This is a genomic window from Herbiconiux sp. (genome assembly GCF_023264855.1).
Lineage (GTDB): Bacteria > Actinomycetota > Actinomycetes > Actinomycetales > Microbacteriaceae > Herbiconiux.
This window is the reverse complement of record NZ_JAHFUW010000035.1, coordinates 1-46614: the sequence shown is the minus strand read 5'-3', so window position 1 is coordinate 46614 and position 46614 is coordinate 1. Positions and strand designations below refer to the sequence as shown.

Genomic DNA, 46614 nt, shown 5'->3' with positions numbered 1-46614 from the left:
CGGGGGCGAGTGCCTGCGGCGGCGCCGTGAGCGGAAGGTGGGCGCGGGTGGACTGCGCGGCGGCGGGGCGTAGCGCGGCGGTGGCGCGGTAGCCGGCGGACTCGACCACGGCGATCAGGGCGGCGGAGTCGGGGAGTGCGCCCGTGGCATCCGGAGCCGAGCGGATGCGCGCCTTCTCGGTGGCGTAGTTCACCGAGGCCTCGACGCCCGGGAGGCGGTTGAGCTTGCGCTCGATGCGATTGGCGCAGGACGCGCAGGTCATGCCGCCGATGACGAGCTCGACCTCGGGGGCGGGTGCGGGCGCGGTGGCGATAGCGGTGGCAGGCGAGGGTGCGGGTGCGAGAGGGGTCGAGGGCGAGGGAGAGGGCGGGGCGACGGATCGGGGCTCGCGCGGCATGGCCGTCACTCCCCGGCCAGCGCGTATCCGGCTTCGTCGATGGCGGCGGACACCGCGGCACGATTCGCCGCGGCCGCCCCGCGCACCGACACGAGCGACTCTCCTCCGACATTCAGCCGCACCGTCACCCCATCGACGCCGTCGATCGCCGACACCTCTTCGGTGACGCTGGCGACGCAGTGCTCACAGGTCATCCCCGTGACGAGATAGTCGACGGCGGGCCCCTCCGCAGGGGTTCGGCCCAGAGGGATTCGGCCCGGAGGGGCGGGCTGCACCTGGGCGGCGGTGCCGGCGGGTTCGGCGTGCGAGGCGCAGCCGCAGGCACTCCCGTCGCGCGCGACGAGGCCGAGGTCGGGGCGGATGGGCTCAGTCATGATGGTCCTGTTCGTCTGGCGCAGGGCACGGGAATGAGGCTCCGCGACGCGCTGTCGGCTGATTCGGGCTGGGTGCGGGCGCGAGGCGCTCAGGAGCGCACGAGGCGCGCGATCGCGGCCGACGCCTCGCGGATCTTCTCCTCGGCCACCACCCCGCCCTGGGCTCCCGCTTCGGCGACGCAGTGCGTGAGGTGGTCGTCGAGCAGCGCGAGCGCGACCGTCTCGAGCGCCTTCGTGGCGGCCGACACCTGGGTGAGCACGTCGATGCAGTAGGCGTCTTCCTCGATCATGCGGGCGATGCCGCGCACCTGCCCCTCGGCCCGGCGCAGGCGCTTCAGCAACGCGTCTTTGTCGTCGACGTATCCGTGCACGAGATTCCTCCACTGGTCGGGGCCGAGATGTACCCCCTGTGGGTATAGATTATACCCCTACTGGGTATCGTGCAACGAGGGCTGCGACGTAGGCTGAGCCCGATGGACGACGACGAGCGGATGCGACGGGCCGAAGCCCAGGAGGAGCGCGCGCTGCAGGCGCTCGACTCCATCCTGCACGGCGGCGATCTCGGCGAGGAGACCCTCCGCCTCTCGAACGAGTACACCGACGGCCAGACCGCGCGCTTCCGCGCCTGGATCCGTCGCCTGGCCGGCCGCTCCGACAGCTAGAAACCGTCGATCTGCGTTGCGCCGCAGGCCGCCCAGAGGCGCACGCGGGCGCCGTCGATGTCGTGCGAGTCGACGAAGTCGGCCAGCGCCTGGGCATCGCCGAAGCTGCTGGTGGCGGCGATGTCGTAGAAGGCGACGACCGTGCCGAAGTCGCCGGCGAGCTCGGCCGGCGGGGTCGCCGTGATCGAGTGCAGGCCCGCCGCGAACCCGGCCGCCCAGCTGAACGGATCGGCCGCCCCGGGCAGCGACGCGGCCCCGATCGCCGCCTGCTCGTCGAACTGCGTGCAGAAGTCCCCCTCGCCGTCCGGGGCCGGATCGGGATCGGCACCCGGCTCCGGCTCCGGATCCGGTTCCTTGGGCTCGTGATGGGTGACCCACACCATCCCGTCGCCCTTGAGGTTCAGGATGGCGGTCTCCCCCGCCACCTCCTCGAGCGAGCCCCGCACGCTCGCCACCACCGGGTCGATCGCCGCGTTCAGCACGGCCGACGCCGCGCTCTGCAGGAACGACGGCACCTTCGCCAGGATGTCCTTCTTCACGTTCTCGACCTGCTTGGCGGCGAGGTCGAGAAAGTCGCCCACCTCCTTGCGCGGCACCGTCACGCTCACCCGGGCGGCCTCCGTGATCTCGGGCCCCTTCGCGGTCTCGGCATCCTCATGCCCGGTCGTGAACTCGACGACGGCCGTCTTGTCGGCCAGGATCTTCGTCTCGGTGTTCTCGAGCGCGATCAACGTCACGCCCGACCGGATCGTCCAGGTGGCGGGGTCGCCCGCCTTGATCAGCGGCGGGATGCTCGCCCCGCTCACGTTCGCGCAGTCCACCAGGGCCGCGGGCCAGTCTTTCGTGAGCGAGAGCGTGCTGGCGGTGAAGGTGCCCTTCGTTCCGGGATCCGGATCGATCGAGAAGGCGGTGTGATCGGCGGGCCCCGGTTTCACCACGAGCCGCTCGTTGGTGAAGTAGCTCAGCACCAGCGAGGCCGTGCCGAGGCCCGACAGGCCGATCCGCAGGGCGTTCAGCACGGGCGCGGTGACCACCGAGACCAGGCCTTCCACCACGCCCTGCGCGAGACCGATCGCGTGGTTCACGAGCGCGCTGAGCAGCACGCCGAAGATGCCGAGCGGGCTGATCTTCGAGATCTCGCCCGGGATGACGCGCAAGACGTCGAACACGGCCTGGATGGTCTTCGAGATGAAGCCCGTGACGGTGCTGCAGGGGGAATCGATGATGTCGGCGGATGCCTGCGGCGCAGCCTCGGCGAGGCGGAACGAGGCGGGCTCGACCGCGCTCCGGGCCGCATCCGTCGCTCCCGGCGGTGCACTCGGCCCGGCGCCCTCGTCGGCCGGATCCTGGGCCTCGAACGAGCCTTCGGCCGTGGCGGCGGTCATCAGGTCTTGCACGAACAGGGCCACGACGGCCATCGGGAACACGATCGACTCGGGGTGGGTCCAGTCCGTCGGCTCGGGCCGCTCGTCGTTCGCGGCGTAGAGGCCGCGGGCGAGGTCGGCTCCAGGATGCTCGCCCGGCAGATCGTCGGCGCTGAGATAGGCGGCGAGCAGGTAGCTCATCCGCGGATAGCTCGGGTCGACGGGCGCGATGGCGTCGAGCTCGGCGCCGGTGCGGCCGACGCCCGCCGCCGCCTCGGCGATCATGCGGTCGGCCTGGATCTCGGTCACCGTCAGGGAGGTCGCCGCATCCGGAACCGCCGTCTCGTCGGCCACGATCGTGATGCCGGCCGACTGCAGCTGCTCGCGGGTCAGGTCGAGTCCCGCCGAGGCGACCGGCTTGCTCCAGGGAAAGGAGGTGCATCCGCTCACGCTCAGCAGCGCGACGACGACCAGGGCGACGAGAGCGGACCGAGCACGGCGCATGATGGCCTTCCGGGAGGATGCCGGGCGAGAGGTGTCGAGCACGCCCAGGCTAATCCGCGGGCATCCGCGTGTCGAGGGCTTTCGTGCCCCGTCGAGCCGTCAGGTGATCCCGTTATTCGGGGGCCGAAGCGGTACTGAAGGACGGGTCGGCGGAGGTGGGGACGGGGGCGGGGGTCGGGTCGGCGGAAGCGGGGGTGGTGTGGCTCAGGCCCTCGAGGAGGAGGTCGACGCCGAAGGCGAAGGCCTCGGCGGTGTCGGCGCCCGTATCGGCGACCGCGGGGTCGGGGGCCGTCACGACGCCGAGGCTGTCGTACTGCAGGCGCTGCTGCTCGTGCGAGACGTGGCCGAGCACGAAGTGCAGCAGGGCGGCGGCGGCCCGCGCGCTGGTCGCGGCGTCGAAGCCGCGCTCGAGGGCGGCGCGCAGGCGGGTCAGCGGCGTCGAGGCGCCGAGACCCAGCGCGAAGCTGCTCGACACCACTTCGGCGCCGTCGCGATAGGCCAGCAACGCGTCGCGCAGCCCGAAGGCCTCTGCCCGGGCGAGGGCCGCCCAGTCGGCATCCGGATCGGGCCGCGGGCGCGCTCGATCCGCGATGCGGTCGGCGAGCTCGGCCAGCAGCGTCTGCTTGTTCGGGAAGTGCCAGTAGAGCGCACTCGGCTGCACGTCGAGGGCGGCGGCGAGGCGGCGCATCGTGAGGTCGGGCAGGCCGTGGTCGTCGAGGATGCGCAGCGCGGCCTCGGCGACGTCGTCACGCGTGTGACGACCGTTTCGCGCACCGGGGTTGTCGGACGAGGCCATGTCACCACTATAGTGAACACCGTTCAGGTGAACAGCGTTCAGGAGACGACGATGACAAGCGAACCCGCAGCCGCACCGGCCGAGATCACCCCCCGGCGATCGGCACGCCCGGTATCCCGCCTGGCGATCGACGCCACCGACATCGCTCGGATCGCGGTGTTCGCCGCCTTCATCGCCGTTCTCGGGCTGCCCGGCGGCTTCGCCGTGTTCGGCTCGGTGCCGATCACCGCGCAGACCCTCGGCGTGATGCTCGCCGGCGCCATCCTCGGCGCCTGGCGCGGGGCGATCGCGCTCGTCGTGTTCCTCGCGCTGGTCGCGCTCGGGCTGCCCCTGCTCGCGGGCGGCCACGGCGGCGCAGGCGTGTTCGTGGGCCCGACCGCCGGCTACCTCGTGGGCTGGATCGCAGGGGCCTTCGTCGTCGGCGCGATCGTGCACGCCGGGCGGCGCCGCCTCACCTGGGCGCGCACCATTCTGGGCGTGCTGGTGGGCGGCATCCTCGTGATCTACGCCTTCGGTCTGCCGGTGCAGGCGCTCGTCACGCGCATCCCGCTGCCCGAGACGGCACTGCAGAGCCTCGTGTTCGTTCCGGGCGACCTGGTGAAGGCCGTGATCGCGGTGGTCATCACGATGACGCTGCAGCGGGCCTATCCGCGGGCCTTCCGCACCGACCGGTTCGTGGGGGCCGGCGGAGCCTCCGCCGTGCAATCGACCGCGGGCGCGGCATCCGGAACCGCTCCCGGAGTCTCCTCCGGCACCCCCGAACGATGAGTTCCGCCCCGATCCTGCTCGAGGCCGTCTCGGTGCGCCTCGGCGAGCGCCTCGCCCTCGACGACGTGTCGGTGCGGCTCGACCAGCAGCGCATCGCGGTGATCGGGGCCAACGGATCGGGCAAGTCCACCTTCGCGCGGCTGCTCGGTGGCCTGGTCGCGCCCACGACGGGGGCCGTGTCGGTGCTGGGCCTGGATCCGTCCCGGCAGGCTAAGGAACTGCGGCGAGCGGTGGGGTTCGTGTTCAGCAATCCGGACGCGCAGATCATCATGCCGACCGTAGCGGAGGACGCCGCGTTCTCGCTGCGGGCCGACAAGCTGCCCAAGGCCGAGGCCGCCGCGCGCGCATCCGCCGCCCTGGAGGAGTTCGGGCTCAGCGAACTGGCCGACCGGCCGGCCCATGATCTCTCGGGCGGCCAGAAGCAGCTGCTCGCCCTCTGCGGGGCGCTCATCCGGCGGCCGGCGCTCGTGATCGCCGACGAGCCGACCGCGTATCTGGATGCCCGCAACAGCAGGCTGATCGCCGACCACCTGCTGCGCGACGGGAAAGACCAGGCCGGCGACCGGGCCCACCGCCTGGTTCTCGTGACGCACGACCTCGCGCTGGCGGCGCGGTGCGACGTGGCCGTGCTGTTCGACGACGGTCGGCTCACCGCGGTGGGTTCGCCCACCGAGGTCATCGACCGCTACGAGGCGAGCCTCGTGTGCTGACCCTCTACCGCCCCGGAACCGGCTGGATGCACCGTGCCCCCGCGGGCCCGAAGGCGTTCGTGCTGCTCGTACTGGTCCTGGCGGTGTCGCTGCTGCCCTCGACCTACCTCGCCGCGGGGATCGCCGCCACCGTCACGGTGCTCGGCTATCTCGTGACCGGACTCGGTCTGCGCGAGCTCGGCCGGCAGATCGTGAGCGTGCGGTGGGTGATCGTGATCACGCTCGGTGCGCAGCTGCTCTTTCTGCAGACCGAGCCGGCGATCGCGAACACCTCGCGGGTGCTGGCCGCCATCCTGCTCGCCGCGATGCTCGTGCTGACCGCGCGGGTGGCGGATCTGCTCGACGCCTTCGAACGCGGACTGCAGCCGTTCGCGCGGTTCGGGGTCGACCCGGCGCGGGTGGCGCTCGTGCTCGCGGTGGCGATCACGACGGTGCCGGTGCTGATCCGGCTCGCGTCGGGGGTGCGCGAGGCGCAGAAGGCTCGCGGCGCCGGCGGAGGGCTGCGGGCGTTCGTGATCCCGTTCCTGGTGGTGTCGCTCAAGCACGCCGACGACCTGGGCGAGGCGCTCACCGCCCGAGGGGTGGCGTAGCGGATGCTCGAGCGCGCTCCCGGCGACCCCTCGCGGCCTCCTGTGCTCGGCCCGGTCATCGACGCGCAGACGCGGTGCGTGCACTACCGCTCGCCGCTGGACGTGATCGCGATCCGGTTCGCCTGCTGCGGCTCGTACTACCCGTGCCATCTCTGCCACGAGGAGGCGGCGGGGCATCCGTCGCGCACCTGGCCGGCCTCGGCGCGCGACGAGCTCGCAGTGCTGTGCGGGGTCTGCGGCACCGAACTCACCATTGCCGAGTACCGCCTCAGCGACGGCTGCCCCGCCTGCCGCGCGCCCTTCAACCCCGGCTGCTCGCTGCACGCGCACCTCTACTTCGATGCAGACGCCTCGTAGACGCGTACGGACTCAGTGAGCTTGGGGGCGGAGGTAGTTCGCGAGGTCGTCGACCACGCTCTGCGAGATCGTGGCAGGCCCTCCGAGCACCTTGATCTGCTGCGGTTGCAGCCGTCGAAGCTCGGAGGCGACCGCATCGGGGATGCCGTCTCGCGTCACCAGCAGTACCGGGCCGGCTGCAGCGATTGCCGAGGATGAGCCGGAGAGGGCGTCGGCGAATACCTCGCCCGATGCCACATAGACCGTGGGCAAGTCCTTGCAGAATGCCTGAGCCGATGTCGCCGCGGACACGACGAAGCGATCCGCCCCTCCGGTTCGGCTGACCGGCGCGAACTGCGACAGGGTCTCGACGACGGAGTCACTGATGGTCGCCGGCCCGCCGACCACGATGATGTTCTCCAGCGCCGCATCGTCTCGGATGTAACTCAGCACGGCGGGCGGAAGACTGCTCTGCGCCGTGAGGATCACCGGGACACCCCAGTTTCCCGCGGCAGCGCTGGCCGAGAGGGCATCGGAGTACTTCTCACCCGATGCGACGTAGAGGATGTCGCTCGGGGCGAAGGCCCACCCGGCGAGCGTGGCAGACACCTCGTAGCGATCGGCGCCGTCGATCCGGGTGATGTTCGAGGCCAGGCCCCCGATAGATTTCTCGAGATCTGCGGAGATCGTCGCCAACCCACCCAGGATGACGATGTCGCGCGGGGCGAGCCGCCGGAGTTCGGCCGTCACGATCGAGGGCACGGAGTCTCTGGCGACCAGGAGCACCGGGCCGCCCTTGTGCCCGGCGGCGGCCGAACCCGACAGGGCATCGGCGAAGCCCGAGCCGGAGGCGAGGAAGACGACGTCCGCTCCGTCTGGATAGCTCTGCTGTGATGCATGGACGGCGACCTCGAAGCGATCGGCACCGCCGATGCGCTCGACACTGGGCTGAATGGTTGGACTGAGAGGGCAGAGCTGGACGCGGACGCCTTCCGGGGGTTCAGCCTCTGCCACCCCCGCACCCCACAGCACAGCGATGAGCGCCAAGACGAGTCCGGCGGCGGCACTTCGTCTCATGCGACTCATGCGCGGAATCTTACATGAGCATTCATCGTTTTACGTCGAGCATTGGGACGATTCGTCCCAAGTTATGGGAGTGGGAGTCCCATTCATTTCTCGCTACTCTCGTGGCAACGCTGCGCTGTGCGGCCGGTCGTTTCGGGTTCGATCCACCGCACAGCGCAGCGTCGCATCCGCTGATCGGGGCCCGGGGGTGAGGCCTCGCAGCACTTTGACGCAGGCGCGGCGAGACGACCCCGTCCGTTCACCTGCGCTTCGCCTGGGGGCGGTACTGTGCGGGGCGTGACGATCCTCTCGGGCGGCCAGGCCGTCCCCCCGGCGTTGGACTCCCTGCTCGGCTACAGCGTGCGCGACGACGACGATGACGACCCCGTGCTGGTGCGCACCGACGGCAGCGCCGTCGACACCTGGCGCGAGGGCTACCCCTACGACCAGCGGATGGACCGCACCGAGTACGAGGGCACCAAACGGCTGCTGCAGATCGAGCTGCTGAAGCTGCAGAACTGGATCAAGCGCGACGGGCGCCGGCTCGTGGTGGTGTTCGAAGGGCGCGACGCCGCGGGCAAGGGCGGCACGATCAAGCGCTTCATGGAGCATCTGAATCCGCGCGGCGCCCGCGTGGTGGCGCTCGAGAAGCCCACCGAGCGCGAGGCCGGGCAGTGGTACTTCCAGCGCTACGTGAAGCACCTGCCGGCCGCCGGCGAGATGGTGTTCTTCGACCGCTCCTGGTACAACCGGGCGGGCGTCGAACGCGTGATGGGCTTCTGCAGCGACGCGGAGTACGCCGAGTTCATCCGCGAGGTGCCGATGTTCGAGTCGATGCTGACCGGATCCGGGATCGACCTCGTGAAACTGTGGTTCTCGGTCTCGGCCGACGAGCAGCGCACCCGCTTCGCCATCCGGATGGTCGACCCGGTGCGGCAGTGGAAGCTCTCGCCGATGGACCTCGAGTCGCTCGACAAGTGGCAGCGGTACACGGATGCGAAGGAAGCCATGTTCGCCGCGACCGACACGGCGACGGCACCCTGGACGGTGGTGAAGTCCAACGACAAGAAGCGAGCCCGGATCGAGGCGATGCGGCACGTGTTGAGCCTGTTCGACTACGACGACAAGGATGCGGAGGTCGCCGGGGTGCCCGACGCGTCGATCGTGGGATCGGCCGTCGACGTCTACGAGCGCGGCGAGCACCGGCCCCTGCGATGACTCCTCGGGTGCACGTGCGGTGGACGCCGCTCTCGGCGGGTGCCGTCGCGCCCGACGCGGTGGAGGCGCTGCTGCCGCTGCTGAGCGCGCCGGAGCGCGAGCGGTTCGCGGGGACCGCGGACGAGTCCGCCGCCGGGCGGTTCGTGGTGGGGCGGGCCGCCATCCGGATGCTGGCGTCGGAGCTGCTCGACGGTGCGCTCTCGCCGGCCGAGATCGTCGTCAGCGCCCACTGCGCCGTGTGCGGCGGGCCGCACGGGCGGCCTGAGGCGGAGCTGCGCTCAGCCAAGGGCCGGCGGATCAGCCTGAGCATCGCGCACTGCGCCGCGGGGGTCGCCGTGGCGGCGATGTGGCGCGGACCCGTGGGCATCGACGTCGAACCCGCGGATGCGACGACCGCCGGGCTGGCCGCGGTGAGTGCGCTCATCCCGCCCGCCGCGCGGCCTGCCGGGCGCAACTGGGAGCCGGTGCAGCACTGGACCCGGATGGAGGCCGCGCTGAAGGCCGACGGCCGAGGGCTGACGCTCGACCCGGCGGAGGTGCGGATCGCCTCCGGCGAGGGGGCGATCACGGCGACGCTGCCGCCTGCGCCGAGCGCACCGGGCACCGCCCCGGCCGAGAGCCTGAGAGAGGAACCCGCACCGCGCTTCGCGATCGCGGACCTGCGGCTGGATCCCGCCGTGCGCGCGAGCGTGGCCATCGGCCTTCGCGCGCCGAAGGAGGGCACGAGCAGCAAGGACGGCAAGGCGCAGAAGCCCGATAAGCCCGTAGTCCCGGTCATCAACTGGAAGCGCCTCCCCCTGGGCGACCTCACCGCCCACCTGGCGCATCCGTCCCCTGCCTGACCCGCACGCCTGCCGACGACTTGGCAGAAGTCGCCGTCTACGGGCGCCGACTTCGCAGAAGTTGCCGTATTCAGAGGCGACTTGCCACAAGTTATGGCAAGTCGCGGTGGGAGGGGAAGGGACCTCAGGGGGCTAGGGCGGGGAGGGACTCCGTGTGCAGCCAGGCGCCGAAGAAGTCGTGCAGGGGGAGGGACGTGCGGGATTCGGCCAGCGCCACGAAGGCGGCCGTGTCGGCCGTCGCGTGCGCGTGCTCCGCCGTCCAGGCGCGCAGCAGCCCGAAGAACGGTTCGTCGCCGAGGCGCAGCCGGAGCGCGTGCAGCGTGAGGGCGCCGCGCTTGTAGACGCGGTCGTCGAACATCGAGGCGGCACCCGGCTCGCCGATCACGAGATCCTGCGGGGCCGCGCGCAGCCGCGCGTGGTGCTCCGCGGCGAGCGACGCCGCCGACGGCCCGCCGTTCTCCTCCGACCACAGCCACTCGGCGTAGCAGGCGAAGCCCTCGTTCAGCCAGATGTCCTTCCAGGCGGCCAGCCCCACGCTGTTGCCGAACCACTGGTGCGCCAGCTCGTGCGCGATCAGCCGCTCCGATCCGCCCTCGCCGTCGACGTGGTTCGAACCGAAGATCGCCAGCGCCTGCGCCTCGAGCGGGATCTCCAGCTCGTCGTCGGTGACCACCACCGTGTACCGCGAGAACGGATAGGGCCCGAAGGTCGCCCCGAAGAACCGCAGCATGTGCGCGAGGCCGTCGAAGTCGGCGCGGGCGCGGGAGTCGAGCGCGGCCGGGTAGGCGTAGTCGACGGGGACGGGCGGCTTGCTGCGCGTGCGGCCCGGGGCATCTGTTCGTCGCTGATACCGGCCGATCTGCACCGTCGCGAGGTAAGCGGCGGTCGGAGCGGTCTGCTCGTAGAGCCAGGAGGTGCGGCCGCTGCGGGTGCTCTTCTCGAGCAGCTCGCCGCTGCAGACGACGGTGTAGTCCTGCTCGGCGGAGATCCGGATGCGGTACGCGGCCTTGTCGCCCGGCCGGTCGTTGCAGGGGAACCAGGTGGAGGATCCGGAGGGCTGCGAGGCCGTGAGCACTCCGTCGTCGAGCTCTTCCCAGCCGATGTGACCCCAGGTGCTGCGGCGCGGCCCGGGGCGCCCGCCGTACTCGATCCGCAGTTCGAACGCGGTTCCGGCGGCGATCGGCGCCTCCGGCCGGACGGTGAGCGTGTGCGTGCTCTGGCTCACCCGCGGCAGGCGCCGGCCGTCGAGCCAGACCTTCGAGGCCTTGAGCTTCGAGAGGTCGAGCGTGATGCGGTCCAGCTCCACCACGGCCTCGGCCTGCAGCACCGCGACGCCGTCGAGGCGATTGGTCTCGACCCGGTAGTCGAGCGTCAGGTCGTAGGAATGCACCCGATACGACCAGGTGCCGACGCCCGGCGTGTAGGGATCTCCGGAGAACGCGACACCGCGGCCAATCACGCGGCGCCCTGCGCGCCGGAGGCAGCGGATGCGCCGGATGCCGCGGCGGCGGACGCCACAGCGGCCGAGATCGCCTCGGGCGAGCGGTACTCCGAGGTGCGCACCTCGCGCCACGGCCCGATCGGGTTGCCGCTCCAGCGCGATCCGCGCGGCACCAGTTCGCCCCGCATCACGAGCGATGCCGGGCCCACCGTGCCCGCGGCGGCGATGCGCGCGGCCGGCAGGATGACGCTGTGCGGGCCGAGCGTCGCGCCCCGTTCGAGGATGACCGTGTCCAAGCTCATGACTCGATCATGGAACAGATGCGTCTGAACCACACATCCGCGGTTCACCGTCGTGGCGTCGGCGAGGGTGACGAGGTCGGCCTCGGGCAGCCAGTAGGTGTCGATCCAGACGCCCCGGCCGATGCGCGCACCGAGGCTGCGCAGCCACCACACCAGCGCGGGCGTGCCCGCCGCGGACTGCGCGAACCAGGGCGCGGCCACCATCTCGGTGAAGGTGTCCGACACCTCGCTGCGCCACACGAATCCCGACCAGAGCGGATGCTCGCCCGCCCGGATACGCCCGATCAGCGCCCATTTCGCGACCGTGCTGATGGACGCGGCCACCGCTCCGGCCACCAGCAGCACCACACCCGAGAGCAGCGCAGCCACGAGCGCCCCGAACGTCAGCGTGAGCGCGGCGAGCGCGAACAGCACGCCGAGACCGATCGCACAGGTGACGAACACGGGCAGGATGCGGCACAGCTCCCACAGGATGCGCGCCACCCGCAGCCGGGCCGGCGGCGCGAAGGTGCGGCTCGGGTCGCCCTGGTTGACGGTGCGGCGCAGGCGCACGGCGGGCGAGCCCAGCCACGAGGAGCCGGCCTTCGCCTTGCGTGGAGCCGAGGAGAGCACGGCCACGAGCCCGTCGCGCGGCACCGTGTGACCGGCCGCGGCCATGCCCGAGTTGCCGAGGAAGGCCCGCTCGCCGATCTCGGCGCGTGCCACGCGCATCCGCCCACCGCCGAGCTCGTAGGCGCCCACCAGAGTGTCGTCGGCGAGGAACGCGCCGTCGCGCACGGTGGTCATGGCGGGGATGAGCAGCACCGTCGAGGCCTCGACGTCGCGGCCGATGTCGGCCCCGAGCATCCGGAGCCAGACCGGCGTGAACAGGCCCGAGTAGAGCGGGAAGAGGATGGTGCGCGAGAGGTCGAGCAGGCGCTCGGTCGACCAGAGCTGCCAGCCGACGCGGCCGCGAACCGCGTGGATGCCCTCGGTGACGCCAAGGCCGAGCAGACGCGTGGCGAGCAGCACGAGACCGGCGAGCACGACTCCGGCGGCCAAGGTGGCGGGAACCAGCGCGAGGGCGCTGCGGGCCACGGCCTCGCCGAGCGACGCGGAGCCCTCGATGGAGGCCGCGACGATGAGGCCGCCGACCGAGAAGGCCAGCAGCGGCAGCAGGGACATCGCCACCGAGGAGGTGCCGTAGGCGACGAGCCAGCCGGTCTTGCGGGCGGGCCGCTCGGCGGGCCACCACTCGCGCGACTTGCCCACGCGGCGGGCGGGGCTGCCGGCCCAGCGCTGGCCGGAGGGCACCCGCCCGAACACCGAGGAGCCCGGTTCGATCTCGGCGCGCTTGCCGATGCGGGCGCCGGGCAGCAGCGTGCTGCGGGCGCCGACGGTGCTGCCGGCCCCGATGCGCACGGCGCCGACGCGCACGGTGTCGCCGTCGATCCAGTAACCGGAGAGGTCGACCTCGGGCTCGATCGAGGCGCCGCGGCCGATGGTGAGCAGGCCCGTGATGGGGGGCAGCGAGTGCAGGTCGACGTCGTCGGCGATGCGGGCGCCGAGCGCGCGGGCGTAGTAGTTGATCCACGGAGCGCCGGCCAGGCTGACCGCGCCGACCTGGTGCGCGATCTGCTCGGCGAGCCAGAGCCGCAGGTGCCAGCTGCCGCCGCGCGGGTAGTCGCCGCCGGTGAGGCCCCTGAGCAGAAGACGGGAGGCGAGCACCGAGATGCCCATCCGGCCGAAGGGCGTCGCGAACAGGATCAGGCCGATCACCAGCGCCCACCACGGCACGACGGGGAGGAACGCGAAGTCGCCGAAGGGCTGCAGGATGGCCGAGGCCGTGAGCAGATAGACCAGCCAGCGCAGGCCCGCGAGCACGAAGAGCGGCACGCCGAGCACGGTCTGCAGCACGCGCATCCGGAGCGGGGTCTCGCGCACGGCGGCACCGGAGGAGTCGTCGCCGGCCGTTCCGCCCGCGCGGCCCTCACCCGACGGATCGGCGAAGCCGGGCACGCGCAGCGCGATCTCGGCGGCCATCGCCCCGAGCCGCGGGTGCGAGTACACGTCGGCCACGGTGAACTCCGGGTCGATCTCGCGAAGGCCGGCCACCAGCTGCGCGGCCGCGAGCGACCCTCCGCCGAGGTCGAAGAAGTTGGCGGCCGGATCGGCGACGGGCGCGCCGAGAACCGCCGTCCAGAGCGCCGCCACCTGCCGGAGCCCGGGGTCGAGGTCGTCGAGGCTCCCGGTGTCGCCGACGCCCTCGGTGCTGCCGGCCATCCCGGGCAACGGCCAGGGCAGGGCGGCCTTGTCGACCTTGCCCGAGGTGCGCGTGGGCAGGTCCTCGAGCACGGCGAGCAAGGGCACGAGCGCCGCGGGGAGTTCTTCACGAAGGCGGCGCACGGCGTCGTCGCGGTCGAAGGTCTGCGGATCGGCGGCCACGAGATAGCCCACCAGCATCTGGTTGCCGGCCGCGGTCGTGCGCACGGCGACGGCGGCGCCCGAGATCCCGGGCAGCTGCTGCAGCGCGGCCTCGATCTCGCCGAGCTCGATCCGCCGCCCGCCGACCTTCACCTGGTCGTCGGCCCGGCCCTGGAACACCAGTCCCTCGGTGTCGAAGCGCACGAGGTCGCCCGAACGGTAGGCGCGCTCCCACCCGAGGCTCGGCATGGGCGCGTACTTCTCGGCGTCCTTCGCGGGGTCGAGGTAGCGCGCAAGGCCGACGCCGCCGATGATCAGCTCACCGACCTCGCCTTCGCCCACGAGCGCTCCAGACGCATCGACGACCGCGAGGTTCCAGCCGTCCAGCGGCAGTCCGATCCGCACCGGGCCGGGCACGCCGAGCGGGGCGGCGCAGGCCACGACGGTCGCCTCGGTGGGGCCGTAGGTGTTCCACACCTCGCGGCCGCCGGAGGACAGGCGCTCCCCCAGCTCGGGCGGGCAGGCCTCGCCGCCGAAGATCAGCAGGCGCACGTTCTCGAGCGACTCCGCCGGCCAGAGGGCGGCGAGCGTCGGCACGGTCGAGACGATGGTGATGTCGCGGGTGATCAGCCACGGGCCGAGATCCATGCCGCTGCGCACGAGCGAGCGCGGGGCCGGCACGAGGCAGGCGCCGTGCGCCCAGGCCAGCCACATCTCCTCGCAGGAGGCGTCGAAGGCCACCGAGAGGCCGGCCAGAACGCGGTCGCCCGGGCCGATCGGCTCGTCCTGCAGAAAGAGGCGCGACTCGGCGTCGACGAAGGCGGCCGCCGAGCGGTGGCTCACGGCGACGCCCTTGGGCGTGCCCGTGGAGCCGGAGGTGAAGATGATCCAGGCGTCGTCGTGGGGCCGCGGCGGGGAGAGGATCGGCAGCGCCGCGGTGCTCGCGTGCGGCGGCTCGACGCGGGCGAAGAGGCGGGTGCCGGCCTCGGCGGGGGTGAGGGCGGTGACGTCGGCCCCGGATGCGACGACCTCAGCGGGCCCGGGAGCTGAGGCGTCGACGTCGGCCTCGGATGACGGGGCGGCACCGGATGCGGCGACCGCGCCGGCGGCATCCGGAACCGTCTCGGGCTGCCGGGCCGTGCGCGGGCTGTAGTGCCCGGTGCCCGTGATGATGCCGGCGACGGCGGCCTCGCCGAAGACGAGTGTCGCCCGCTCCTCGGGGTCGTCGGCGTCGACGGGCACGTAGGCGGCCCCGGCGGCGAGCACGGCGAGGATGGAGATGTACAGTTCGCGACGCCCCGACTCCATCCGGATGCCGACGCGGTCGCCGCGGCGCACCCCGGCGGCGTGCAGCTCGGCCGCGGTGGCGAGCACGCGCGCCATCAGCTCGCGGTAGCTCAGCGCCCCGCGGGCGTCTTCGAGCGCCGAGACCTCCGGATGCTCGGCCACCGACTGGCGGAAGACGTCGAGGAGGGTCCGCGGCTCCGCCGCCTGCGCACTCCGGTCGAGAACGGCCTGAGGATGACCGGGGGCCTGAGCGGCAGAGCTCACGAGCCGGAGTCGCTCTGGGGTGCCTCGTCTTTGCCCTTGTGTGCGGCGTCTTTGCTCGCGACCTTGCGCGCCTTGATGGCGTCGCGCTCGGCCTTCAGCGACGCCACGGTCTCTTCGGCGAGCCGCGGGTCGGGGATGTCGAGGAAGGGGCTCTCGGTCGCCGTGCGCGAGTACACGGCCGAGGCGTAGGCGGCGGCCGTGCGGCGCACCTTCGCGTTCGACCGGGCGACCTTGTCGGCACGCACCTTGTCGGCGGAGACGACCTCGGCATGGTACTTCAGCGCTTCCGTCAGCTTCGCGAGCGCGGAATCGATTTTCTTGGACATGGGGTCATTGTGCACGACGAAGGTTAACGATCGGATGCCCCGGCCAGATCCTGGCGCGGGGCATCCGAGTCGTGCACGAGAAGTCGGCTCAGTGCTTGAAGGCGTCCTTCACGTTCTCGCCGGCCTTCTTGGCGTCGGCGGAGACCTGGTCGCCCTTGCCCTTGGCGACCTTCTGGTCGTCTCCGGTGACCTTGCCGAGGGCCTCCTTGGCCTTGCCCTTCAGGTCTTCGGCGGCGTTGTTGATCTTGTCGGATGCACTCATTTCGAGCTCCTTCTCTCTGGGGTGTTCTCTTCGGGGGTGTTCCCGATGGCGCCCTCCGTGGCCGCGTGAGGGCCGGAAGGGTGGTCGGGACTGCAGTGAGGCGGGGGACTCACTGCAGCCGTGTGGTGGAGCGGACGCGGGCACGGAACCCGCCGCTCAGCTGGACGAGGGCCGGCAGCTCCCGGCCGAGAAGCCGGTCGAGCGCGGTCAGGGTGTCGTCGACGATCCGCGAGGCGTCGGCGGGCGAGACCCCGCGACGGCAGGTGACGGAGACCTTCAGCACCGGCGTGCGGCGCACGGCGTAGGTCGAGACGTGCGAGGCGACGAACTCCGGATGCGTGGCCAGCGCGTCTTCGAGCGCGTGCTCGGCGACCGCGGAGTCGATCTGGACGGTGCCGTCGTCGGCGCGCTCGGTGACGGCGGTGCGGGTGTGCCCGCCGCCCTGGCGCACCACGAAGACGATCAGCAGCACGATCGCGATCACCAGCAGCGCGAGAGCTGCGGCCAGCGGCCAGCTCGCACCGGTGCCGGCGAGCGGGTTGCTCTGCACGAAGCCGGTGACCTGCGAGGCGACGGTTCCGGATGCCGCGACCCAGGCGTCCCGCACTATCGGCACGAAGGCCAGGGCGGCAGCTCCGGCGCCGATGATCACGAACAGCAGGCCGATGACGAGCACGAGCATCCGGTTCAGGGCCCGGTTGGTGGCGTTCATGCGCCCACCTTCGACTGCTCGGTCACCCGTACCCGCGCCCGGAGGCGGGGCCGCAGGTCGTACGCGGCGAGGTGCTTCTCGACCTCGGTCTGCACGGCGGCGCGGTCGATGGGGCGGCCCGCGCTCGGCACCAGCCGCACCTCGGCGAGGCGGTGCGAGACCGAGACGGTCACGTTGTCGGGATCGACGTCGGCGGCCAGCGAGGCGTGCCGGGCGAGCGCCGAGGCGATCACCTCGTTGTCGATCACCACGGCGCTGCGCTCGGAGGCGAGCGTGTGCCGGGGGCGTCGACCGGGCGACACCGCGGCGATGACGAGCAGCACGCCGACCACGGCCACCACGATCCCGGCGGCGGCGAGAACCGCCACGGGAAGCGCCGGCAGGTTCAGCACCGACGTGAACATGTCGGCGGGGGCCACGAGGAGGGCGCCGAAGCCGAACAGCGACAGCGCGATCTCGGTGCCGATCCAGGCGAAGACGACCACGAGCACGACGGCCAGCAGGATGGCCAGGAGGGACCGGGGCGAGTGCGTCTCACGGCGGCTGACCCGGCGGTGCACGGCCGTGTGGTCGGGGCGGCTCGGGTCTGCGGTAGCGAGGGGTGCGCGGCCGGCGGCCGGCCCGCCTGCAGGCGACAAGGCGCCGGCTCCGGCTCCGGATGCCGCGGCGGTGGCCGCATCCGGTGACTGGGTGATGCTCATCGCACTCTCTTCTCTGATCGGATGTCGACGCGGGCGACCCGCACCGTCACCCGGCCCACGGTGGAGCCGGTCAGCGCGCGCACGCGTTCCCGGATGCTTTCCTGGGCCGCGGCGGCCCGCTCGAGCACGGTGCCGCCGGTGCCGGCCGGCAGCGATCCGGCGGCGCGGATGCCCTCGAGCGAGGGAACCCGGATGGGGCTGGTGACGGCCACCGCGAGGAGGCCTTTGTCATCGCCCAGTTCGACGCCGACGCTGCGGGCGTCGACCTCGAGCGCCTCGGCGGCGACGGCCGAGACGATGCGGTCGAGGGCCTTCGCCGTGATCCGGTTCCGGCCCCGGTCGGGCGCCTGCGCGGCCTCGGCGGGGGCGGGCAGGATCGCGGCGGCGCTCACGAGGAGGAGCGCTTTCCGCGGAACGCGCCGACCAGGGCCGACACGTCGAGCTTGCCCTCGACGATCCGGCCGACCACCGCGCCGATCGCCATGGCGATCGCGACGAAGAAGAAGGCCCAGAAACCGACGATCACCCAGGTGAGGGCGAGGACCGCCCCCACCAGGATTCCGGTGCGGGTTGCGGAGGAGGTCACTGGACTCGCGCCTCAGCAGCCTCGTCCTTGTCATCGGAGGGCAGGTGCACGTCGTTGACGGTCACGTTGACCTCGGTGACCTCAAGACCCACGATGGTCTCGACGGCGCGGATGATGTTCGAACGCACACCGTCGGCGACGTCCTGCAGCGGGGTGGGGTAGTCGGCGACGATGGTGACGTCGACCGCGACCTGGGTCTCGCCGACCTCCACGCTGATGCCCTGGGTCTGGTCGGTGCCGGCCACGGCCTCGCGGATGGCGCCGAACGCGCGGGCCGCTCCGCCACCGAGGGCGTACACGCCGCGGGCCTCGCGGGCGGCGATACCGGCGACCTTCGCCACGACACCATCATTGATGACGGTCTTGCCGAGCGCGGTCTGGGTGGTCGTCGTCGGGACGGTGGTCCCGACGGTGGCGGGGGTGGGGGTTGCGGCGTTGGCCATGGTGGGCTCCTCAGGTTCGGGGGTCGGACGCACGGTGTTCGGTGCGACACCGGATCCCGGTGGTTCGGCACCCCCGGACTGGGGGCTCTTACCCGTAGGACGAGACGAGACTGCGATTCGTCACACAGATCGCGGAAAAAGTTTTGGCGGGTGCCGCCCGGGGTGTTGGATGAGGTCGTGCCCGTCTCGCCTGCCACCCCCGGCCCCGCTCTGGAAGAGGCCGACGACCGCACCCTCGCCGGCCGGGCCTCCGACGGCGACATCCGCGCGTTCGAGGTGCTCGTGCGCCGCTACGGCCGGCTGATGCGGGTGTACGCCCGGCGCATCCTGGGCTCGAACGCCGACGTCGACGACGTGGTTCAGGAGGCTTTCCTGCAGGCCTGGCAGCACCTGCCCTCGCTCGAGGAGCTGGCCTCGGTGAAGAGCTGGCTGATGCGCATCGTGGCCAACCGCTCGGTCGACCGCATCCGGGCCCGCCGGGAGCACGCCGACATCGACCAGCACGAGTACGAGGCCCCCGCCTCGGAGGCTCCGGAGGCGCGTGCCCAGGTGCACTCGCTCGACGAGGCGCTCTCCGCAGCGCTCTCGCGGCTGCCTGAGGATCAGCGGCGATGCTGGGTGCTGCGCGAGGTGGCGGGCTACAGTTACCTCGATATCGGCGGTGAGCTCGATCTGCCGTCGTCGACCGTGAGAGGCCTGATCGCCCGCGCCCGCAAGAACCTGATCCGCGAGATGGAGGAATGGCGATGACCGAACCGCACGACGCATCCGTATCCCACCCCTCCTCGGCGGCTGCCGCCGTCTCCGCCTTCTCGTCGTTCGAGCCCGACGACCTCGACGGCCACACGATCGACGAGCTGAGCGACTACCTCGACGCCGGACGGATGCCCGCCGACCCCTCCATCGAGGGTTCGGCCGGATGCCAGATCGCGCTCGCCGCGCTGGCCCGCCTGCGCGCGGTGTCGGTCACGCTGCTCGAGACGGAGGCCTCCTCCGAGCCGGCCCCCGACGAGAACTGGATCAGCGGCATCCTGCAGAGCATCGGCCGCGAGGCCCGGGCCGGGCGGCGCATCCCGGTGTCGCATCCGGATCCGGCGGCCGACCTGGCCCTCACCGAGGGGTCGGTGCGCGGGCTCGTGCGAGCCGCGGGCGACGCGATCCCCGGGCTCGTGATCGGGCGGTGCAGCCTCGATGGGGACGTGACGCTGCCGGGCGAGCCGATCACGGTGCGGATCGAGGCGAGCGCCCTCTGGGGAACGTCGATCCCGGATGCGGCGGCCGCTCTGCGCGAGGCCGTGATCTCGGCGCTGGGCCGGCACACCGAACTCGTGCTGGCGGGAGTCGACGTGATCGTGCACGACCTGCTGCCGGCGCCGACGCCGGTTTCGACCGCGCCCGAGGGGGCTGCCGGCACCACCGCCGCCGTTCCCGGCGAACCGAACGGAGACGAGCGCGCATGAGCACGACGACACCCGCCCCCGACCCCTCCGCGGCCGCGGTGGGCGATGTGACCCTGGCCGAGGTGGCAGTGGCCGAGGCCGAGACCGTCGCCGAGGCGGCCGTCAGCGCCCCGGCCGACACGATCCTGGCGCGCGAACTGGCCGCCCTGGTGGGCGCCGTTCCCGGCGTGACCGCTCTCTATCCGGCCCGCAGCGCGCCGGCCTCGCTGGTCTCGGCGGTTCTCGCCGCAGCGGCCCGCGGGCCCGCCACCGCCGCCGCCGCCATCGCCGAACCCGTGGCCGTCTCCGGCGCGCCCGAGGCCTTGAGCATCTCGGTCACCATCGGGGTCGACCCCTCCGCCTCGGCCGCCGAGCTCTGCCGCACGGTGCACGACCGCCTCCGCGACCACCTCGCCGCCGCCGGCCTGCCGCCGGCCGCCGGCATCCGGGTGCACGTCGGCGCCATCGGCTGACTCCCGCCCGGCGTCCTTCCCGCGCCCAGTCCGTCGAGAAGTCCCGAATGGCCCTTATCGACACGTTTTAGCGGCCATCTGAGACTTCTCGATGGTCGGGGCACCGGGCGGCGGCGGGCGAGCGCGGAGTCAGGCTGGAAGGAGGGCCGCGGCCATGAGGGCTGCGGAGACGCCCATGCTAGCCACCTCGAGCGCGGGGAGAGCGGTGCGCAGTCCTCGATCCGAGGCGCTCAGCAGCGTGCGGGCGAAGACGAGACTGAACAGCAGGTATCCCACGGCGACGGTTCCGGCGAGCGGAGCGAGCCATCCGGAACCCCCATGGTGACCGGATGCCACGACCCCGGCGTCCCCTGACGACCCCACGCTCATCGCCAGCAGAAGCGCCGCCATGACGACGAGCCCGACGCCCCCGTGCACGGCCATGCCCGCGGTGTGACCCGCCATCCGGGCCTCCTCCGCCGGGCCGCGCCCGGATCCGGGGCCGGAGCCGGAGCCTGTCGCGAGGCGAGCACCGAATGCACCGAGCAACGCCAGCGAGACGAGCACGGCGGCCCAGACGAACGTCGGGAGTCCGGGCATCCGCACGGTCGCATCGAGCATCGCGGCCAGCATCACGAGCGCCGACACCCCCGCGATCACCCGGCCCGACCGCCGCGAGCCCAGCACGCAGCAGGTGCCGACCGCCGCAGGCAGCAGCGCGCCCAGGTGCAGCACCTCACCCATCCCGATCCACCTCATGTCCTCTCCTGGAGCATCCGCCCCGCCCCACCCCTCCCTACCCCCGTCGAGCCGTCACGTTGTGCCGCTTGGAGAGCGTGATAGCGGCACAACGTGACGGGTCGACGGGGGGAGGGTGGGGTGGGGTCAGTGGTGCGGGTGCGCGGGGTCCGCGGCGGCGTGGTGCGCGCAGTGGGCGTCGGCACCGGCGGCGCCGGGTGCGGCGTGCGACGAGGCGGGGGCGGGCACGTTGAGGGCCGGGTTGCGGTCGAAGAAGCCGTAGGGCTTCAGGGTGAACTTGGCGTAGTCGACCGGCATCACGGGCCAGTCCTCGGGCCGCGGAAAGTGCGTGGGGCCGAAGGTGTGCCACAGCACGATGTCCTCGCCGTCGATCGAGGCGTCGTCGGCGATGTACTTCGTGATGCCGTCGCCGCCCGGGTTCTGGTGCACGAAGTCGCCCGCCGCGTAGCGCTCGGCCGGGTCGTAGGCCGTGACGAAGAGGTGCTTCGTGGCGAACTCGGCGCGCTTGGCGATCGACGACGAGGCATCCGCCAGCAGCGTCGGCGACTCCTGCGGCAGCAGCACGTAGCCCGTCGGGCGGCCCATCGCGTTGGTCTTCTCGGAGTTCACGATGTGCCAGGCACGCGCCACCGAGGCATCCGCCACCCGGCCCGACGAGCCCTCGGTCGTCAGTCGCGTCACCCCCTTCGTGAACGCGTTGCCGTGCTCGTTGCCCGGCCCCACCGGCACGCGCACCACGTCGACCTCGTCGACGGCGTTCGCGATCCCGTCGACCGTCATGTCGAGCCGCGCCGAGAAGAGGTGCTGGTGGTAGGGGCCTCCGAGTCCGGGAGCGACCTCCGAGGCGTACGGGTAGTCGGCGCCGTCGGCCGACAGCCCCGGGTAGGCCGACGTGAACAGGATGCCCGTCAGCTTGGCCTCGCACTCGATCGTTCCGTCGAGGTAGAGGTACCAGTAGAAGCCGTAGTCGTAGTTGCCGACCGTGGTGAAGAAGGAGATGACCAGCCGCCGGGAGCGCCGCACCTCGTCGGATCCGGTGAACATGTCGGAGTGCTTCCAGAGCGTGCCGAAGTCCTCCTCGTGCAGGCAGATGCCGTTGCGGATGGTGGTGGGGTTGCCCAGCTCGTCGGCCATCGTGGCGTCGAAGTAGTGGATCTCGCCCACGCAGTCGCAGCCCAGCTCGAGCGAGTTGGTGAACCGCCCGAAGAGGTACTCGCCGGTGTCGAAGTAGTTCTGCCAGAAGCGCACGGGTGAGGGGTCGCCGTAGGGCACGAGCATCTCGTCGATCGAGGCCCGGTAGATGACGGGGCGCGACGCACCGGTCGCGGCATCCGTCCACGCCAGCTGGCGCAGCACCAGGCCCTCGCGGGTGTCGAAGCCCACCTGGAAGGTCCAGTTGCCCCACGACACGTTCTCGCCCTCGACCGTGTACGACGGGCCCTCGGGCTGCGTGATGACGATCGGCTTGAGGGTGTCCAGCGGCGGCCCCTGCAGCTCGGGGTCGTCGAAGTTGCCGGAGGTCTCCGGCACGGGCAGATCGGTGGCGTCGATCAGACGGGTGACCGTGCGGGTGGCGGTGTCGACGTAGGCCGAGAGGCCGTCGACCGGGTGCGCCCACGGGTGATCGTGCGGCGCATCCATCCGGAACGCCAGCACGCGCAGGATGCGGCGCCCCACCTCCTCGGGGAAGTCGTAGTAGCCGGCCGAGAGGGGCACGCAGATCACGGTGTCGACCGTGAGGCCGCGGCGGGTGAGCGCCTCGACCCAGCGCGCGTCGTCGGCCACGATGCTCGCGATGGCCTCGAACTCCTCCACCAGGATGGGCAGCTGGCCGGTCGAGCCGTCGAGCACGACGGTGGAGACGAAGGCTCCGGATGCCAGCGACACCACGGTGTCGGTGGAGCGCCCGGTCGCCATCTCGAGCAGCATCACGCGGGCACGGCGGTCGGGCAGCGGGCCGTCGCCGTTCTGCCAGGCGAGCACCTCGCGCTTGTGCGGCTCGTCCAGGCCCACGTAGGCGAAGCGGGTGGTCTCGGTGAAGTCGGGGGCGGCGGTGACGATGTCGCGGATGCGCGTGAACTCGTCGGCGCTCAGGCTGGCGAGCGGGTGCGGCGGGGTCGCGCCGGTGGCGTCGGCGGCGGCGAGGTCGGTGTCGGTGATGGTCATGGGCTTCCTAACGTGAGGGGAACGACGGAGTCTCGGGCGGTTCGGGGGTGACGACGGAGTCTGAGTCCGAAAGACGGCTACGGCTCCGTCGTTGCGGGGACGGTGGCGGCCGAGGAGTCGGAGATGGCCTCGGTGATGCCGGAGTAGACCGCGGGGCGGCGGCCTTTCAGCACGAGCGCCTGCACCAGGCCGAACGCGGGGAAGAGCACGATCAGGGCGAGCAGGATGCCGCTGACGCCGCCGAAGACCGGGTTGCCCGCGGCATCCACGTCGCCCACCAGCAGCGGGAAGTAGGCGATGATCACGACGGCCGAGCCGATCAGTCCGAGAAATCCCAGGGCGGGGGCGATGACGGTGTTCCAGAGCCGGGTGTCCTGCCGGGTGCGGGCGAAGTAGACGATCACGGCGAGGGAGGTGACGGCCATCAGGATGGCGATGGCCAGCGTCGCCACCCCGGCGAACCAGGTGAACACCTGGAGCACCGGATCGAGCCCGAGCAGTGCGAACACCACGATCAGCACGGCCGCCGTGACGGTCTGCACGAGCGAGGAGGTGTGCGGCGAGAGGTGCTTCGGGTGCACCCGGCCGACCACGTTCGGCAGCACGCCGGCGTTCGACATGGAGTGCTGGTAGCGGGTGATGACGTTGTGGAAGCTCAGCACGCAGGCGAACATCGACGTGATCAGCAGCACGTTGATGATGACCTCGCCCACCACGCCGAGGTATTTGGCGGTGGTGACGATGATCATCGCGCCCGGGTCTTCGGCGGCCACGCCCAGCACGTTGTCGGGGCCCCAGGCCATCACGAGCCCCCAGGAGGCGAGGGTGTAGAACACGCCGATGCCGATCACGGCGGCGTAGGTGGCCCGCGGGATGGTGCGGCGGGGGTCTTTGGCCTCGTCGCGGAAGATGGCCGTGGCCTCGAAGCCGATGAACGCGGCGATGGCGAACATCAGGCCCACGCCCGGAGCCCCCGAGAAGATGTTGTTCGGTTCAAAGGGCGCGAGCGAGACGCCGTCGGCGCCGCCGGAGAACACGACCGCGGCGACCAGCACCAGCACGATGCCGACCTCGCCCACCAGCAGCACGCCGAGCACCTTGCTCGAGAGGTCGATGTGCCGGTAGCCGAGCAGCCCCACCACCGCGATCATCGCGAGCGAATAGAGGTACCAGGGGATGTCGGGGCCGCCGAGCCCGGTGACGGTCACCTGCAGGATGTAGCCGATGTAGCCGTGCACGCTCACCTGGATGGCGGTGTAGGTGAGCAGCGCCAGGAACGCGGAGGCGAGGCCCGCCGGCTTGCCGAGCCCGTAGCCCACGAAGGTGAAGAAGGCGCCCGGCTTCGGCACGTGCCGGGTCATCGCCGCGAGTCCCACCGCGAACAGCAGCAGCACCACGGCCGAGATGGCGTAGAGGCTCGGGAAGCCCACGCCGTTGCCGAGCAGGATGCCGAGCGGGGCGGCGCCGCCGACCACGGTGAGCGGGGCGGCGGCGGCCACCACCATGAACACGATGGCGGTGACGCCGAGGGAACCCTTGAGGGTTCGGGTGTGCGAAGGGCCGGTGCCGATGACGGCGGGATCCTTGGTGACGGACATGGGGTCGCTCCTTGCGGACGAGGCGGGAAGAGAGGACGAGGCGGGGCGGATGCTGCGGGGCGAGCATCCGGAGCAGGACGGCGCGGTGCGGTGGAACCCACTGTGCTCGACCGTGATTGCGGGCCTGTCACCGCCGCGTGAAGGTTCGGCACACCCCGAATGAGACACCCCGCGCGCGGTGTCTCATTTGGGGATCACGCAACCGAAACACGCACGTCGCGCGGCTGCAACGCGCGGTTCGTATCCTGAGACGCCATGACTGCCCTCGAACGCGCGATCGCCGACCCCGCCCCCGTCGCGGGCTTCGGAACCCGCTCCCCCGTCGACGGCCTGCAGCGCCGCAGTGTCGGATTCATCGACGTGCTCTCGCAGTCGGTGTCGGCGGTGGCGCCCTCGGCAGCGGCCACGACCATCCCGATCCTGGTGGCCGTGGTGGCCGGTGGCGGCACGCTCTGGGCTCTGGCCCTGGCGATGGTGCTGTCGCTCTTGGTCGGCTCGACCGTGAACCAGTTCTCGCGCCGGATCGCCGCCACCGGATCGCTCTACACCTACGTCTCGCGGGGCCTGGGCACCGGCGCCGGCTTCGTGGTCGGCACCGCGATGCTGATCGGCTACGGCTTCATCGCGATGTTCGCGCTGGCCGGGGCCGGCTACTACGTCGCCATCCTGGTGGCGCGGGTCTGGCCGGGCGCCGGCGACTCCCCCGTGCTCGCGATCGGCCTGATCGCGGCGATGGCGCTCGTGGTGCTGATCGTGATCGTGCGCGGCATCCGTCTCTCGACGCGGGTGACGCTGCTGATCGAGACCGTCTCGGTGGCGATCATCCTGGTGCTCGTGGTGACGCTCCTCGCGCACACCGGGCCGGGCATCGACTGGAGCGCCTTCAGCCTGGCCGGATCGACCCCCGCCACGTTCGCGGTGGGGTCGGTGCTGGCGCTCACGGCGTTCGTGGGGTTCGAGAGCTCGTCGTCGCTCGGCGTGGAGGCCCGGCGCCCGTTCGCGGCCATCCCACGCGCCATCGTGTGGACCGTCATCGTCTCCGGATCGCTGTATCTGCTGGCCACGTACACGCAGATCGTGGGGTTCAGTGCGCTCGGACTGCAGCTGGTCGACAGCGCCTCGCCGGTGAACGACCTCGCGACGGCGTACGGGGTGGAGTGGATGGGGCTGCTGCTCGACGTGAGCATCGCCACCTCGTTCCTGGCCTGCGGGATCGCGTCGACGACGGCGCTCGCGCGGGTGCTGTTCGCGATGGGCCGGGAGGGCGTGGTGCCGCCCGTGTTCGGGGCGACGCACCGGCGCTTCCGCACCCCGTGGGTGGCTGCGGTGGTGTCGGTGCCGGTGGTCGCGGTGGTGCCGATGATCGCCATCCTGCTCGGATCGGGCCTCTGGGAGACCATGCAGGTGCTGATCGTGGTGGCCGCCGCCGGGTACATCACGGCGTACGCGCTGGTGTGCGTCGCGGCACCGGTGTTCCTGCACCGGATCGGCGAGCTCACTCCCTGGGCGGCGGTGCGGGCGGCGGCGGCGGCTGCGCTGCTCGGCGTCGGCCTCGTGGTGTACCTCGCGGTGGAGTTCGCCAGCACGCGCTGGGTGGGCGCCCTGCTGTTCGTGCTGCTGCTGGCCGCCGGATGCTGCTACTACCTGGTGCGGCGTCGCCGGCATCCGTGGCTGCGCGACACCATCGGCGTGTACGACGTGCCCGTGGCCTCCGACGTGCTGGGCGGATGGGTGGGCGAAGGCGCGGGCGCGGGCGCGGGCGATGCCGGCCGCGCCCCGGCCGGCGAGAGCGGGCGGTGGGACTGAGCGGCATGACGGGGACGGCGCGCGAGCGGTCGGAGGCGGCGGGGGCATCGGGGGCGGGAGCGCCGCCGGCGCCTCCTGCCGATCTGCGCGCCCGGCAGCCGAAGGCCGTGCACAGCGCCCTCGCCGTGCTCGAAGAGGTGGCGCGTTGCGGCGCCGGCGTGACCGCGCAGGAGGTGTCGGAGAACCTCCGGATGCCCCGGGCCACCACGTACCGCCTGATCAACCTGCTGGTGCAGGACGAGTACCTGGTGCGGATGCCCGACCTCCGCGGCTTCACGCTCGGCCGCAAGGTGGTCGAGCTCGCGCACCTCGTGGTTCCCGCGCCGCCGCCCCAGGCGGCCGTGGCGGTCGTCGAGGAGTTGCGCGCGAGCATCCGGGGCGGTGTGCATCTGGTGCGCTACGAGAGCGACCGGATGCGGGTGGTCGACGCCGATCCAGACTTCCCGCTGGCCGACGAGCGCCGCCTGCACGGCGAGCTCGACGCCTCGGCGATGGGGCGCCTGCTGGTGGCCGAACTGCTGTCGACGGGGACGCCGCTGCCCGCCGCGATCTCGCCCGCGGTGCGCGACTCCCCCGCGCGACTCGAGGCGCTGTGCCGCACGGTCGCGGCGGAGGGACGCGCCTGGCAGCTCGACGCGTTCACCCCGGGCTTCGGATGCCTCGCGCTGCCCATCCGCGGCCCGCGCGGCGAGCTCGTGGCCGGGCTGACCCTCTCGGCGCCGCGTGTGCGCATCGAGGAGCCGGGTGCGGTGCTGGGGCTGCTGACCGAGGGTGCACGCCGTCTCGCGCCCCTGCTGCGTTAGAGGAGGGCTCGGGCTGCGGCGGCGCCCTCGGGGGTGAAGGTGTAGACGCGGCGGCGGTGGAGCTGGGTGGTGGTGTTCTCCTCCCAGGTGGAGGTGATCCAGCCCTGGCGCTCCAGGCGCTCCAGGATGGGGTAGATCGTGCCCGAGGGGCGGCCCGAGCGCTTCATGATCTCCAGGCCGAAGATCGGGTCGGCCTCGGCGGAGAGCAGGATCGCGAGCACGTCGAGGGTGGGCGCGGTCACCCGCTGCAACGGTTCCATGCGCCCCACGCTATACGGATGACGGCCGGGAGGCGGGCCCGGGTGCACACTGGAGGGCATGGCGGATGCGCGCGGTGACCAGGCGGGATCGGCGGCGGTTCCGGGGCCGGGCGACGCCCTCGACGAGATCGCGTTCCGGCTCGAGCGGGAGCTGGCACCCTCGTTCAAGGTGAAGGCGTTCCGGCGTGCGGCGGCGGTTCTCGATCCGCTCTCCGCCGACGACATCGCCGCCCGGGTGGCCGACGGGCGGCTGCGGCGCACGAAGGGGATCGGCGACTCGACGTTCCTGGTGGTGCAGCAGGCGAGCGAGGGCGTCGTACCCGACTACCTGCAGAAGCTGCGCGATCGCGCGGATCCGGGCAGCGGACCGGGCGACGCGGTCTCCGGCCTGGCGGCACGGCTGCGCGGCGACCTGCACACGCACAGCGACTGGTCCGACGGCACGGTGCCCGTGGAGCTCATGGTGGCCACCGCGCGCCGGCTCGGTCGCGAGTACCTGGCCGTCACCGACCACTCGCCGAACCTCACGATCGCGCACGGGCTCACCGCGGAGCGCCTGCGCGAGCAGCTCGACCTCGTGGCCTCCCTCGACGAACGGTACGACGACATCCGGGTGCTCTCGGGCATCGAAGTCGACATCCTGGAGTCGGGCGAGCTCGACCAGCAGCCCGACCTGCTCGAGCGCCTCGACATCGTGGTCGCGAGCGTGCACTCGAAGCTGCGCGCCGACGAGAAGACGATGACCCGGCGGATGCTCGCCGCCATCGAGCACCCGCGCACCACCGTGCTCGGCCACTGCACAGGGCGGCTCGTGAAGGGCTCGCGCGGAACGCGGCCGCCCTCCGACTTCGACGCCGAGCGCGTGTTCGCCGCCTGCGCCGCCAACGGGGTCGCGGTGGAGATCAACGCGCGGCCGGAGCGGCAGGATCCGCCCGATCCGCTGATCGCGCTCGCCCTGGACGCCGGATGCCTGTTCAGCATCGACAGCGACGCGCACGCCCCCGGCCACCTCGGCTTCCTCGGCCTCGGCGCCGCCCGCGCGGAGACGGCGGGCATCCCGCCCGAGCGCATCATCACCACCTGGGCCGTCGACGACCTCCTGGCCTTCGCCCGCCCCTGACCGCACCGACCGCTCGGGGGTTCGGATGCGCAGGCGGCGATTGCGCTTTCCGAGCGGTCATATATGATGTACGAGAGTCGCCGAAGGAGATCCGCATGACAGTGTCGTCGCCCCTGCAGCCGATCTCGGCGAGCTCCCGAACGGCCCACGTGCTCGAGGTGATCAAGGGCGCCATCCTGAACGGCGAGCTGGCACCGGGGCAGTCGCTGGTCGAATCCGAGCTGGCCGGGCGGCTCGGTGTTTCCAAGACACCGGTTCGCGAGGCGCTCAAGACCCTGGAGAGCACCGGACTCGTCGTCATCCGCCCGTACACCGGCACGACCGTGCGCGCCTTCACCGACGACGACGCCGTGGCGATCTACGACGTGCGGCTTCTGCTCGAGCCCGAGGCGGTGCGCCGCAGCGTCGCATCCGGAGCCTCCTTCGACGACGCGGCCGACGCCCTGGCCCGCGCCCGGGCCGCGGCCGACGGCTCCGAACGCAGCATCGCCAACCGCGACTTCCACCGGGCGCTCTACCGGCACTGCGGCAACCCGCTGCTGCTGCAGACCCTCGACGGCCTGCGCGACCAGATCGCGCTCATCTCGGCCGGATCCTGGGCCCGGAGCGCCTCGTGGCAGCACGAGGCCTTAGAGCACGGACGCATCCTGGAAGCCGCCCGGTCCGGTGACGCCGACGGCACCGCACGCCTCGTGCACCAGCACATCGGCGGGTTCGCCCGACGCCAGATCATCGGCGCCCCCGCCGACCGCGGCCGCACGGACCGCGTCGACACCGCCCGCGCCGACACCGGCAGCACCGAAGCCACGGAAGGGGGATCCGGCTAGAAGAAAGGAGACGGCTCGTTCACCGCCAAGTTCCCGAGCCGCCCCGTCGTTCACCGCTCCGCATGGAGCGACACCATTGCTTACGAAGGAGCAACGATGCTTCACCATGATACAAAGCCCGCCCCCACACCCGCCTCGGCGATCCGCCGCCGGCGGTCGAACATGCGCTGGACGATCGTGGGCTTCTCCGCCCTCGGCCTGACCATCGCGTACCTCGACCGCGCCGCCCTCGCGGTGGCCCTGCCGTTCATGGCCGAGGAGTTCGAGATCGGCCCGGCCATCCAGGGCGTGCTGCTCTCCTCGTTCTTCTGGACCTACGCGCTGTTCCAGATCCCCTCCGGCTGGCTGCTGGACAAGTTCGGGCCGCGGGTGATCTACCCGATCGCCGTCGGCTGGTGGTCGATCTGGACAGCCCTGACCGCGCTCTCGACGGGCGTCGTCTCCACCATCGTGTTCCGGCTCGGGCTCGGCATCGGCGAGGCCCCGGTGCAGCCGGCGAACGTGAAGGTCGTCTCGCGCTGGTTCCCCCGCCGCGAGCGCGCCTTCGCCTCGAGCCTGTTCGACATGGGGCAGCAGATCGGCACGGCGCTCTCGATCCCGGTCGTCACCGCCCTCGCGGTGTTCGCCGGCTGGCGCTTCGCGTTCCTGCTGATCGGCGTGATCGGCGCGCTCTGGGTGGTCGGCTGGCTGGCCGTCTACCGGGCCCCCGAGAAGCACAAGCGGGTCAACGCCGAAGAGCTCGAGTACATCAACTCCGACCAGGGCGAGATGGTGGCCGCGGCCGCGACCGGCGAGAAGAAGCCGTGGCGCGCACTGCTGCGCAACAACCAGGTGTGGGCGCTGATGTTCGGCTACGTCTTCCGCTCGCTGGCCGGCGCCTTCTTCCTCACTTGGTACCCCAGCTACCTGCTGAACGACCGCGGGCTCTCGAAAGAGGAGTTCGGCCTCGTCGGCGCCATCCCGGCCGTCATCGCCATCGGCGCCACCGTGCTCGGCGGCATCGTCTCCGACCGGCTGCTCGCCTCCGGCAAGGTCTCCGCCGGGGCGGCGCGCAAGATCCCGATCATCGCCGGCCTCGTGCTCAGCGCCTGCATCGGCTTCAGCCCCTTCATCGAGTCGAACGTGCTCGTGATGGTGGTGCTCACGGTCTCCAGCGCCGCGCACTCCTTCGCCGGCGCCGCCATCCTGAGCCTGCCCGCCGAGGTGGCGGAGTCGCGCGACACCGTGGGTTCGGTGGCCGGCTTCCAGAACTTCGGATCGCAGCTGGGCAACCTGATCAGCCCGATCGCGATCGGCCTGTTCCTCACCTTCAGCAACAACTCCTACATGGGGCCACTGGTCTTCGCCGCCCTCAGCTGCCTGATCAGCGCCGCGATCTACGGCTTCTGGGTGCGCATCAAGCCGGTCGTGGCGCTCGACGACGTCGACGCCGGCGGCACCCCCCTCACCCCGTCTTCGCCGGCCACCGAAAGGACCCCCTCATGAACCGCGACGCCCTCATCGCGCGCCTGTCCACCGTCGTCGGCATCCCCGTCGTCCCCTACGACGAGACGGGAGCCATCGATCATCCGCTGCTCGCCGACCTGATCCGCCGCCTGGTCGACCGTGGCGTGACCGCGCTCACGCCCAACGGCAACACGGGCGAGTTCTACGCCCTCTCCCCCGAGGAGCGGCGGGCGGTGCTGAAGACGGTGACGGATGCGGCGGCCGGCTCCGCGGTGATCATCGGCGGCGTGGGCCTGGACATCGCGACGGCGGTGGCGGATGCCCGCTTCGCCCGCGATGCCGGTGCCGACGCGATCATGATCCACCAGCCGGTGCTGCCCTACCTCTCGCCCGAGGGCTGGGTGGACTACAACCTCGCGATCGCCGCCGCCGTGCCCGAGATCGGCGTCGTGCCCTACCTCAGCACGCCGATCGTGACCGGGCGGCAGATCGCCCGGCTGATCGACGGCGCACCGAACGTGGTGGCCCTGAAGTACTCGGTGCCCGATCCGGTCGTCTTCGCCACGACCCGCTCCGAGGTGGCCGAGCACACCGCATCCGAGGTGCTCTGGATCGCCGGGCTCGCCGAGTCGTACGCTCCCGCCTACTGGCAGGGCGGCGCGCGCGCCTTCACCTCCGGCCTGGTGAACGTGGTGCCCGAAAAGTCGCTGGCGATGCTCGCCGCCCTGCAGCGCGGTGACGCGGGCGGGGCCGAGGAGCTCTGGCGCAGCATCCGGCAGTTCGAGTACCTGCGGGCGCGCGACCGCTCGGCCGACAACGTGTCGGTGGTGAAGGAGGCCATGCAGCAGCTGGGGCTCTGCCGCCGCGAGGTGCGGCCGCCGAGCGCGCCGCTCACCGCCGCCGCCCGTGACGAGGTGCGCGAGTCGATCGCCGAGTGGGCCACCGCCGGTGCCCCCGTGGGGGCGGGCGCCTGATGCGGATCGAGAGACTCGACACCTACCTGCAGCGGGTGGGCGACCGCCCGCGGGTACTGGTGAAGATCACCACCGACGACGGCGTGGAGGGCTGGGCCGAGGTGTACAACCACGGGCCCGACCTCGCCTTCCCGCCGCTGCTGGAGTACCTGTTCGCGCAGATCAAGGGCATCGACGCACGGCGCACCTCGTTCGTGGCGCAGCTGCTGCTGCAGTCCTCGCGCTTCCCGCCGGGGGCGCTCGGCCTCGCCGCGCTGGCCGCGATCGACCACGCCCTGTGGGACATCGCGGGCAAGGCCGCGGGCCTCCCCGTCTACCAGCTGCTCGGTGGCGCGGTTCGCGACCGAGTGCGGGTGTATGCCGGGCTCTACTCGGCTCCGGATGTGCCCGAGCTGCTCGATCGCACGACCTCGCTGAACGAGAGCCACGGCTTCACTGCCTTCAAGCTGAGCCCGTACCGCGCCGACCTCCACCGGCACCGTTTCGGTGTCGTCGCGGCGGAGCTGGGACGGTACTTCGGGGAAGTGCGGGAGGCGCATCCGGTGGACTGGGAGTTCGCGTTCGACGCGCACGCCTGCCTGTGGTCGCCGCAGCAGGCCGTGGCTCTCGGGGCGGCGCTGGCGCCGCACGATCCGCTCTTCCTGGAGGAGCCGATCCGGCCAGAGTACCTGCCGGCGTGGGCGCGCATCCGCTCGGAGCTGTCGGCGGTGGGCGTGCCGCTGGCCACCGGCGAGTCCCTCTACTCGCCGAACGAGTTCCTGGGCCTGCTCTCGGTGCAGGGCGCCGACATCATCCAGCCCGACATCTGCGTGGTGGGCGGGCTCACCCAGATGGTGAAGATCGCCCACCTCGCCGAGGCGCACTACGTGCCCGTGGCGCCGCACAACCCGCTCGGCCCGCTGGCGACCGCCGCGAACGTGCACTTCGCGGCGGCCACCACGAACTTCTCGATCCTGGAGTTCAAGCCCGACCCGGTGTCGTGGTGCCACGACCCCTACGAGCCGGTCGACGGCCATCTCGAGCTGCGGCCCGACCGGCCCGGCTGGGGAATCACCATCGACGAGCAGGCGTTGCAGCGCGACGACTGGGTGCACTGGGAGCGACGCGTGCCGGTGAAGCCCGACGGCTCGACGGCCTGGATGTGAGAGACGCTCCGCTCCTTCAACCCTCCCCCCACTCCTCCCCAAGGAAAGCGACACGATCATGACCGCTGTCATCAGCACCGACCCGGCTACCGGGCAGCAGCATCCGCTCGACTTCGAGGAGACGGATGCGGCGACGCTCGCCGAGGCCGTCGCCGGCGCCGAGCAGGCCACCCAGCGCCTCGGCGCCCTCGGCCGGCTCGGGCGCGCCGACCTGCTCGACTCGATCGCCGACGCCCTCGAGGCGCGGCGCGACGACATCGTGGCCACCGCCGATTCGGAGACCGCCCTCGGGCCGGTGCGCCTGAACGGCGAGCTCACCCGCACGGCGTACCAGTTGCGGTTCTTCGGCGAGGTGCTGCGCGAGGGCTCGTACCTCGAGGCCGTCATCGACCACGCCGGCGACACCCCGATGGGACCGCGGCCCGACTTGAGGCGGATACTCGTGCCGGTCGGCCCGGTGGCCGTCTACGCCGCCAGCAACTTCCCGCTCGCCTTCTCTGTTCCGGGCGGGGACACGGCGGCCGCGCTCGCCGCCGGCAGCGGGGTCGTGGTGAAGGCGCACCCTGCGCATCCGGCCACCAGCGCGCTCGTCGGCGCGATCATCGCCTCGGTGACGTCGCCGCTCGTGGGCACGGCCGTCGGCGTCGTGTACGGGTACGAGGCGGGGATCGCGCTCGTGCAGCATCCGTCGATCCGGGCCGCGAGCTTCACCGGATCGCCCGGAGGCGGGCGGGCACTGGCCGAACTTGCGGCCGGCCGGCCCGAGCCGATCCCGTTCTACGGGGAGCTGGGCAGCATCAACCCCGTGCTGGTGTCACCGGAGGCCGCGGCCGCGCGCGCCGACTCGATCGGCGTCGGCCTCGCCGGCTCGATCCTCCTGGGCGGGGGCCAGTTCTGCACCAAGCCGGGCGTGGCGCTCGTGCCGGCGGGCCCTGCCGGAGACGCCCTCGTGGCGACTCTCGCAGCCACGATCGCCGACGCCTCCGCCAAGCCGGCGCTGACCGCGGGCATGGCGGCGGCCTACGCGAAGGGGCTCACGGCTCTCGGGGCCGTTCCGGGGGCACGGCTGGCGGCGGGTCCGTCCCGCGCCGCCGATGTCGACGCCGACGCGGCGGCCGGCACCACGCCGCCGGCCCTGATCGAGTTCAGCGGCGACGACCTCGCGCCGCAGCTGGCCGAGGAGACCTTCGGCCCGGTGGCCGTCGTGGCACGCTACCGCGACGACGAGCACGCCGCCCGGATGCTCGCCTCGCTTCCGGGCGCCCTCACCGGCACGCTCTTCCTCGAGCCCGGCGACACCGGCGTGCCCGCGGCGCGGTCGGCGATCTCGGCGCGGGTGGGGCGCATCCTCTACGACCAGTACCCCACCGGCGTCGCGGTGGCCTGGGCGCAGAACCATGGCGGCCCGTGGCCCTCGACCGACTCGGTGCACACCTCGGTGGGCGCCACCTCGATCCGCCGCTACCTGCGACCGGTGGCCTGGCAGAACGCCCCGGCCTCGGAGCTGCCGCCGGAACTGCGCGACGGCGCGGCCGCCTTCCCACGCCGAGTCGACGGCGTGCTGGTGCTGCCCGAGGACTGAGCCGACCCAGCCCGCCCACTCCGGCGAGCCCGGGGCCGGTGGGTGCTGCCGGAAGGCTGAGCCAGCCAGCCCCGTCCACCCCAGCGAGCCCGGGGCCGGCGGGTGCTGCCCGAGGGCTGAGCCGGCCTGCCCTGTTCACTCCAGCGAGCCTGGGGCCGAGTTCCGCCACTGTGGCAGAGCTCGCGCTGAAACTCGCTGGAGTGAACCGGGCCGCGACCACGCGAGGTCATCGCGGGGTCGTGGCGGGTCAGTCGCCTCCGCCACCACCCCCGCCGTCGCCACCGCCGCCGCCGGAGTCGCCTCCACCACCGGAATCACCGCCGAAGCCGCCTCCGCCCCCGGAATCACCGCCGCTGCCTCCACTGTGCCCGCCTCCGTCAGGAGACGGAGTGTGGAAGCCGCCGCCACCGGAGAATCCTGGCGTGCCCTTGTCATCACCGGGCCCACCCCCGTCACCGTCGCCGCGGTGACCGTGCGAGGGGCCGGAGCCCGAACTCCCGGTGTCGACGAAGACGGCTCCCCCGCCCGCATCCGACCGGTCGCGCGCGCCGGACGTGCGGCCGGGCCGCCGCGCGACCCAGGCGATCACCGCCACCACGATGCCGACGGCCATGCCGATGCCGATCCCGAATCCGGCGCCGATCGAAGGCACCAGCATCCCGACGACCACGCCGACGAGCAGTCCGCCGACCACCCCGCCGACGACGTACCGAGCCATCCCCGCGTCTTCTGATTCCCCTGCGCTCATGTGCGCCACCCTAACGACGACGGCCGCGACCCGCACCCGTCCGGGTTGCTGGTCGCGGCCGCCGTCGAGGGCAGGCGAGAACGTTACGCCTGGCCGATGCCGACCTGCTCGGGGGCGACGTCCGCGCCCGGGGCCGAGGGCTCCAGGGCGGCGGCGACGCGAGCCGAGAGGGTCGGGTCGACGTTCGCCCAGTACTGCAGCACACGCTCACGGAGCGACGGGATGGTCACCTTCGAGACGTGCCCGGCGATGTTCGAGACCAGACGGTCGCGCGCAGCGTCATCCAGCACCTCGCGCACGAGGGTGCCGGCCTGGCCGAAGTCGTCGTCCTCCGGGTGCAGCGTGGCAGCCGTGCGCATCAGCTCGCCGTCCGACTCCCAGCCGGAGTCGTCGCCGTGCCGCTCGGGCGAGGCGTGCGGGCCGCCGAACGAGTTCGGCGCGTACACGGGAGCCGAGGCGTCCCGGAAGTCGGTGCGCATCGCGCCGTCCTTCGAGTACGAGTTCACCGTGGCCGCGTGCGGGGCGTTCACCGGCAGCTGCGCGTGGTTGGTTCCCACGCGGTAGCGGTGCGCATCCGCGTAGCTGAAGATGCGGGCGAGCAGCATCTTGTCGGGCGAGGCCGCGATGCCCGGCACGAAGTTCGAGGGCGCGAAGGTGGCCTGCTCGATCTGCGCGAAGTAGTTCTCCGGGTTGCGGTTGAGCTCCATGGTGCCCACCTCGATCAGCGGGTAGTCGCTGTGCGGCCACACCTTGGTGAGGTCGAACGGGTTGAAGCGGTAGGTCGCCGCATCCGCGTAGGGCATGATCTGCACCGAGAGGGTCCAGGTGGGGAACTCGCCGCGCGCGATCGCCTCGGAGAGGTCGCGGATGTGGAAGTCCGCATCCTCGCCCGCGATCTGGTCGGCGGCATCCTGCGACAGGATCTCGATGCCCTGGTTGGTCTTGAAGTGGTACTTCACCCAGAACTTCTCGCCCGCGGCGTTGATCCACTGGTAGGTGTGCGAGCCGAAGCCGTCCATGTGGCGCCAGGATGCGGGCAGGCCGCGGTCGCCCATCAGCCAGGTCACCTGGTGGGCGCTCTCGGGCGAGAGGGTCCAGAAGTCCCACTGCATGTCGTGGTCGCGCAGGTGGCTGCCCGGCAGGCGCTTCTGGGAGTGGATGAAGTCGGGGAACTTGATGCCGTCGCGGATGAAGAACACCGGGGTGTTGTTTCCCACGAGGTCGTAGTTGCCCTCGTCGGTGTAGAACTTCAGGGCGAAGCCGCGCGGATCGCGCCAGGTGTCGGGGCTGCCCTGCTCGCCGGCGACGGTCGAGAAGCGGGCGAGCATCTCGACGGAGGCGCCCGGCTGGAAGAGCGAGGCGCGGGTGTAGGCGCTGACGTCTCCGGTGGTGGTGAAGGTACCGAAGGCACCGCCGCCCTTGGCGTGCACGACCCGCTCGGGAACGCGCTCGCGGTTGAACTGGGCGAGCTTCTCGACCAGGTAGTGGTCGTGCAGCACCACGGGGCCGTCGGCGCCCACGCTCTGCGAGTGCTCGTCGCTGGCGACGGGGGCGCCGGAATTGGTGGTGGTGAAGTTCGCGCCGGTGGGATTCGCGTCCATGGGGTTCTGGGTGGTGTCTGTCATGTCACTCCGCTTGCGTATCGGTGATCGGATGCTGCGACCGGGCCTGGCAGTCGGGGCAGAGCCCCCAGAAGGTCACTTCGGCCGTGCTGATGGTGAAGCCGCCAGTGGAGGACGGCGCGAGGCAGGGGGCCGCCCCGTGCACGCAGTCCACGTCTTCGACGGCGCCGCATCCGGTGCACACCACGTGGTGGTGGTTGTCGTCCACCCGGCGCTCGTAGCGCGCGGGAGACCCCGCGGGCTCGATGCGGCGCAGGAGGCCGGCGCCGGTGAGCGCGTTCAGCACGACGTAGGTGGCCTGCAGGGAGAACCCCGGCAGCGACGCCTGCACACGGCGGTTGACCGCGTCGGCGTCGGCGTGCGGAAAACCCTCGAGGGCCTCCAGCACGGCCAGTCGCTGACCGGTGACCCGGAGGCCGGCATCGCGGATGCGCGTCTCCAGTTCGGTGGTCATGCCTCCGACCCTAGCGGCTATTTATGAATGATTCATAAATATCAGGCATCCATCCGGAATGTTCTCAGGACACCTGTAATTACATCCATTCGTACGCATGAAGTTTCCGAGATCGAAAGAAGAACGCTCATGGCCAGATTCGACAGCAAGGTAGCGATCGTCACGGGAGGCGGAAGCGGCATCGGCGCCGAGATCTCCCGCGAGCTCGCCGCGGAGGGCGCTTCCGTGGTGGTGACCGACATCAAGCTCGAGGCGGCGAAGGCCGTGGTCGACGAGATCGTGGCCGCGGGCGGTTCGGCCGCCGCGTTCGCGCAGAACACCGCGAAGTGGGAGGACTCGGAGGCCGTCGTGGCGTTCGCGCAGGCCACCTTCGGCGGGCTGCACCTGGCCGTGAACAACGCCGGCATCGGCGCCGCACCGCAGACCATCGGCGACTACGACATCGAGGCCTGGAACCGGGTGCGGTCGGTCGACCTCGACGGCGTGTTCTACGGCCTGAAGTTCCAGCTGCCCGCGATCGTGGCGGCCGGCGGCGGCGCCGTCGTCAACATGGCCTCGGTGCTCGGCTCGGTCGGCATCGCGCAGAACGCGGCCTACGTCACGAGCAAGCACGCGCTGATCGGCCTCACCAAGGTGGCCGCACTGGAGTACACCGCGCAGGGCGTGCGCACGAACGCCGTCGGCCCGGGCTTCATCGACACGCCCCTGGTGCGCTCGAGCCTCTCCCCCGAGGCCCTGACCGCGCTCGAGAGCGAGCACGCCTCGCGCCGCCTCGGCACCGACAGGGAGGTCGCCGCGCTCACCCTCTTCCTCCTCAGCGACGCCGCCTCCTTCATCTCGGGCAGCTACCACCTCGTCGACGGCGGTTACTCCGCCCACTAGCACGGGCATCCCGCCGAGACGTCACAATGTGCCCCTAAACCGAAGGAATAGGGGCACATTGCGACTTCTCGATGGGGACGCTAGCCCGCGGGGCACACCGCCAGGTCGGCTACCGCGGGAGTGAGGGTGTTCTCACCGCCGAGGAGGGTGACCCGGGTGGCTCCCAGGGCCTGGATCTGCGCCAGCGTGGTGGCCGGCACGCAGGTGCCGGGCACCGTGAACAGCGGGGCGTCGATCTTCGGGCCGAAGGCCGAGCCGGCCAGCGCATCGGGGAAGTTCGCCCCGGTGGCCAGCAGCACGCGGTCCGCTGCGTCGAAGAAGTAGCCGTTGATCGTCCGCGTGGCCGCGTAGCGGTCTTCGCCGCCGAGGCGCACCGTGTCCGCGATCGACTGCGCCTGGGTGAAGATGCCGGCCGAGACCGACAGCTCCCCGCCGGCGACGACGATCTGCGAGACGCCCAGCTCGTCGAGCAGGGCCGCGGTGGCCAGATCCAGCGTCGGCTTCGAACCGTCGACCAGGATGACCGGACCCTCACCGTCGATCGCCGCTCCCGCCGAGAGGGCATCGGCGAAGGTCGCACCGGTGGCAAGCACGGCCACGTCGGCGCCATCGGGGAAGGTGGCTGCTGCGACGTTCCGCGAGGCCTCGAAGCGATCCGCTCCACCGATCCGGCTGATCTTCGCCAGAGCCGCCAGCTCGATCACGACGGCGTTGCTGACCGTGTTCGTGCCACCGACGATGACGATGTTCGACGGGTTCAGCCGCGTGATCTCGGCACGCACCGCGGGCGGCACCGTGTTCGAGGTCGTGAGCAGGATCGGTCCGTCGGCCTTCGCCGCCGCCGGGGCCGCGGAGAGGGCATCCGGGAACACCGCACCCGAGGCGAGGTAGACGGTGTCGGCACCGTCGGGGAACCCTGCCTTGGAGGTGTTCACGGCGACCTCGAACCGGTCGGCGCCGCCGATCCGGTCGGTCTCGAGGCCCGGGACGACGGTCACGTCGACACGGACGCGCACCTCGGTGCCCGAGGGCGCCGCCGTGAGCACGAGCTCGCTGTCGGCCGGCGCATCGGCCGGAACCTCGAGCGAGACCGAAGCCGCACCGTCGGTCACCGGGATCGGGTCGAACGTCGCCGCCGATCCGGTCCAGGATGCCGTCAGCTCGGTGTTCTGCGGGCTTCCGAGCGAGGTCAGGTCGAGACCCGACACCTCGAAGGCCAGCGTCGAACCGAGCTCGACCGGAGCGGTGGGCGTGCCCGTGACCTGAACGGCCTGGCGACCGAAGTCGGGCGACAGCGGCGAGTTGGCGCCGATGTACGAGATCCACGCATCGCGGTCGATCAGACCGGAGTCGCGGGCACCCGTGCCGTTGGCCAGCTCACGGAAGTTGTCGCCTCCCGAGGTGAGGAAGCTGAACGTGCCGATCCGGTACGAGGCGGCCGGGTCGATCGGCTCGCCGTCGATCCAGATGCCCGTCACGTGCGACCCCTGCGCCGCCGAAGCGTCGTAGGTGTACTGCACGTTGTCGGAGAGGCCGAGCTTCAGGAACGGGCGCGACGGCACGTTGCCCTGCGCGTCGGTCTGCCACTGCTGCTCGAGAACCGTCTTGAACTGCGCACCCGTGAGCGACGTGGTCCAGAGGTTGTTCACGAACGGCAGCACCGCGTTGGCCTCGGCGTAGGTGACGGTTCCGTCGGGCGCGAAGGTGAGATCCGAGCGGAGGCCGCCCGGGTTCACCACGCCGATGGTCGCGCCACCGCGGTCGGGGTCGCTGAGGCTGTCGACCAGCGAGTCGGCCACCAGGTTCCCGAGAGTGGACTCGGAGGCCCGGTCGTCGCGCCCCCCGCCGGCGTAGGTGCCGTCGGGGCCGGTGTAGGCGCCGCCGCTGAACGCGGTGGTGATGTCGGCCGAGACCGAGCCGACCGGCTGGTTGCCGATCTCGGCGGCGACCGCGAGGGCCGCATCCGTTATCTGCTTCACCTCGGCGACGGCCGGGTAGGCCGCCACGAGCTGGGCGTCGAGCGCGGCATCCAGCTCCGCCTGCTCGGCGGGCGTGGCGCCCGTGGCCGCCTTCACCCGCGCCACGTTCTTCGCGGTGTAGCTCTCGAGCTCACCGGTCGAGGCGTCGAGCGTGAGCACGACCTGGCCGATGTTCTCGCCGTAGTTGCCGGTCTGCAGCACGGGGCGGGTCTTGTCGGTGCCCGCGATGGGCCCGTCCCAGGCGTACTGCTTGTGGGTGTGGCCGGTGAAGATGGCCGCGACCGCGGGGTCGGTGTCGTTCACGATCTTCGCGAACGCGCCGCCCTGGGCGAGCTCCTGCTCGAGGGTCGCGCCCTCGACCAGTCCCGCGCCGGCACCCTCGTGGTAGCTGGCGATGATGACATCCGCCTCGCCGTTGCTCTCGTCGCCGTCGGTCAGTTCGGCCGTGACGCGGTTGACCGCGTCGACCGGGTCGCCGAAGTCGAGACCCGAGATGCCGGCCGGGGTGACCAGCGTCGGGGTCTCCTGCGTGATCGCACCGGCGATCGCGACCTTCAGGCCCGCGACCTCCTCGATGGCGTACTCCGGCAGCGCCGGGGTCTCGGTGCCCTTGAGGTAGACGTTCGCGCCGAGGTAGTCCCACTTCGCGTTCGGGTCGTCGTCGGATCCGATGATCCGGTCGGTCAGATCGGCGAAGCCCTGGTCGAACTCGTGGTTGCCCACGGCGCTCGTCTTCAGGTCGAGCGCGTTCAGCACGTCGATCGTGGGCTGATCCTGGGCGACGCTCGAGGCGAAGAGGGAGGCGCCCACGTTGTCACCGGAGGAGATGAACAGCGAGTTCGGGTTCTCCGCCTTCAGCTGCTCGATCGTGCCGGCGAACTTGACCGTGTTGGCGTCGATGCGACCGTGGAAGTCGTTGATGTCGATCAGGTTCAGGTCGACGGTCGTCGGGGCGGCCTCCCCGAACGAGTAGCCGACGATCACCGGATCGTGGTCGCTGGAGCGGAACACGCTCTCGTCGTAGAAGTTCGTCGCGTTGTAGTTGAAGCGGCTGTACTCCTTGGCGATCGACTCGCCCGAGTTGATGTTCCAGATGTCGACGCCGTCGATCTTCGCGTCGGCCGAGGGCGAGGCGAAGATGTGGTCGAGCGAACCGCTCTGGCCGTCGAAGGAGTAGCTGTACGACCCGGTCTTGGAGCCCTGGTCGACGTAGCCGGCGTCGGTGATCGCCACCGCCGGGTCTTCCTGCGTGTAGGCGTTGAAGTCGCCGATCAGGAAGACGTCGCTGGTGCCGAGCTCGCTCTGCAGGTCGTCGGAGAAGGCCAGCAGCGCGTTCGCCTGAGCGACGCGGGAGGCGTTGGAGGCGCCCTGACCGTCGCCCTGGTCGGCGTCGGCGCCCGATCCGGAACCCTTCGACTTGAAGTGGTTGACGATCGCGATGAAGGCGTCGTCGTCGGTGGTGGCACCGGCCGGCTTGAACTCCTGCGCGAGCGGCTGACGGGCGTTGGAGAACGCCGGGTCGATCAGCACGTGCGAGGAGCCGACGGGCTCCACGGCCGCCTTCTGGTAGATGAAGGCGGTGCGGATGACGTCTTGCGCGTCGAGCGCGGGCAGCTGGTCGGCCGCGGGAGAGGGCACGAAGGCCCACTCCTCGCTGCCGGCGGCCTCGTTCAGCGCGTCGGTGAGGGTGCTGAGCGCTGCGTCGCGGTCGTCGCCGAACTTGACCGAGTTCTCGATCTCCTCCAGCGACACCACCTCGGCGCCGAGGCCGTTGATGGCGGCCACGATCTTGGCCTGCTGGCGCTCGAGGTCGTCGGCCTCCGCCGCACCTCGGGCGTCGCATCCGGAGTTCACCGTGACGTTGTCGCCCTCGCGGTCGGTGTAGAAGGTGCAGCCGGTGAGCGTGTCACCGGTGGTGGTGAAGTAGTTCAGCACGTTGAAGCCGGCGACCTGGATGTCGCCGCCGAGGGTGGCCGGAGCCTGCTCGCGCACGTCGCTGAAGGTCGCCGGCAGAGCGCCGTCGGCCGTGAGCTGCGTGGTGGGCTGGAACTTCCAGGTGCTGTTGCGGTAGTCGAAGATCACCGGGCTCGTGAACGAGACCGCGGAACCGACCGTGATCGCCGCGTCCTGCGTGAGGTACGGCAGCGGGGTGTTCTTGTTCTCCGTCGAGCCCAGGAAGTTGAGGCTCGCGCCGTCGTCGAGCGTCACCGCGCGGGCGGCGTTGTCGGCGACCGCTGCGGTGTACTCCGGGGTGCCGGGGCGCGCGATCTCGGTGGGGGTCAGCAGCGGGGTGCTGCCGGATGCCAGGCCGATCTCGGCGTACTGGTTGGTGGAGTAGGTGTTGCTCACCGTGAACTCGCCCTGCGGAGCGAGCAGCATGCCCTCCAGCGACTCGCGCTGGCCGGCGTCGGCGGGCAGCGCCACCGTGGCGGGCTCCGGGGCGGTGACGGTGGAGGCGTCGAGCTTCACCAGCCCGTCGGCGCTCGAGACGCTGATCTGGCTGAGGTCGAAGTACTCGCTGACCGGGCCGGTGACCTGCACGTAGTCGCCGACGGCGACGGATGCGGCGGTGGCCGGCGAGTAGACGAACAGCGCGTCCGAGGCGGTGTGGGTGGCGAAGTCGATCGCGCCGCCGGTCCCCTCGGTCTGCAGGTAGAAGCCCGCGAAGCCGCCGGTGCCGTAGGCCGCCGTGACGACGCCCGTGGTGGTGACGGTCTGGCCGGCGAGGGGCGAGGCGGCGCCCGAGCCCTGGATGTCGGCGATCGAGGTGATCGTCGGGTCGGTCGGATCGGTCGGGTCGGTGGGATCCGTCGGGTCGGTCGGATCCGTGCCCCCGCCGGAGTTCTGCGGCGTCACGGTCGCGGTGGAGACGAAGTCGGCCGCGTTGCTGTCGGTGTCGGCGAATCCGGTGCGCGCGAGCGAGTTGGGCGTGCCGTTGGGGCCGTCGACGACCGCGACCGCGCCCTCGAAGGTGTTGGAGGTGCCGTAGCCGAGCAGGTCGACGATGTCGTCGGCGCCCGTCACCGATCCGGTCGCCGGGGCCAGCGCGGTTGTGGTGTCGGCGAGGATCAGCGTGCCGTTCGTGCCCGAGGGGTTGATGGTGCCGCCGAGGTCGAGATCCGGCGTGGGCAGAGCCTCGCCGTTCGCGGCGTTGCCGTCGATCTGCACGAGGAAGTAGCCGTCGGGAGCGATGCTGCCGGTGAGCGGCGCGACGCCGTTCGCGGCGCCGGATCCGCCGGCCGAGCGGTACTGCAGCGACCAGCCGTCGAGCGACACCGCGGCCTCGCCCGGGTTGTAGAGCTCGATGAACTTCTTGGCGAACGGGGCGCCGGCGCTGCCGCCCTTGAGGTAGGCCTCGTTGATGATGACGCCGGCCCCGTCGACACTGGCGGAGGCGGATGATGCGACGCCGACGAGGGGTGCTGCGAACAGCGCACCTCCCGCGATCGTCGCGAGAATCGCTTTCGCGGTTCTCCAGGCGGATGCAGACATGGAACTCCTAGCAGTCACGGCTCACACGGATTCGGCCATGCTAGGGGGCCCCAGTAACGAAAGGAAGACTGAACATTTCATTCAGGTAAATTAAGTGGAACTGAAGATATGTCACCCCCTTGGGGGTCAAAAGACTAGCGCAGAGGGGCATCCGGACGCAAGGAATACGCCCCCCGGACGGGTTACATTTCGGTTAACGTCCGTGGGCCGCGCGGATGCGCCGCCGATCGCGCGCACTCGGGGAGTGGCGCAAGCCCCTACCTCTGCGCGAGCACCCTGGGTAGTCTGTGGAGACCGCATCGAGGCGGGCGCTCGCACCGGTCCGCCTGCTCGCGGCATGCAAACATCACTGTCTGATCGTGGGGGTCGCTGTGACAGGTGGGGCGCACGGCGGCGACGGCCGGGGGATGCGGGTCGTCGGGGCCGACCGCCACGTCGACGAGGTGTTCGGGCGGCTGGCCGCGGGCGGGAGCGTCATCGTCACCGGAGCGCTCGGCTCGGGCAAGAGCTTCTTCTGCCGGGCCGTCACCGAGCGCCTGCGCCAGGCGGGAATCGACCCGGCGCTCGTGCGGGCGGCGTCTCCGCTCACCAGCGTGCCGCTCGGCGCCCTGATCGCCTCGGGCGACGAACGCCTGGTGCGCCTGGCGACCGAGGCGTCCCGCGCGGTCGAGGAATCACCCCCGCTGGTCGTCGTCATCGACGACGCCCAGGCCCTGGACGCCGAATCGGTCGACGTGCTCGGCCGGGCGATCACCTCCCGGCGGGTGGCGGCCCTGCTGGCCCTGACCGCCGACCCGGCCGGGCGGCACGGCCCGAGCGCGCCCGAGGCGCTCACCGCCCTCTGGCTCGAGGGCGACGCCGCGCGCTACGACCTGCACCGGCTCGAGTCCGACGACGCCGGCGACCTGATCGCGCAGTTCGGTGGCGACGATCTGGACTCCGTCACCCAGGCGGCCCTCTTCGTGCGCTCCGGCGGGTCGCGGATGCTGCTGCGGGAGCTCGTGCGCGACGCCCTGGCCGCGAGCCAGGAGTCGCTGGATCCGCTCGACCCGGCGCGCGAACTGCCCGCCGGCGCCCGCCTCGCCGATGTGCTCACCGCTGTGCTCGCCGAGTACTCCCCGGACGAGCGCCTCGCCCTGGCCGTGATCGGCCGGCTGCGCGGAATCGAGTTCGCCGCCGCCTCCCGCTCCATCGAGCCCTTCGTGATCGACACGCTGATCACCAGGCGCGCCGTGTTCACCGATCGCACCTCACTGAAAGGCCTGTACGCGAACCACTCCCTCGCCAAGGCGGCCGAGAGCCTGCTCGGCGACGGAGAGCTCGACGACGCGCTCGACCTCGCCGCCGTGCGGGCGCTGGCCGCGGCCGATCCGGCCTCCAGCGTGCCGATCTGCCGGCTGCTGGCCGCGAACTGGCATTCGATGCGGCCGGGGGTGCCCGGGCCGGAGGCGGTCGATCCGGCCCTGCGCATCCGCATCCTCGCCGCCGCCGCCCGCAGCGTGAACGGCCTGGGGCGAGCCGACCTCGCCGAGGCCTACGTGCAGCTGGCCCGGCAGAGCGGCGACGCACCCGCACTGCAGCTCGAGGCCTCCCGGGCGCATGCCCGCGAGGGCCGTTTCGCCGAGGCGGAGGCCGAACTGCGCCGCCGGGAACCCGCCGCGATGCCGGTCGCCGATCTGCGCCGCCTGGTGCGCTGGTGGTCGAGCCTCAGCGCGTGGACGGCGCTCGGGACGAGCCTCGACGACATCGCCGGATGGCTGGAACGGGCGGGCATCGACGACCCCAGCATCCTCTGCGAGATCGAGGTGCAACGGGCCGAGACCGGCTGCCTCGACCTGGACTGGCCGGCCGTGTCGGCCCACGCCGAGGCGGTGGTCGCCGAGCCCTCGGCGCACACCCTCGCGCGGGTGCGCAGCTCCCTCCTCGCCGCGCTGGCCGTGTCGGAGCTCGGGCGCGCCGACGAGGGCGAGGCGACCTTCCACGCCGCCGCGCGCGCCAACCGCGATCCGGTGACCGATCAGCCCGTGTCGATCGTCGCCGAGCTCACCGTGATCCTGTTGCAGGGCATAGCCGCCTTGTTCGCCGGTGTCGGGCCCGGCGATCTGCGGCCGCGGCTGCGGGCCGCCACCCTGCTCGCCGCCGAGCGCGACGACCGCACCGCGCTGGCGCTGGCCGGCATCGCGTGGGGCACGGTGCGGGGGGCCCTCGCGCGCGATCCGCAGCGCACCGAGATCGAGTTGCGTGCCGCCCTCGGCCGTTTCGAGCGACTGGAGTTCGCGGTCTGGCGGCCGCTGGTGGCGCACATGCGGGCCTCCGCGCTGGCCCGGGCGGGCCGGCCTGCCGAGGCCGAGCGCGTTCTGGCCGAGGTGGGTGAGCAGCTCACCCGGCAGCATCGAGTGCACCGCTACAGCCGCCTGGTGGCCGAGGCCGAGGTCGCGGCGGCGTGGGGCGACCTCGGCGGCGCCCAGGCGATCGCCGAGCGAGCGGTGCGGGAACGCCATGCCGGGAGGCCGGATGCCGGCGCCGGCGGAGAGACCACGCCCATTCCCGAGTCTGCCGAGGACCGGTGGCGTCGTCGTCGCTTCGATCCGGCCTCTCCGGGCTCGCCGGCCTGGCCGGGCTCGCCGGCCTGGCGGGGTGCGCAGGCCGGGCGGGGACCGGCGGCCGCGCCTCAGGATGCCGCCGCCGTCGCGCCCGGGCCGGGCTG

43 protein-coding genes are annotated in these 46614 nt (G+C 71.7%); 20 read left to right on the top strand and 23 right to left on the bottom strand.

Going from position 1 to position 46614, the window contains the following annotated elements:
• The 3 genes from Q0D75_RS14260 to Q0D75_RS14250 all read right to left on the bottom strand — a co-directional run.
• Nucleotides 1–397, bottom strand: a 397-nt coding sequence (locus tag Q0D75_RS14260) for a heavy metal-associated domain-containing protein (RefSeq protein WP_291054623.1), incomplete at its 3' end; no start/stop codon positions are given.
• A 5-nt stretch (nt 398–402) separates the two neighbouring features.
• Nucleotides 403–771: a cation transporter gene (locus Q0D75_RS14255; RefSeq protein ID WP_291054620.1), complete on the bottom strand. Its 369-nt coding sequence runs from the start codon at nt 769–771 to the stop codon at nt 403–405.
• 89 nt (nt 772–860) lie between these two features.
• A complete protein-coding gene (locus tag Q0D75_RS14250) occupies nt 861–1142 on the bottom strand; it encodes a metal-sensitive transcriptional regulator (protein WP_291054617.1) in 282 nt (93 codons plus the stop codon).
• Between the two features lie 102 nt (nt 1143–1244).
• On the opposite strand from Q0D75_RS14250, the gene Q0D75_RS14245 reads away from it, so the two are divergent.
• The gene (locus tag Q0D75_RS14245) at nt 1245–1433 is read left to right on the top strand and encodes a hypothetical protein (RefSeq protein ID WP_291054614.1); all 189 of its coding nucleotides are present in this window, start codon (nt 1245–1247) and stop codon (nt 1431–1433) included.
• Here the strand turns inward: Q0D75_RS14245 and Q0D75_RS14240 are convergent.
• Together Q0D75_RS14240 and Q0D75_RS14235 are read right to left on the bottom strand one after the other, a co-directional pair.
• The gene (locus Q0D75_RS14240; protein ID WP_291054612.1) at nt 1430–3343 is read right to left on the bottom strand and encodes a hypothetical protein; all 1914 of its coding nucleotides are present in this window, start codon (nt 3341–3343) and stop codon (nt 1430–1432) included. The two genes, Q0D75_RS14245 and Q0D75_RS14240, sit on opposite strands and share 4 nt — an antisense overlap.
• A 70-nt stretch (nt 3344–3413) precedes the next feature.
• A complete protein-coding gene (locus tag Q0D75_RS14235) occupies nt 3414–4097 on the bottom strand; it encodes a TetR family transcriptional regulator (protein WP_291054609.1) in 684 nt (227 codons plus the stop codon).
• A 51-nt stretch (nt 4098–4148) separates the two neighbouring features.
• Between Q0D75_RS14235 and Q0D75_RS14230 the strand changes: the two genes are divergently transcribed.
• From Q0D75_RS14230 to Q0D75_RS14215, 4 genes are read left to right on the top strand one after another with little or no spacing between them, the layout of a single operon-like run.
• Entirely contained in the window at nt 4149–4865 is a 717-nt protein-coding gene (locus Q0D75_RS14230) for a biotin transporter BioY (RefSeq protein WP_291054606.1), read from the top strand.
• The gene (locus tag Q0D75_RS14225; protein WP_291054604.1) at nt 4862–5575 is read left to right on the top strand and encodes an ABC transporter ATP-binding protein; all 714 of its coding nucleotides are present in this window, start codon (nt 4862–4864) and stop codon (nt 5573–5575) included. The genes Q0D75_RS14230 and Q0D75_RS14225 overlap by 4 nt, the downstream gene beginning before the upstream one ends.
• Nucleotides 5569–6165 (top strand): energy-coupling factor transporter transmembrane protein EcfT, encoded by a 597-nt coding sequence (locus tag Q0D75_RS14220; protein ID WP_291054601.1) that lies wholly within the window; start codon nt 5569–5571, stop codon nt 6163–6165. The genes Q0D75_RS14225 and Q0D75_RS14220 overlap by 7 nt, the downstream gene beginning before the upstream one ends.
• Nucleotides 6166–6168: 3 nt before the next feature.
• On the top strand, nt 6169–6522 hold the full coding sequence (locus Q0D75_RS14215) for a CHY zinc finger protein (protein ID WP_291054597.1): 354 nt from the start codon (nt 6169–6171) through the stop codon (nt 6520–6522).
• Nucleotides 6523–6534: 12 nt separating this feature from the next.
• Here the strand turns inward: Q0D75_RS14215 and Q0D75_RS14210 are convergent, their stop codons facing one another.
• The gene (locus Q0D75_RS14210; RefSeq protein WP_291054594.1) at nt 6535–7587 is read right to left on the bottom strand and encodes a cell wall-binding repeat-containing protein; all 1053 of its coding nucleotides are present in this window, start codon (nt 7585–7587) and stop codon (nt 6535–6537) included.
• A 276-nt stretch (nt 7588–7863) separates the two neighbouring features.
• On the opposite strand from Q0D75_RS14210, the gene ppk2 reads away from it, so the two are divergent.
• On the top strand, nt 7864–8784 hold the full coding sequence (ppk2, locus tag Q0D75_RS14205; protein WP_291054592.1) for a polyphosphate kinase 2: 921 nt from the start codon (nt 7864–7866) through the stop codon (nt 8782–8784).
• The gene (locus tag Q0D75_RS14200; protein WP_291054589.1) at nt 8781–9626 is read left to right on the top strand and encodes a hypothetical protein; all 846 of its coding nucleotides are present in this window, start codon (nt 8781–8783) and stop codon (nt 9624–9626) included. The genes ppk2 and Q0D75_RS14200 overlap by 4 nt, the downstream gene beginning before the upstream one ends.
• Nucleotides 9627–9750: 124 nt before the next feature.
• Here the strand turns inward: Q0D75_RS14200 and Q0D75_RS14195 are convergent, their stop codons facing one another.
• The 9 genes from Q0D75_RS14195 to Q0D75_RS14155 form a co-directional block, all read right to left on the bottom strand.
• On the bottom strand, nt 9751–11085 hold the full coding sequence (locus Q0D75_RS14195; RefSeq protein WP_291054586.1) for a M1 family metallopeptidase: 1335 nt from the start codon (nt 11083–11085) through the stop codon (nt 9751–9753).
• Nucleotides 11082–15323: a Pls/PosA family non-ribosomal peptide synthetase gene (locus tag Q0D75_RS14190; protein ID WP_291054583.1), complete on the bottom strand. Its 4242-nt coding sequence runs from the start codon at nt 15321–15323 to the stop codon at nt 11082–11084. Before Q0D75_RS14190 ends, Q0D75_RS14195 begins: the two co-directional genes overlap by 4 nt.
• Nucleotides 15320–15649 carry a hypothetical protein gene (locus Q0D75_RS14185; protein ID WP_291054580.1) on the bottom strand — a complete coding sequence of 110 codons (330 nt, stop codon included), beginning with the start codon at nt 15647–15649 and terminating at the stop codon, nt 15320–15322. The genes Q0D75_RS14190 and Q0D75_RS14185 overlap by 4 nt, the downstream gene beginning before the upstream one ends.
• Before the next feature lie 88 nt (nt 15650–15737).
• Nucleotides 15738–15911, bottom strand: coding sequence for a CsbD family protein (locus tag Q0D75_RS14180; RefSeq protein ID WP_291054577.1), 174 nt, complete (start codon nt 15909–15911; stop codon nt 15738–15740).
• A gap of 109 nt (nt 15912–16020) precedes the next feature.
• Nucleotides 16021–16623, bottom strand: a complete 603-nt coding sequence (locus Q0D75_RS14175) for a hypothetical protein (protein ID WP_291054574.1) — start codon at nt 16621–16623, stop codon at nt 16021–16023.
• Nucleotides 16620–17324, bottom strand: a complete 705-nt coding sequence (locus Q0D75_RS14170) for a DUF6286 domain-containing protein (protein WP_291054571.1) — start codon at nt 17322–17324, stop codon at nt 16620–16622. Before Q0D75_RS14170 ends, Q0D75_RS14175 begins: the two co-directional genes overlap by 4 nt.
• Complete coding sequence (locus Q0D75_RS14165; protein ID WP_291054568.1) at nt 17321–17716, bottom strand: hypothetical protein; 396 nt, start codon at nt 17714–17716, stop codon at nt 17321–17323. Before Q0D75_RS14165 ends, Q0D75_RS14170 begins: the two co-directional genes overlap by 4 nt.
• On the bottom strand, nt 17713–17910 hold the full coding sequence (locus Q0D75_RS14160) for a DUF2273 domain-containing protein (RefSeq protein WP_291054565.1): 198 nt from the start codon (nt 17908–17910) through the stop codon (nt 17713–17715). The genes Q0D75_RS14165 and Q0D75_RS14160 overlap by 4 nt, the downstream gene beginning before the upstream one ends.
• Nucleotides 17907–18353, bottom strand: a complete 447-nt coding sequence (locus Q0D75_RS14155) for an Asp23/Gls24 family envelope stress response protein (RefSeq protein WP_291054562.1) — start codon at nt 18351–18353, stop codon at nt 17907–17909. Before Q0D75_RS14155 ends, Q0D75_RS14160 begins: the two co-directional genes overlap by 4 nt.
• A 177-nt stretch (nt 18354–18530) precedes the next feature.
• On the opposite strand from Q0D75_RS14155, the gene Q0D75_RS14150 reads away from it, so the two are divergent.
• The 3 genes from Q0D75_RS14150 to Q0D75_RS14140 are packed head-to-tail and all read left to right on the top strand — an operon-like array spanning nt 18531 to nt 20265.
• Nucleotides 18531–19103: an RNA polymerase sigma factor gene (locus tag Q0D75_RS14150; protein WP_291054559.1), complete on the top strand. Its 573-nt coding sequence runs from the start codon at nt 18531–18533 to the stop codon at nt 19101–19103.
• Nucleotides 19100–19813: a hypothetical protein gene (locus Q0D75_RS14145; RefSeq protein ID WP_291054556.1), complete on the top strand. Its 714-nt coding sequence runs from the start codon at nt 19100–19102 to the stop codon at nt 19811–19813. The genes Q0D75_RS14150 and Q0D75_RS14145 overlap by 4 nt, the downstream gene beginning before the upstream one ends.
• Nucleotides 19810–20265 (top strand): hypothetical protein, encoded by a 456-nt coding sequence (locus Q0D75_RS14140; RefSeq protein ID WP_291054553.1) that lies wholly within the window; start codon nt 19810–19812, stop codon nt 20263–20265. The genes Q0D75_RS14145 and Q0D75_RS14140 overlap by 4 nt, the downstream gene beginning before the upstream one ends.
• 129 nt (nt 20266–20394) lie before the next feature.
• Here the strand turns inward: Q0D75_RS14140 and Q0D75_RS14135 are convergent, their stop codons facing one another.
• The 3 genes from Q0D75_RS14135 to Q0D75_RS14125 all read right to left on the bottom strand — a co-directional run bounded on the left by Q0D75_RS14135 (nt 20395) and on the right by Q0D75_RS14125 (nt 24767).
• Complete coding sequence (locus tag Q0D75_RS14135) at nt 20395–21003, bottom strand: hypothetical protein (RefSeq protein ID WP_291054550.1); 609 nt, start codon at nt 21001–21003, stop codon at nt 20395–20397.
• A 126-nt stretch (nt 21004–21129) separates the two neighbouring features.
• Entirely contained in the window at nt 21130–23169 is a 2040-nt protein-coding gene (locus tag Q0D75_RS14130) for a primary-amine oxidase (protein WP_291054547.1), read from the bottom strand.
• A 77-nt stretch (nt 23170–23246) separates the two neighbouring features.
• Nucleotides 23247–24767: an APC family permease gene (locus Q0D75_RS14125; RefSeq protein WP_291054544.1), complete on the bottom strand. Its 1521-nt coding sequence runs from the start codon at nt 24765–24767 to the stop codon at nt 23247–23249.
• Between the two features lie 255 nt (nt 24768–25022).
• Here Q0D75_RS14125 and Q0D75_RS14120 point away from each other — a divergent pair, with 255 nt between their 5' ends.
• Both Q0D75_RS14120 and Q0D75_RS14115 read left to right on the top strand, forming a co-directional pair.
• On the top strand, nt 25023–26573 hold the full coding sequence (locus tag Q0D75_RS14120) for an APC family permease (RefSeq protein WP_291054540.1): 1551 nt from the start codon (nt 25023–25025) through the stop codon (nt 26571–26573).
• Between the two features lie 5 nt (nt 26574–26578).
• Nucleotides 26579–27376 (top strand): helix-turn-helix domain-containing protein, encoded by a 798-nt coding sequence (locus Q0D75_RS14115; protein WP_291054537.1) that lies wholly within the window; start codon nt 26579–26581, stop codon nt 27374–27376.
• Here the strand turns inward: Q0D75_RS14115 and Q0D75_RS14110 are convergent.
• Nucleotides 27373–27636 (bottom strand): PadR family transcriptional regulator, encoded by a 264-nt coding sequence (locus tag Q0D75_RS14110; protein WP_291054534.1) that lies wholly within the window; start codon nt 27634–27636, stop codon nt 27373–27375. The genes Q0D75_RS14115 and Q0D75_RS14110 overlap by 4 nt on opposite strands.
• 58 nt (nt 27637–27694) lie before the next feature.
• Here Q0D75_RS14110 and Q0D75_RS14105 point away from each other — a divergent pair, with 58 nt between their 5' ends.
• The 6 genes from Q0D75_RS14105 (at nt 27695) to Q0D75_RS14080 (ending at nt 34730) form a co-directional block, all read left to right on the top strand.
• Nucleotides 27695–28756, top strand: a complete 1062-nt coding sequence (locus tag Q0D75_RS14105; protein ID WP_291054531.1) for a PHP domain-containing protein — start codon at nt 27695–27697, stop codon at nt 28754–28756.
• A 95-nt stretch (nt 28757–28851) separates the two neighbouring features.
• Entirely contained in the window at nt 28852–29583 is a 732-nt protein-coding gene (locus Q0D75_RS14100; protein WP_291054528.1) for a GntR family transcriptional regulator, read from the top strand.
• A 96-nt stretch (nt 29584–29679) separates the two neighbouring features.
• Nucleotides 29680–31068, top strand: a complete 1389-nt coding sequence (locus tag Q0D75_RS14095) for an MFS transporter (RefSeq protein WP_291054525.1) — start codon at nt 29680–29682, stop codon at nt 31066–31068.
• Complete coding sequence (locus Q0D75_RS14090; RefSeq protein ID WP_291054522.1) at nt 31065–32003, top strand: dihydrodipicolinate synthase family protein; 939 nt, start codon at nt 31065–31067, stop codon at nt 32001–32003. Before Q0D75_RS14095 ends, Q0D75_RS14090 begins: the two co-directional genes overlap by 4 nt.
• Entirely contained in the window at nt 32003–33148 is a 1146-nt protein-coding gene (locus tag Q0D75_RS14085; RefSeq protein WP_291054519.1) for a mandelate racemase/muconate lactonizing enzyme family protein, read from the top strand. Before Q0D75_RS14090 ends, Q0D75_RS14085 begins: the two co-directional genes overlap by 1 nt.
• Nucleotides 33149–33206: 58 nt before the next feature.
• A complete protein-coding gene (locus Q0D75_RS14080) occupies nt 33207–34730 on the top strand; it encodes an aldehyde dehydrogenase (NADP(+)) (protein WP_291054516.1) in 1524 nt (507 codons plus the stop codon).
• Nucleotides 34731–34977: 247 nt separating this feature from the next.
• Here Q0D75_RS14080 and Q0D75_RS14075 read toward each other — a convergent pair whose 3' ends face one another.
• From Q0D75_RS14075 to Q0D75_RS14065, 3 genes are all read right to left on the bottom strand, one after another.
• The gene (locus Q0D75_RS14075; protein ID WP_291054513.1) at nt 34978–35478 is read right to left on the bottom strand and encodes a hypothetical protein; all 501 of its coding nucleotides are present in this window, start codon (nt 35476–35478) and stop codon (nt 34978–34980) included.
• Nucleotides 35479–35561: 83 nt separating this feature from the next.
• Nucleotides 35562–37103: a catalase gene (locus tag Q0D75_RS14070; protein ID WP_291054510.1), complete on the bottom strand. Its 1542-nt coding sequence runs from the start codon at nt 37101–37103 to the stop codon at nt 35562–35564.
• Nucleotide 37104: 1 nt separating this feature from the next.
• Complete coding sequence (locus tag Q0D75_RS14065) at nt 37105–37554, bottom strand: Fur family transcriptional regulator (RefSeq protein WP_291054507.1); 450 nt, start codon at nt 37552–37554, stop codon at nt 37105–37107.
• Nucleotides 37555–37683: 129 nt separating this feature from the next.
• Between Q0D75_RS14065 and Q0D75_RS14060 the strand changes: the two genes are divergently transcribed.
• Complete coding sequence (locus Q0D75_RS14060) at nt 37684–38436, top strand: SDR family oxidoreductase (RefSeq protein ID WP_291054504.1); 753 nt, start codon at nt 37684–37686, stop codon at nt 38434–38436.
• A gap of 80 nt (nt 38437–38516) precedes the next feature.
• On the opposite strand, the gene Q0D75_RS14055 is transcribed toward Q0D75_RS14060, so the two are convergent.
• Nucleotides 38517–43907, bottom strand: coding sequence for an ExeM/NucH family extracellular endonuclease (locus tag Q0D75_RS14055; protein ID WP_291054501.1), 5391 nt, complete (start codon nt 43905–43907; stop codon nt 38517–38519).
• Between the two features lie 359 nt (nt 43908–44266).
• Here Q0D75_RS14055 and Q0D75_RS14050 point away from each other — a divergent pair.
• Nucleotides 44267–46614: ATP-binding protein (locus tag Q0D75_RS14050; protein WP_291054498.1), on the top strand; the 2348-nt coding region annotated here is incomplete at its 3' end.

Coding starts and splice junctions, on each gene's coding strand:
- Q0D75_RS14255 (WP_291054620.1), bottom strand. CDS start 771: ATGACTGAGCCCATCCGCCCCGACCTCGGCCTCGTCGCGCGCGACGGG.
- Q0D75_RS14245 (WP_291054614.1), top strand. CDS start 1,245: ATGGACGACGACGAGCGGATGCGACGGGCCGAAGCCCAGGAGGAGCGC.
- Q0D75_RS14235 (WP_291054609.1), bottom strand. CDS start 4,097: ATGGCCTCGTCCGACAACCCCGGTGCGCGAAACGGTCGTCACACGCGT.
- Q0D75_RS14230 (WP_291054606.1), top strand. CDS start 4,149: ATGACAAGCGAACCCGCAGCCGCACCGGCCGAGATCACCCCCCGGCGA.
- Q0D75_RS14225 (WP_291054604.1), top strand. CDS start 4,862: ATGAGTTCCGCCCCGATCCTGCTCGAGGCCGTCTCGGTGCGCCTCGGC.
- Q0D75_RS14215 (WP_291054597.1), top strand. CDS start 6,169: ATGCTCGAGCGCGCTCCCGGCGACCCCTCGCGGCCTCCTGTGCTCGGC.
- Q0D75_RS14210 (WP_291054594.1), bottom strand. CDS start 7,587: ATGAGTCGCATGAGACGAAGTGCCGCCGCCGGACTCGTCTTGGCGCTC.
- Q0D75_RS14200 (WP_291054589.1), top strand. CDS start 8,781: ATGACTCCTCGGGTGCACGTGCGGTGGACGCCGCTCTCGGCGGGTGCC.
- Q0D75_RS14185 (WP_291054580.1), bottom strand. CDS start 15,649: ATGTCCAAGAAAATCGATTCCGCGCTCGCGAAGCTGACGGAAGCGCTG.
- Q0D75_RS14180 (WP_291054577.1), bottom strand. CDS start 15,911: ATGAGTGCATCCGACAAGATCAACAACGCCGCCGAAGACCTGAAGGGC.
- Q0D75_RS14175 (WP_291054574.1), bottom strand. CDS start 16,623: ATGAACGCCACCAACCGGGCCCTGAACCGGATGCTCGTGCTCGTCATC.
- Q0D75_RS14170 (WP_291054571.1), bottom strand. CDS start 17,324: ATGAGCATCACCCAGTCACCGGATGCGGCCACCGCCGCGGCATCCGGA.
- Q0D75_RS14155 (WP_291054562.1), bottom strand. CDS start 18,353: ATGGCCAACGCCGCAACCCCCACCCCCGCCACCGTCGGGACCACCGTC.
- Q0D75_RS14145 (WP_291054556.1), top strand. CDS start 19,100: ATGACCGAACCGCACGACGCATCCGTATCCCACCCCTCCTCGGCGGCT.
- Q0D75_RS14140 (WP_291054553.1), top strand. CDS start 19,810: ATGAGCACGACGACACCCGCCCCCGACCCCTCCGCGGCCGCGGTGGGC.
- Q0D75_RS14135 (WP_291054550.1), bottom strand. CDS start 21,003: ATGAGGTGGATCGGGATGGGTGAGGTGCTGCACCTGGGCGCGCTGCTG.
- Q0D75_RS14130 (WP_291054547.1), bottom strand. CDS start 23,169: ATGACCATCACCGACACCGACCTCGCCGCCGCCGACGCCACCGGCGCG.
- Q0D75_RS14125 (WP_291054544.1), bottom strand. CDS start 24,767: ATGTCCGTCACCAAGGATCCCGCCGTCATCGGCACCGGCCCTTCGCAC.
- Q0D75_RS14120 (WP_291054540.1), top strand. CDS start 25,023: ATGACTGCCCTCGAACGCGCGATCGCCGACCCCGCCCCCGTCGCGGGC.
- Q0D75_RS14115 (WP_291054537.1), top strand. CDS start 26,579: ATGACGGGGACGGCGCGCGAGCGGTCGGAGGCGGCGGGGGCATCGGGG.
- Q0D75_RS14110 (WP_291054534.1), bottom strand. CDS start 27,636: ATGGAACCGTTGCAGCGGGTGACCGCGCCCACCCTCGACGTGCTCGCG.
- Q0D75_RS14105 (WP_291054531.1), top strand. CDS start 27,695: ATGGCGGATGCGCGCGGTGACCAGGCGGGATCGGCGGCGGTTCCGGGG.
- Q0D75_RS14100 (WP_291054528.1), top strand. CDS start 28,852: ATGACAGTGTCGTCGCCCCTGCAGCCGATCTCGGCGAGCTCCCGAACG.
- Q0D75_RS14095 (WP_291054525.1), top strand. CDS start 29,680: ATGCTTCACCATGATACAAAGCCCGCCCCCACACCCGCCTCGGCGATC.
- Q0D75_RS14090 (WP_291054522.1), top strand. CDS start 31,065: ATGAACCGCGACGCCCTCATCGCGCGCCTGTCCACCGTCGTCGGCATC.
- Q0D75_RS14085 (WP_291054519.1), top strand. CDS start 32,003: ATGCGGATCGAGAGACTCGACACCTACCTGCAGCGGGTGGGCGACCGC.
- Q0D75_RS14080 (WP_291054516.1), top strand. CDS start 33,207: ATGACCGCTGTCATCAGCACCGACCCGGCTACCGGGCAGCAGCATCCG.
- Q0D75_RS14075 (WP_291054513.1), bottom strand. CDS start 35,478: ATGAGCGCAGGGGAATCAGAAGACGCGGGGATGGCTCGGTACGTCGTC.
- Q0D75_RS14070 (WP_291054510.1), bottom strand. CDS start 37,103: ATGACAGACACCACCCAGAACCCCATGGACGCGAATCCCACCGGCGCG.
- Q0D75_RS14065 (WP_291054507.1), bottom strand. CDS start 37,554: ATGACCACCGAACTGGAGACGCGCATCCGCGATGCCGGCCTCCGGGTC.
- Q0D75_RS14060 (WP_291054504.1), top strand. CDS start 37,684: ATGGCCAGATTCGACAGCAAGGTAGCGATCGTCACGGGAGGCGGAAGC.
- Q0D75_RS14055 (WP_291054501.1), bottom strand. CDS start 43,907: ATGTCTGCATCCGCCTGGAGAACCGCGAAAGCGATTCTCGCGACGATC.